The sequence below is a fragment of the Herbaspirillum sp. genome (assembly GCF_017744395.1).
Lineage (GTDB): Bacteria > Pseudomonadota > Gammaproteobacteria > Burkholderiales > Burkholderiaceae_D > Herbaspirillum.
The window spans coordinates 1-56,177 of sequence record NZ_JAGIBI010000002.1; the positions used below are offsets into that span (position 1 = coordinate 1).

Annotated in this window: 55 protein-coding genes and 1 rRNA gene (1 of these 56 running past the window's edge); 21 read left to right on the plus strand and 35 right to left on the minus strand. The window is 63.7% G+C overall.

The genetic code is table 11. The features are described 5' to 3' along the window. Positions 1-113, plus strand: a 5S ribosomal RNA gene (gene rrf / locus J7548_RS05810). Between the two features lie 169 nt (positions 114-282). Here the strand turns inward: rrf and J7548_RS05815 are convergent. The 15 genes from J7548_RS05815 to J7548_RS05885 form a co-directional block, all read right to left on the minus strand. After that, on the minus strand, positions 283-1,434 hold the full coding sequence (locus tag J7548_RS05815; RefSeq protein WP_290971664.1) for a molecular chaperone DnaJ: 1,152 nt from the start codon (positions 1,432-1,434) through the stop codon (positions 283-285). A gap of 109 nt (positions 1,435-1,543) precedes the next feature. Next, complete coding sequence (locus tag J7548_RS05820) at positions 1,544-2,155, minus strand: HupE/UreJ family protein (protein WP_290971666.1); 612 nt, start codon at positions 2,153-2,155, stop codon at positions 1,544-1,546. Positions 2,156-2,212: 57 nt separating this feature from the next. Next, positions 2,213-2,848: an urease accessory protein UreG gene (gene ureG, locus J7548_RS05825; RefSeq protein ID WP_290971667.1), complete on the minus strand. Its 636-nt coding sequence runs from the start codon at positions 2,846-2,848 to the stop codon at positions 2,213-2,215. A gap of 33 nt (positions 2,849-2,881) precedes the next feature. Next, positions 2,882-3,562: an urease accessory UreF family protein gene (locus tag J7548_RS05830; protein WP_290971668.1), complete on the minus strand. Its 681-nt coding sequence runs from the start codon at positions 3,560-3,562 to the stop codon at positions 2,882-2,884. A gap of 5 nt (positions 3,563-3,567) precedes the next feature. Then, positions 3,568-4,098, minus strand: coding sequence for an urease accessory protein UreE (ureE, locus tag J7548_RS05835; RefSeq protein ID WP_290971670.1), 531 nt, complete (start codon positions 4,096-4,098; stop codon positions 3,568-3,570). A gap of 6 nt (positions 4,099-4,104) precedes the next feature. After that, entirely contained in the window at positions 4,105-5,805 is a 1,701-nt protein-coding gene (gene ureC, locus J7548_RS05840) for an urease subunit alpha (RefSeq protein ID WP_290971672.1), read from the minus strand. A gap of 4 nt (positions 5,806-5,809) precedes the next feature. Then, a complete protein-coding gene (locus J7548_RS05845; RefSeq protein ID WP_290971673.1) occupies positions 5,810-6,130 on the minus strand; it encodes an urease subunit beta in 321 nt (106 codons plus the stop codon). 10 nt (positions 6,131-6,140) lie between these two features. After that, positions 6,141-6,443, minus strand: coding sequence for an urease subunit gamma (locus tag J7548_RS05850; RefSeq protein ID WP_290971676.1), 303 nt, complete (start codon positions 6,441-6,443; stop codon positions 6,141-6,143). 25 nt (positions 6,444-6,468) lie between these two features. Continuing rightward, the gene (locus J7548_RS05855) at positions 6,469-7,356 is read right to left on the minus strand and encodes an urease accessory protein UreD (RefSeq protein ID WP_290971678.1); all 888 of its coding nucleotides are present in this window, start codon (positions 7,354-7,356) and stop codon (positions 6,469-6,471) included. 93 nt (positions 7,357-7,449) lie between these two features. Continuing rightward, positions 7,450-8,148: an urea ABC transporter ATP-binding subunit UrtE gene (urtE, locus tag J7548_RS05860; RefSeq protein ID WP_290971681.1), complete on the minus strand. Its 699-nt coding sequence runs from the start codon at positions 8,146-8,148 to the stop codon at positions 7,450-7,452. A gap of 17 nt (positions 8,149-8,165) precedes the next feature. Then, complete coding sequence (gene urtD, locus J7548_RS05865) at positions 8,166-9,041, minus strand: urea ABC transporter ATP-binding protein UrtD (RefSeq protein WP_290971683.1); 876 nt, start codon at positions 9,039-9,041, stop codon at positions 8,166-8,168. Continuing rightward, positions 9,038-10,156 carry an urea ABC transporter permease subunit UrtC gene (gene urtC, locus J7548_RS05870; protein WP_290971686.1) on the minus strand — a complete coding sequence of 373 codons (1,119 nt, stop codon included), beginning with the start codon at positions 10,154-10,156 and terminating at the stop codon, positions 9,038-9,040. The genes urtD and urtC overlap by 4 nt, the downstream gene beginning before the upstream one ends. Then, positions 10,153-11,769, minus strand: coding sequence for an urea ABC transporter permease subunit UrtB (gene urtB, locus J7548_RS05875; protein ID WP_290971689.1), 1,617 nt, complete (start codon positions 11,767-11,769; stop codon positions 10,153-10,155). Before urtB ends, urtC begins: the two co-directional genes overlap by 4 nt. 111 nt (positions 11,770-11,880) lie before the next feature. Next, positions 11,881-13,134, minus strand: coding sequence for an urea ABC transporter substrate-binding protein (urtA, locus tag J7548_RS05880; RefSeq protein ID WP_290971691.1), 1,254 nt, complete (start codon positions 13,132-13,134; stop codon positions 11,881-11,883). A gap of 316 nt (positions 13,135-13,450) precedes the next feature. Continuing rightward, positions 13,451-14,278 (minus strand): ferritin-like domain-containing protein, encoded by an 828-nt coding sequence (locus tag J7548_RS05885; protein WP_290971694.1) that lies wholly within the window; start codon positions 14,276-14,278, stop codon positions 13,451-13,453. Between the two features lie 164 nt (positions 14,279-14,442). Here J7548_RS05885 and J7548_RS05890 point away from each other — a divergent pair, with 164 nt between their 5' ends. From J7548_RS05890 to J7548_RS05920, 7 genes are all read left to right on the plus strand, one after another. Next, positions 14,443-14,907 carry an OsmC family protein gene (locus tag J7548_RS05890; RefSeq protein WP_290971697.1) on the plus strand — a complete coding sequence of 155 codons (465 nt, stop codon included), beginning with the start codon at positions 14,443-14,445 and terminating at the stop codon, positions 14,905-14,907. A gap of 128 nt (positions 14,908-15,035) precedes the next feature. Continuing rightward, entirely contained in the window at positions 15,036-16,259 is a 1,224-nt protein-coding gene (locus J7548_RS05895; RefSeq protein ID WP_290971700.1) for a Bcr/CflA family multidrug efflux MFS transporter, read from the plus strand. Positions 16,260-16,283: 24 nt separating this feature from the next. After that, positions 16,284-17,156, plus strand: a complete 873-nt coding sequence (gene rarD, locus J7548_RS05900; protein WP_290971702.1) for an EamA family transporter RarD — start codon at positions 16,284-16,286, stop codon at positions 17,154-17,156. A 35-nt stretch (positions 17,157-17,191) separates the two neighbouring features. Then, positions 17,192-18,859 (plus strand): energy-dependent translational throttle protein EttA, encoded by a 1,668-nt coding sequence (ettA, locus tag J7548_RS05905; RefSeq protein ID WP_290971704.1) that lies wholly within the window; start codon positions 17,192-17,194, stop codon positions 18,857-18,859. Between the two features lie 715 nt (positions 18,860-19,574). Continuing rightward, positions 19,575-20,489: a bile acid:sodium symporter family protein gene (locus J7548_RS05910; RefSeq protein WP_290971706.1), complete on the plus strand. Its 915-nt coding sequence runs from the start codon at positions 19,575-19,577 to the stop codon at positions 20,487-20,489. Between the two features lie 211 nt (positions 20,490-20,700). Further along, the gene (locus J7548_RS05915; RefSeq protein ID WP_290971707.1) at positions 20,701-21,933 is read left to right on the plus strand and encodes a branched-chain amino acid ABC transporter substrate-binding protein; all 1,233 of its coding nucleotides are present in this window, start codon (positions 20,701-20,703) and stop codon (positions 21,931-21,933) included. 41 nt (positions 21,934-21,974) lie between these two features. Then, on the plus strand, positions 21,975-22,571 hold the full coding sequence (locus J7548_RS05920) for a molybdopterin-dependent oxidoreductase (RefSeq protein WP_290971710.1): 597 nt from the start codon (positions 21,975-21,977) through the stop codon (positions 22,569-22,571). Positions 22,572-22,579: 8 nt separating this feature from the next. Here J7548_RS05920 and J7548_RS05925 read toward each other — a convergent pair whose 3' ends face one another. Beyond that, the gene (locus J7548_RS05925; protein ID WP_290971712.1) at positions 22,580-24,214 is read right to left on the minus strand and encodes an acyl-CoA synthetase; all 1,635 of its coding nucleotides are present in this window, start codon (positions 24,212-24,214) and stop codon (positions 22,580-22,582) included. A 174-nt stretch (positions 24,215-24,388) separates the two neighbouring features. On the opposite strand from J7548_RS05925, the gene J7548_RS05930 reads away from it, so the two are divergent. From J7548_RS05930 to hisC, 3 genes are all read left to right on the plus strand, one after another. After that, a complete protein-coding gene (locus J7548_RS05930) occupies positions 24,389-25,063 on the plus strand; it encodes a Crp/Fnr family transcriptional regulator (protein WP_290971714.1) in 675 nt (224 codons plus the stop codon). 81 nt (positions 25,064-25,144) lie between these two features. Then, positions 25,145-25,813 carry a hypothetical protein gene (locus tag J7548_RS05935; RefSeq protein ID WP_290971715.1) on the plus strand — a complete coding sequence of 223 codons (669 nt, stop codon included), beginning with the start codon at positions 25,145-25,147 and terminating at the stop codon, positions 25,811-25,813. Positions 25,814-25,907: 94 nt separating this feature from the next. Then, entirely contained in the window at positions 25,908-26,984 is a 1,077-nt protein-coding gene (hisC, locus tag J7548_RS05940; protein WP_290971717.1) for a histidinol-phosphate transaminase, read from the plus strand. 64 nt (positions 26,985-27,048) lie between these two features. Here the strand turns inward: hisC and J7548_RS05945 are convergent, their stop codons facing one another. Then, the gene (locus tag J7548_RS05945; RefSeq protein ID WP_290971720.1) at positions 27,049-27,753 is read right to left on the minus strand and encodes a GntR family transcriptional regulator; all 705 of its coding nucleotides are present in this window, start codon (positions 27,751-27,753) and stop codon (positions 27,049-27,051) included. An 18-nt stretch (positions 27,754-27,771) separates the two neighbouring features. Further along, the gene (locus J7548_RS05950; RefSeq protein ID WP_290971723.1) at positions 27,772-28,779 is read right to left on the minus strand and encodes an asparaginase; all 1,008 of its coding nucleotides are present in this window, start codon (positions 28,777-28,779) and stop codon (positions 27,772-27,774) included. 121 nt (positions 28,780-28,900) lie between these two features. Between J7548_RS05950 and J7548_RS05955 the strand changes: the two genes are divergently transcribed. Then, positions 28,901-30,238, plus strand: a complete 1,338-nt coding sequence (locus J7548_RS05955) for an MFS transporter (RefSeq protein ID WP_290971725.1) — start codon at positions 28,901-28,903, stop codon at positions 30,236-30,238. A 56-nt stretch (positions 30,239-30,294) separates the two neighbouring features. On the opposite strand, the gene J7548_RS05960 is transcribed toward J7548_RS05955, so the two are convergent. After that, positions 30,295-31,506: a YbfB/YjiJ family MFS transporter gene (locus J7548_RS05960; RefSeq protein ID WP_290971727.1), complete on the minus strand. Its 1,212-nt coding sequence runs from the start codon at positions 31,504-31,506 to the stop codon at positions 30,295-30,297. A gap of 70 nt (positions 31,507-31,576) precedes the next feature. Next, a complete protein-coding gene (locus J7548_RS05965; RefSeq protein ID WP_290971729.1) occupies positions 31,577-32,194 on the minus strand; it encodes an HD-GYP domain-containing protein in 618 nt (205 codons plus the stop codon). A 114-nt stretch (positions 32,195-32,308) separates the two neighbouring features. On the opposite strand from J7548_RS05965, the gene J7548_RS05970 reads away from it, so the two are divergent. Then, a complete protein-coding gene (locus tag J7548_RS05970; RefSeq protein ID WP_290971732.1) occupies positions 32,309-33,466 on the plus strand; it encodes an MFS transporter in 1,158 nt (385 codons plus the stop codon). A 35-nt stretch (positions 33,467-33,501) separates the two neighbouring features. Then, entirely contained in the window at positions 33,502-34,197 is a 696-nt protein-coding gene (locus tag J7548_RS05975; RefSeq protein WP_290971735.1) for an alpha/beta hydrolase, read from the plus strand. Positions 34,198-34,286: 89 nt separating this feature from the next. Here J7548_RS05975 and J7548_RS05980 read toward each other — a convergent pair whose 3' ends face one another. Then, positions 34,287-34,493: a hypothetical protein gene (locus tag J7548_RS05980; protein ID WP_290971738.1), complete on the minus strand. Its 207-nt coding sequence runs from the start codon at positions 34,491-34,493 to the stop codon at positions 34,287-34,289. Between the two features lie 273 nt (positions 34,494-34,766). Beyond that, on the minus strand, positions 34,767-35,738 hold the full coding sequence (locus tag J7548_RS05985) for a nitronate monooxygenase family protein (protein ID WP_290971741.1): 972 nt from the start codon (positions 35,736-35,738) through the stop codon (positions 34,767-34,769). Between the two features lie 274 nt (positions 35,739-36,012). On the opposite strand from J7548_RS05985, the gene J7548_RS05990 reads away from it, so the two are divergent. Beyond that, on the plus strand, positions 36,013-36,165 hold the full coding sequence (locus tag J7548_RS05990; RefSeq protein ID WP_290971744.1) for a hypothetical protein: 153 nt from the start codon (positions 36,013-36,015) through the stop codon (positions 36,163-36,165). 167 nt (positions 36,166-36,332) lie between these two features. Here J7548_RS05990 and J7548_RS05995 read toward each other — a convergent pair whose 3' ends face one another. The 9 genes from J7548_RS05995 to J7548_RS06035 all read right to left on the minus strand — a co-directional run bounded on the left by J7548_RS05995 (position 36,333) and on the right by J7548_RS06035 (position 45,255). Continuing rightward, positions 36,333-37,241, minus strand: coding sequence for a hydroxymethylglutaryl-CoA lyase (locus J7548_RS05995; RefSeq protein ID WP_290971747.1), 909 nt, complete (start codon positions 37,239-37,241; stop codon positions 36,333-36,335). Between the two features lie 40 nt (positions 37,242-37,281). After that, positions 37,282-37,797, minus strand: a complete 516-nt coding sequence (locus J7548_RS06000) for a YbaK/EbsC family protein (RefSeq protein WP_290971750.1) — start codon at positions 37,795-37,797, stop codon at positions 37,282-37,284. A 72-nt stretch (positions 37,798-37,869) separates the two neighbouring features. Continuing rightward, complete coding sequence (locus J7548_RS06005) at positions 37,870-38,799, minus strand: MBL fold metallo-hydrolase (RefSeq protein ID WP_290971753.1); 930 nt, start codon at positions 38,797-38,799, stop codon at positions 37,870-37,872. A gap of 7 nt (positions 38,800-38,806) precedes the next feature. Next, the gene (locus tag J7548_RS06010; RefSeq protein ID WP_290971756.1) at positions 38,807-40,822 is read right to left on the minus strand and encodes an acetyl/propionyl/methylcrotonyl-CoA carboxylase subunit alpha; all 2,016 of its coding nucleotides are present in this window, start codon (positions 40,820-40,822) and stop codon (positions 38,807-38,809) included. A 22-nt stretch (positions 40,823-40,844) separates the two neighbouring features. After that, a complete protein-coding gene (locus J7548_RS06015; RefSeq protein ID WP_290971759.1) occupies positions 40,845-42,479 on the minus strand; it encodes a carboxyl transferase domain-containing protein in 1,635 nt (544 codons plus the stop codon). A gap of 23 nt (positions 42,480-42,502) precedes the next feature. Continuing rightward, positions 42,503-42,928, minus strand: a complete 426-nt coding sequence (locus J7548_RS06020) for a YchJ family metal-binding protein (RefSeq protein ID WP_290971762.1) — start codon at positions 42,926-42,928, stop codon at positions 42,503-42,505. Next, the gene (locus J7548_RS06025; protein WP_290971765.1) at positions 42,928-43,530 is read right to left on the minus strand and encodes a 2-hydroxychromene-2-carboxylate isomerase; all 603 of its coding nucleotides are present in this window, start codon (positions 43,528-43,530) and stop codon (positions 42,928-42,930) included. The genes J7548_RS06020 and J7548_RS06025 overlap by 1 nt, the downstream gene beginning before the upstream one ends. 24 nt (positions 43,531-43,554) lie before the next feature. Continuing rightward, the gene (locus J7548_RS06030; RefSeq protein ID WP_290971768.1) at positions 43,555-44,739 is read right to left on the minus strand and encodes an isovaleryl-CoA dehydrogenase; all 1,185 of its coding nucleotides are present in this window, start codon (positions 44,737-44,739) and stop codon (positions 43,555-43,557) included. Between the two features lie 93 nt (positions 44,740-44,832). Further along, positions 44,833-45,255 (minus strand): MerR family DNA-binding transcriptional regulator, encoded by a 423-nt coding sequence (locus J7548_RS06035; protein WP_290971770.1) that lies wholly within the window; start codon positions 45,253-45,255, stop codon positions 44,833-44,835. Between the two features lie 205 nt (positions 45,256-45,460). Between J7548_RS06035 and J7548_RS06040 the strand changes: the two genes are divergently transcribed. Further along, the gene (locus J7548_RS06040; protein ID WP_290971773.1) at positions 45,461-46,525 is read left to right on the plus strand and encodes an MBL fold metallo-hydrolase; all 1,065 of its coding nucleotides are present in this window, start codon (positions 45,461-45,463) and stop codon (positions 46,523-46,525) included. 130 nt (positions 46,526-46,655) lie between these two features. Here J7548_RS06040 and J7548_RS06045 read toward each other — a convergent pair whose 3' ends face one another. Continuing rightward, a complete protein-coding gene (locus tag J7548_RS06045; protein WP_290971776.1) occupies positions 46,656-47,444 on the minus strand; it encodes a hypothetical protein in 789 nt (262 codons plus the stop codon). A 111-nt stretch (positions 47,445-47,555) separates the two neighbouring features. Beyond that, positions 47,556-48,956: a PLP-dependent aminotransferase family protein gene (locus tag J7548_RS06050; RefSeq protein WP_290971779.1), complete on the minus strand. Its 1,401-nt coding sequence runs from the start codon at positions 48,954-48,956 to the stop codon at positions 47,556-47,558. A gap of 159 nt (positions 48,957-49,115) precedes the next feature. Here J7548_RS06050 and J7548_RS06055 point away from each other — a divergent pair, with 159 nt between their 5' ends. Continuing rightward, positions 49,116-49,361: a hypothetical protein gene (locus tag J7548_RS06055; protein ID WP_290971782.1), complete on the plus strand. Its 246-nt coding sequence runs from the start codon at positions 49,116-49,118 to the stop codon at positions 49,359-49,361. Between the two features lie 211 nt (positions 49,362-49,572). On the opposite strand, the gene J7548_RS06060 is transcribed toward J7548_RS06055, so the two are convergent. Next, positions 49,573-50,793 (minus strand): MFS transporter, encoded by a 1,221-nt coding sequence (locus tag J7548_RS06060; protein ID WP_290971785.1) that lies wholly within the window; start codon positions 50,791-50,793, stop codon positions 49,573-49,575. A 164-nt stretch (positions 50,794-50,957) separates the two neighbouring features. Further along, positions 50,958-51,482 (minus strand): peptide deformylase, encoded by a 525-nt coding sequence (gene def, locus J7548_RS06065; RefSeq protein WP_290971788.1) that lies wholly within the window; start codon positions 51,480-51,482, stop codon positions 50,958-50,960. A 202-nt stretch (positions 51,483-51,684) separates the two neighbouring features. Here def and J7548_RS06070 point away from each other — a divergent pair, with 202 nt between their 5' ends. From J7548_RS06070 to J7548_RS06085, 4 genes are all read left to right on the plus strand, one after another. Continuing rightward, complete coding sequence (locus tag J7548_RS06070) at positions 51,685-52,464, plus strand: hypothetical protein (RefSeq protein ID WP_290971790.1); 780 nt, start codon at positions 51,685-51,687, stop codon at positions 52,462-52,464. A gap of 17 nt (positions 52,465-52,481) precedes the next feature. Further along, positions 52,482-53,621, plus strand: a complete 1,140-nt coding sequence (dprA, locus tag J7548_RS06075) for a DNA-processing protein DprA (RefSeq protein ID WP_290973293.1) — start codon at positions 52,482-52,484, stop codon at positions 53,619-53,621. A gap of 87 nt (positions 53,622-53,708) precedes the next feature. Further along, positions 53,709-54,185, plus strand: coding sequence for a DUF494 domain-containing protein (locus J7548_RS06080; protein WP_290971793.1), 477 nt, complete (start codon positions 53,709-53,711; stop codon positions 54,183-54,185). A 276-nt stretch (positions 54,186-54,461) separates the two neighbouring features. Beyond that, positions 54,462-56,177: the 5' portion of a DNA topoisomerase III gene (locus tag J7548_RS06085; RefSeq protein ID WP_290971795.1), read on the plus strand. 948 nt of this gene lie beyond the right edge of the window; 1,716 of the gene's 2,664 nt are visible here — the first part of the coding sequence; its start codon is at positions 54,462-54,464; its stop codon lies beyond the right edge, outside the window.

Below are 56,177 nucleotides of genomic sequence, written 5' to 3' on the forward strand. Positions count from 1 at the left end.
CCTGATGACTATAGCAAGTTGGTACCACCCCTTCCCATCCCGAACAGGACCGTGAAACGACTTCGCGCCGATGATAGTGCTGCAACCAGTGTGAAAGTAGGTCATCGTCAGGCTTGTTACTCCGCAGAAGCCTCTCCATCTTTGATGGGGAGGCTTTTTGCTTTACGGTTGCCGCTTTAAGCGTTGCCAGGAATTCTTAAATTACCCATCCACGGGGCCATAAAAGAGCCGTTCAGAGCATCCTGAACGGCTTTTCTTTTATGTGTATACGCTAGCCAGCACTCAATAATTGCGTTCCAGCTGCAGCTCCCACTCGAATTCCAGTTCCTTCAAACGCTTCTTCTCTTCCTTGAGCCAGTTTTTCAGGCTCTTGATATCAGTCACTCTTTTCAGATTCTCTTCGATGGCGGCAACCGAGCGTTGCGCCTCGCGAATCTGGAGCTCCAGGGATTGCAATGCAGTCCCTGGCGTCACCCGCCGGGCAGGCGAAATGCCATAGCTACGTGCGAATTGCGTTTCCTCCTGCGCAATCTCCCGGTCCAGCTCGGCGATTTGTTCCTGCAGCAATCGGTTGTACTGTTCCAGCCGTTCCGTACCGATATCGTTGAGGGCATGCTGGTCGATTTGCTGTAGCTGCATTTGCAATTCCAGCATATGCAGCAGATCCTGTTTCGCATAAGCCTGATTCAACGATTGCATCAACTCGGTCTTGTGCTGCCGGCGCTGGGGATCGGCTTCCCGGTCGGGATGCAGAGCGCTGGCCAGCTTGCGATAGATATCCCGCAAGGATTGAGTGAGTTCAGCGCGCAGTTTCTCCTGATGGCCAAGCGTGGTTGCATCAGGCCGTTTCTTGTTCTTCGCACGCGCCGCCTTACGCTCTTCCCTCGCCTGTTCCTTGGCCGCTTCGCGTGCCTGGTGCACGGCCATCTTTTCCCGGGCGCGCTTCAGCAGCGCTTCGGATGAACGCATGTCGATATCGTCCCCGAAAGACTCCCCGAACATCTGTTCCAGGTCCGCCTTCATATCGGCAACGCCGAGCGCTATTTCTTCATCGTAATCTGTCGACGCATGGCGATTGAATATGCGCTTGAGCGCATCGTCTCCACCGATATCGGGGAAATTCTCCAGCAGCCCGAGAAGCAGTTTCGACATCGTCTGCCGTTCCGAAGCGCTCAGCTTTTCATGGCTGGCATGCTCATCCAGTTTGACGATCAGCTCACGCGAGAGCCGATCCACGCGGGATTGCAACGGAACCAGTTCCTCCGCATAGGCCTTCTGGTATTGAGGAACGAGCAATGACCAGGCGGCAAGCTGTTCGCGCCGCTTGCTGATTTGCTCGATTAGCAGATTGAAGGTTTGCTGCTCTTTGGTTAGCGCCGCCCCGGAGGCGTGCCGTGATGAGAGCGAGATGCTGTTGCCGGTTGTCGCAGACATAGAGGGACATGATGCGGAGGAAGAACCTCCGCATCATGTCGCAATACCTACGTCAGGACAAGGGATCGCATAGGGGTAGGAATATTGAGTAGCGACAACGGGTATTGCTTCAGGCCGCCAGCAGATAAGCACCCACAGCCGCAATACCGACACCGCCGATGCGCACCACACGGTCAGCCATCTTCCGGCCGGCCACCACGCCCACGATCAGACCGGCCGCATGCAGAACAGCGGTTGCCAAGATGAAACCAGCGCCGTACATCGCCGCCGACGAGCCATGCGGCAACTCAGTACCATGCGCATAACCGTGGAACAGCGCGAACAGCGATACCACCAGCGTGCTGCCCCACAACGGCATGCGCACCGCGAAGGCGATCAGCAAGCCCAATACGGCGACCGATGCAGCAATGCCGGTTTCCACCGCGGGTACATTCAGGCCGCCGATCGCCAGCAGCGCGCCGACCACCATCATCAGCGGGAAAGCCAGCGGCAGCACCCACAGTGCGCGCTGCTTGTTCTGAGCGGCCCACAGGCCCACGGCCAGCATCGCCAGCAGGTGGTCGATGCCGGAGAACGGATGTTCGAAGCCGCTCATGAAGCTGGCTGAAGCGTTCATCACCGACTCCGGATGGCCGGGATGGGCCAGCGCCGAACCGGTTGCCAGCGCGGCGACAGTCAGCACGCCCAGGCGTGCGCGGTTTTTGGTCGAAAGTGCAAACATGTTTTTCTCCTTGTAGATATAGATATCCGGAATCGTTGAATGAGGCGGCGCTACGCGTCAGCTCTTCGGCTTCTCGTCCAGCAAGCCCTGCTTGCGGATGTACTCGATCACCTTTTCCACGCCGTCGCCGCTGCGCAGATTGGTGAACACGAACGGCCGCTCGCCGCGCATGCGCTTGGCGTCGGCCGCCATGATGTCGAGATTGGCGCCGACATAAGGCGCCAGGTCGGTCTTGTTGATGATCAGCAGATCCGAACGCGTGATGCCGGGGCCACCCTTGCGCGGGATCTTCTCGCCGCCGGCCACGTCGATCACGTAGATGGTCAGGTCCGACAATTCCGGGCTGAAGGTGGCCGCCAGGTTGTCGCCGCCGGACTCGACCAGGATCAGGTCGAGGTCGGGAAAGTCGGCGCTCATGCGCGCGATCGCTTCCAGGTTGATCGAAGCATCCTCCCGGATCGCCGTATGCGGACAACCGCCTGTCTCCACGCCCATCAGGCGCTCGGCCGGCAGCGCGTCGGCGCGCAGCAGGATCTCCATGTCTTCCTTGGTATAGATGTCATTGGTGATGACGGCCATGTCGTAGCTGTCGCGCATGCGCTTGCACAGCATCTCGCACAGCGCCGTCTTGCCGGAGCCGACCGGGCCGCCGATGCCTACGCGCAGCGGATTGGAAGTGGTGGAATTGCTCATGTCTGTCTCTAGTTGGTGTTGAATGTTTCAGGTTCAGGATCGGTAGATGCGGCTGTACTGCACCTCATGCTGCATCGACAGCAGCGACAGCCCGGGCGACCAGTTGGAAAGTTCGTCATCCTCCAGCGTCTGCGCCGCAGCAGCGGCACGTTCCAGTTCCGGTTGCAGCGACAGCAGCATGCGCTGGCCGGCCACCTGGCCCAGCGGCACCGTTTTCACGCAGGCCAGCACCTGGTTCTCGGCCCAGGCGAACAGCATGCCCAGCACCGCCGCTTCGCGCGGCACCTGCAATGCCACGGTGGCAAAAGCCAGCGCGGTAGGCAGCGGCACTTCGGCCTGCACCTGCAGGATCGCCAGCAGTTCCGGATCGCCCAGTTTCAGGTCCGCCCCCAGCTTGCCCAGCGAATAGCCCATCTGTATCGTCTCGGCGCGAAACTCCGACGTGTCGCGCGCGGCGACGAAGCGTTCCGTCCACAGCGCGACCGCAGCCGCATCGCGCGCGGCAAAGGCATCTACCAGGCGCGCGAAGATGGGCGCTTCAAAGCGCGCCACTACTTCATGCAACGCGTGCGCAATCCATGCGCGGGCACTGGTCTCGTTGTGCACGCGGCCATTCTCGATCGCGGCTTCCAGTCCCTGCGAATAGCTGTACGCGCCGATCGGCAACGACGGGCTGGACAATTGCAGCAGATGGAGCAGGGCGGCGGCTTGCATGGCGTTCAGGATTCCTTCGGATCGCTGGGGCGATGGATTTTCTGGCGCAGCGGAATCGGCGCCAGCGGATTGTGGTGGTGGTCGTCGCCGTGGTGATGGTGGCCGCCGCCATAGGCGCCCGCCTCCGGCTCGAACGCGGCTTGCTCTTCCGACACGCGCGCTCCCAGTCCTTCCAGCATTTCCTTGAGTACGGGATCTTTACGAATACGCAGGAATCCCACGCCGTTCAAATGGCCGATGTGTGCCTGAGTATGCCGGTTGCCCAGATGAAAAGCGCAGCGCAGCAGCAAATGCGCATCGGCAGCATCGACGCGATAGGTCGGCTCCAGCGCCGCGGTGATCTTCACCACTCGGCCATCGTCGCCGCGCAGCAGGTCGCCGTTGCGCAGCACCGTACCGCGCACGGTGAATACCGCTACGTCTTCGCCGGAAACCAGCGTGGCGCGCAGACGGCTTTTCTCGCGCTGGTCATATGGCAGCACCAGCTCGCCGTCGATCTTGTCGGTCTGTTCGACCTTGGTATTGAGTGTCAGCATAAATAATCAGAACAGGAAATAACGTTGCGCCAGCGGCAGCGACCTGGCCGGCTCGCACACCAGCAGTTCACCGTCGGCGCGCACTTCATAGGTTTCGGCATCGACTTCCATCTTCGGCGTGGCGCCGTTATGGATCATGTCGCGCTTGCGCAGATTGCGCATATCCTTCACCGCCACCACAGGCTTGTTCAGCTTCAGTTGTTCGCCGATGCCGGCATCGAAGGCGGCTTGCGAGACAAAGGTCATCGAGGTCTTCAAGCCGCCGCCGTAGGCGCCGAACATCATCCGGTAATGCACCGGCTGCGGCGTCGGGATCGAGGCGTTGGGGTCGCCCATCTGGGCCGCCGCGATCATGCCGCTCTTCAGGATCATCGAAGGCTTCACGCCGAAGAAGGCCGGCTTCCACAGCACGATGTCGGCGATCTTGCCGATCTCCAGCGAACCCACCACATGCGAGACGCCGTGGGTGATGGCCGGGTTGATGGTGTACTTGGCGATGTAGCGCTTGATGCGGAAATTGTCGTTACGCGACGAATCTTCCTTGAGCGAACCGCGCTGCACCTTCATCTTGTGCGCGGTCTGCCAGGTGCGCATGATCACCTCGCCCACGCGGCCCATCGCCTGCGAGTCGGACGACATCATCGAGATCGCGCCGATATCGTGCAGGATATCTTCGGCCGCGATCGTCTCGCGCCGGATGCGCGATTCGGCGAAGGCGATGTCTTCGGCGATGGCCGGATCGAGGTGGTGGCACACCATCAGCATGTCGAGGTGTTCGTCCAGCGTGTTGACGGTGAACGGCCGGGTCGGATTGGTGGAGGAGGGCAGCACATTGCCCTGGCCCACCGCAGCGATGATGTCGGGCGCATGTCCGCCGCCCGCGCCTTCGGTGTGGAAGGTGTGGATGGTGCGGTCCTTGAAGGCGGCCAGCGTGTGTTCCAGGAAACCGCCTTCGTTGAGCGTGTCGGTATGGATTGCCACCTGGATATCCATGCGGTCGGCCACCGTCAGGCAGTTGTCGATGGCGGCCGGGGTCGAGCCCCAGTCCTCGTGCAGCTTCAGGCCGATGGCGCCGGCGCGGATCTGTTCTTCCAGCGGCAGCGGCAGGCTGACGTTGCCCTTGCCGAGAAAGCCCAGGTTCATCGGGAAGGCATCGGCCGCCGCCAGCATCGAGTGGATGTGCCACGGCCCCGGCGTGCAGGTGGTGGCCGCGGTGCCGACCGCAGGTCCCGTGCCGCCGCCGATCATGGTAGTCACGCCGCTCATCAGCGCTTCCTCGATCTGCTGCGGGCAGATGAAGTGGATGTGGCTGTCGATACCGCCGGCGGTGACGATCATGCCTTCGCCGGCGATGATCTCGGTGGCGCCTCCGATGGCCATCGTCACGCCCGGCTGTATGTCCGGGTTGCCGGCCTTGCCGATGCCGGCGATCTTGCCCGACTTGATGCCGATGTCTGCCTTGACGATGCCCCAGTGGTCGACGATCAGCGCATTGGTGATCACGGTATCCATCACGTCGGCATGCGCGCGCTGCGACTGGCCCATGCCGTCGCGGATCACCTTGCCGCCGCCGAACTTCACTTCCTCGCCGTAGATCGTGTAGTCCTTTTCCACTTCCAGGAACAGTTCGGTATCGGCCAGGCGCACGCGGTCGCCGGTGGTGGGGCCGAACATCTCGGCATAGGCCGAACGGGAAATCTTGCTCATCGTCTTACCCTTTCCGTTGCTTGAGGCCGCCCATCACCAGCGCGTTGAATCCGTAGACGCGGCGGTCTCCCGCCAGCGCCACCAGTTCCACCGTGCGCTGCTGGCCCGGCTCGAAACGCACGGCGGTGCCGGCCGCGATATTGAGGCGCATGCCATAACCCGCCTGGCGGTCGAACAGCAGCGCCGGGTTGGTTTCATAGAAGTGGAAGTGCGAACCGACCTGGATCGGCCGGTCGCCGCTGTTGGCCACGGTGACGGTCGCGGTGGCGCGGCCGGTGTTGAGTTCGATGTCGCCGGGTTCGACCAGCATTTCGCCTGGAATCATGGCGCTCTCCTCAGGGAATCGGATGGTGGACGGTGACCAGCTTGCTGCCGTCCGGGAAGGTGGCTTCGACCTGGATGTCGGGGATCATCTCCGGCACGCCTTCCATCACGTCGGCGCGCGTCAGGATGGTGGTGCCCTCGGACATCAGTTCGGCCACGGTCTTGCCGTCGCGCGCGCCTTCCATGATGGCGGCGGTGATCAGCGCCACCGCTTCCGGGTAATTGAGCTTCAGTCCGCGTGCCTTGCGGCGTTCCGCCAGCAGTGCGGCGGTAAAGATCAGCAGCTTGTCTTTCTCTCTTGGCGTCAGTTCCATGTCGTCTCCTGCGAATGCAAAGGTGTCAGGTATTCCAGATGCGCGGGATCGCGGCTTCATGCTTCGCCACGGCCGGCCGCAGCACCTGCCAGGCCGCATGCAGCCATTGCCTTGCCGCCTGGCTGGATTGGCCCAGGTAGCGCGCCACCAGCACCTGCTTCATCAGCGTGGCGCCGCTGCGGCCTTCCGGTTTCAATGCGTCGATGCGCTCGCGCAGCGTGGCCAGCAAGGCGCTGTCCATGCCGTCGCCGACCGCGATCAGCGTGGCGCAGACGGTATTGCCGTCCAGCGCCAGCGGGCCGCGCATGGCCTCGGCCTGCAGCTTGCCTTGTTCGAACCACAGTAGCTTGCCGCCGCGGCGTATGGCGGTGCGCTGGCCGACGGCGCCGCTGTTGAAGCTTTCGCCCGAAGCGGTGCGGCCGAAGCACAGGATTTCCGCGCCGAGGTAGGCGGCGTCGGCGGCCAGCTCGACCGTGTGTTCCATGCGCACATCGGCGGCGTCGAAGAAGATGGTTTCCTGCGGCAGCCATTCCAGCGTGGCGCCGGCCCCGGCCTTGAGGTTAATGGTCTGGCGCGAAACGGAGCCATTGGCGCGATACCACTTGCCCGCGCCCGGCGTGGTCAGCAATGCATGCGCACCGCTCTCGACCTCGGCATCGATGGCCAGTTGGTCGCCGCCGACAATGCCGCCGGGCGGGTGCACGATGATGGCGTGGCAGATGGACGGATGTTCCGGATACAGCGGCTTTTGCACGCGCAGCGGGCCGAAGTGCTGGCGCCGCACCAGGCGCGTGGTGCCGGCATCGTCGGCGAATCCCAGCGACAGGCGGGCGTGATCCGGCGCATGCCGCTGCTCCACGCGTGGAGCGGGGGCGGCACTGGCAGGATCGGGATGGCCGGGGATTCGTTTCATACTTTGTTCTTGTCTGGTGGGCGCCGCGCATGCATCGGCGCTACGGTCGCCAGACTTTAGCAGAGCCGCCGCCAACGCGCATGGCGAATCACGTCACACCGCCAGGTGCTTCTTGACGTTGTCGTCGTCCATTTGATCTTGCGTGCCGGCCGCCACCACTTCGCCGCGCGACATCACGGCGAAGGTATCGGCCAGCTCGCGCGCGAATTCGAAATATTGCTCGCACAGCAAGATGCCGATGTCGCCGCGCTGGCGCAGCAGGCTGATGACGCGGCCGATGTCCTTGATGATCGAGGGCTGAATGCCTTCGGTCGGCTCGTCCAGGATGATCAGCTTGGGTTCGGCCAGCAAGGCGCGCGCGATCGCCAGTTGCTGCTGCTGGCCGCCGGAGAGGTCGCCGCCGCGCCGGTGCAGCATTTCCTTCAATACCGGGAACAGCTCGTAGACCTCGCCCTTGATCATCGACGCCTTGCGGCCGGACTTGGTGGCCATGCCCATCAGCATGTTTTCTTCTACCGTCAGGCGCGCGAAGATCTCACGTCCCTGCGGAACGTAGGCGATGCCCAGCTTGGCGCGCTGGTGCGGTTTCAATTTCGTGATGTCGTGGCTTTCGAACATGACGTTGCCCGCCGCTACCGGCAGCACGCCCATCAGGCACTTCAGCAGCGTGGTCTTGCCCACGCCGTTGCGGCCCAGCAGCGACAGGCACTTGCCCTTTTCGACGTTGAGCGATACCCCGCGCAGCGTATGCGCGGCACCGTAGTACTGGTTGAGTTGGTTGACTTGCAGCATCTCTTATCGCCCCCGCCTTAACGTCCCAAGTAGACTTCGATCACGCGTTCGTTGGATTGCACCTGCTGCATGTTGCCCTCGGCCAGCACCGAACCCTCGTGCAGCACGGTGACCTTGCCGCCTTGCGCGATCTCTTCGACGAAGCCCATGTCGTGTTCCACCACCATGATCGAATGCTTGCCGCGCAACTCATTCAACAGTTCGGCGGTGCGCGCGGTCTCGGCGTCGGACATGCCGGCCACCGGCTCGTCCAGCAGCAGCAATTGCGGTTCCTGCATCAGCAGCATGCCGATTTCCAGCCACTGCTTCTGGCCGTGCGAGAGCAGGCCGGCCAGGCGGTGTTCCTGGCCGTTCAGGCGGATCAGTTTCAGGATTTCCTCGATCTTGCCGATCTGTTCCGAATTCAGGCGCGCGAACAGCGTGGTCTTGACGCGCTTGTCCATCTTCATCGCCAGTTCCAGGTTCTCGAACACGGTGTGCTGCTCGAACACGGTAGGGCGCTGGAACTTGCGGCCGATGCCGGCGTGCGCGATTTCATATTCCGTCATCCGCGTCAGGTCGATGGTCTGGCCGAAGAAGGCGGTGCCGGCGGTGGGGCGGGTCTTGCCGGTGATGACGTCCATCATGGTGGTCTTGCCGGCGCCGTTGGGGCCGATGATGCAGCGCAGTTCGCCCACCGAAATATCCAGGTTCAGGTTGTTGATGGCGCGAAAGCCGTCGAACACCACCGAGATGTTTTCCAGGTAGAGGATGGCGCCGTGGATGGTGTCAAGGCCTTCGGGCTTGATCCGTTCATAGGAGGTGCCGTGGTCGGCATGCGGTGTATCGACGTTGCCGCCCAGGCCGCCGATGCCATGGGTACCATTGATGCCGCCTGCTTCGATTGCGCTCATGCCGCCTCCTTGGATGCCGCTTCGCCCGCGGGCGGCGCATCGCGTTTCTTCAGTTTCTGCGCCAGCCCCAGGATGCCCTGCGGCAGGAACAGCGTGACCAGGATGAAGATCAGGCCCAGCGCGTACAGCCACAGGTCGGGGAAGGCCGCGGTGAACCAGCTCTTCAGGCCATTGACGGTGAAGGCGCCGATGATCGGCCCCAAGAGCGTGCCGCGCCCGCCCACCGCCGCCCAGATCACCATCTCGATCGAGTTGGCCGGCGACATTTCGGACGGGTTGATGATACCCACCTGCGGCACGTACAGCGCGCCGGCGACGCCGCAGATCACGGCCGACAGTGTCCACACGAACAGCTTGAACCACAGCGGGTTGTAGCCGATGAACATCAGGCGCGATTCGGAATCGCGCACGCCCTGCAGCACCCGGCCCAGCTTGGAGGTGACGATCAGGCGGCACAGCAGCAGCGCGCCCAGCAGCAGCGCCAGCGTCGCCAGGTACAGCGCCGCCTTGGTGCCGGGCGCGGTGATGGTGAAGCCGAGGATGCGCTTGAAGTCGGTGAAGCCGTTGTTGCCGCCGAAGCCGGTATCGTTGCGGAAGAACAGCAGCATGAAGGCGAAGGTCATCGCCTGCGTGATGATCGAGAAGTACACGCCCTTGATGCGCGAACGGAAGGCGAAGTAGCCGAACACGAACGCCAGCAAGCCCGGCACCAGCACCACCAGCAGCATGGCGAACCAGAAATGCTCGGTCATCCACCAGTACCACGGGTAGGCCTTCCAGTTCAGGAACACCATGAAGTCCGGCAGGTCGCTCTGGTACACGCCGTCATGGCCGATGGCGCGCATCAGGTACATGCCGTGCGCATAGCCGCCCAGCGCGAAGAACACGCCGTGGCCCAGCGACAGGATGCCGGTATAGCCCCACACCAGGTCCAGCGCCAGCGCCGCCATGGCGTAGCACATGAACTTGCCGACCAACGCGATGGTGTAGGACGACACATGCAACGCGCTGCCCTCGGGGAAGGCCAGGTTGCAGACCGGCAGCAGCGCGAGGACGATGGCGCACACCACGATGCCGGTCCAGGCCGGCTTCGAAAATAAAGAGGACGGCGTCATTCCACGCTCCTTCCCTTGAGTGCGAAGAGGCCTTGCGGACGCTTCTGGATGAAGACGATGATGAACACCAGGATGGCGATCTTGGCCAGCACCGCGCCGGCCATCGGCTCCAGGAATTTGTTGACTTCACCCAGGCCGAAGGCGGCGATCACGGTGCCGGCCAGTTGGCCCACGCCGCCCAGCACCACCACCATGAAGGAGTCGACGATATAGCCCTGGCCCAGGTCGGGGCCGACATTGCCCAGCTGCGACAGCGCCACGCCGCCGAGGCCGGCGATGCCGCAGCCCAGGCCGAAGGTCATCATGTCGATCTTGCCGGTCGATACGCCCACGCAGTCGGCCATGCGGCGGTTCTGCGTCACGGCGCGCACGAACAGGCCGAGGCGGGTCTTGTTCAGGATCAGCCACACCGCGAACACCACGAACAGCGCGAAGAACACGATCACGATGCGGTTGTAGGACAGCACCAGCGAACCCAGCACGGTAACGCCGCCCGACATCCAGGCCGGGTTGGCGACCTCGACGTTCTGGGCGCCGAAGATGGAGCGCACGCCCTGCATCAGCATCAGGCTGATGCCCCAGGTGCACAGCAGGGTTTCCAGCGGACGGCCGTAGAGCCAGCGGATCACCAGGCGCTCCAGCGCGATGCCGACCGCGCCGGCGACGATGAAGGCCGCCGGCAGCGCCACTACCAGGTAGGCGTCGATGGCGCCAGGGAAGTACTTGCGGAACACCAGTTGGCATACGTAAGTGGTGTAGGCGCCGATCATCAGCAGTTCGCCGTGCGCCATGTTGATGATGCCCATCAGGCCGAAGGTGATCGCCAGGCCCAGCGCCGCCAGCAGCAGCACGCTGCCCAGCGAGACGCCATAGAACAGCTTGCCGGCGAAGTCGACGATGGACAGGTGGCGCTCCAGCGCCGTCAGCGTGCGCACCGCTTCCACCCGCACGCCTTCGTCGGGTTCGGCGTAGCTGCCGTCGGCATTCTTCGCCAGCATCTGTTCCAGCACGGGTTTGAGCGCGGCATTGGTGGTGCCGGCCAGGGTCTTGACCGCGGCGCGGCGCGCGGCCGGGTCGGCGGCGTGCAGGTTGGCGGTGGCCTGCACCTGCTGCAGGATGTCCTTGACCTGCGGATCGGTTTCTTTGGCCAGCGCCTTGCCGACCAGCGGCAATTGCGACGGGTCGGCATTCTTCAGCAAATCGGCGGCGGCGGCCAGGCGGGTATCGCGTTCCGAAGACAGCAGCTTCAAGCCGGACATCGCACCCGCAATCGCGCCGCGCAGGCGGTTGTTGACGGTGATACCCTCGGCATCGTCGGGTGCCGGGCCGCTCTGGCCGGTGGCCGGGTTGAAGGCCTGGCCTTCATCGTCGACGATCAGCACATCGCCGGCCGGCGTGACATACAGCGCATCGCTGTTCAAGGCATTGAGGACCTTGACCGCATCGTCGCTGGCGAGCGCGGCGATCCGATTGACGGCTTCGATGCGCGCGTCGGGATCGTCTCCGCCAAGCGGTTTGAGCAGCGCCGGGTCGATGGCTGCATGGGCGGCCAGGGCCTGCGCGCAGAGCCAGAGCGCAAGCAGGGCGCGTAAGAACGGGAAGGCTGGTTTCATGTGGTGTGCGCCCTGGTGCGGCTGGCGACTTTGCGTGATGGCGTTGGCGCGCCTTCACTACGCTGCGTAGCGAAGGCGCTCCGGCAGGCGCTCTGAAGAGCGCTCGGGCAATTACATCTTCTGCTTGTCTTCGTTACCCGGGATGTACGGGCTCCACGGCTGCGCGCGGATGGTGGTCTTGGTCTTGTTGACCACGTTGAACTGGCCGTCGGCCTTGATCTCGCCGATCATCACCGGCTTGTGCAGGTGGTGGTTGGTCTTGTCCATTTCCAGTTCATAGCCGGACGGCGCCTTGAACTTCTGGCCGCCCATGGCCGCGATCACCTTGTCGGTGTCGGTCGACTTGGCCTTTTCCACCGCCTGCTTCCACATGTAGATGCCGACGTAGGTCGCTTCCATCGGGTCGTTGGTCACGACGGTATCGGCATTGGGCAGGTTCTTGGCCTTGGCATAGGCTTTCCACTTCTTGATGAAGGCGGCGTTGACCGGGTTCTTCACCGATTCGAAGTAGTTCCAGGCCGCCAGGTGGCCGACCAGCGGCTTGGTGTCCACGCCGCGCAGTTCCTCTTCGCCCACCGAGAACGCCACCACCGGCACGTCGGTCGCCTTCAGGCCGGCGTTGCCCAGTTCCTTGTAGAAAGGCACGTTGGAGTCGCCGTTGATGGTGGAGATCACCGCGGTCTTGCCGCCGGCCGCGAACTTCTTGATGTTGGCGACGATGGTCTGGTAATCGGAGTGGCCGAACGGGGTGTAGACCTCGTCGATGTCGGAATCCTTCACGCCCTTGCTGTGCAGGAAGGCGCGCAGGATCTTGTTGGTGGTGCGCGGGTAGACGTAGTCGGTGCCCAGCAGCACGAAGCGTTTGGCGCCGCCGCCTTCTTTCGACATCAGGTATTCGGTGGCGGGGATGGCTTGCTGGTTCGGCGCGGCGCCGGTGTAGAACACGTTCTTCTCCAGCTCTTCGCCTTCATATTGCACCGGGTAGAACAGCAGGCTGTTCAATTCCTTGAACACCGGCAGCACCGACTTGCGCGACACCGACGTCCAGCAGCCGAACACCACCGAAACCTTGTCCTGCGAGATCAGCTGGCGCGCCTTTTCGGCGAACAGCGGCCAGTTGGAGGCGGGGTCGACCACCACCGGTTCCAGTTTCTTGCCGTTGACGCCGCCGGCGGCGTTGATCTCGTCGATGGTCATCAGCGCCACATCTTTCAGCGATGTTTCCGAGATCGCCATGGTGCCGGAGAGGGAGTGCAGGATGCCGACCTTGATGGTGTCCGCGGCGAAGGCGGACGGAAGCCAGGACGATGCGGCCAGTGCGAATGCGCCAAGCGCGGTTGCTTTCAGTACGGTACGACGTGACATGGTTGCTCCCTCAGAGAATAGGGTTGGATGAGTTTTTCTGACTGCTCTGCCGCTTTAGCAGAATGCGTGCCAATGATGGGAAGCGCGCGGACGGATGCATCAAAGCGGGGAGCGGAAGCGGCGGGGGAGGGAGAAATGCGCTGTCAGTGCGCATGAATTTCCGCACCAAACATGGGATTTCTTGCCGGCGGGACAAGCATTTCAGCGCCGTTTTCACCAAGCTGGCACTATGGCGTGCGCAAAATTGGGGCGCGTCGTGGATCGGTATGGCGCGCGGCAATCGTCGCGCCATACCGGCATCGCGGGAAGGACAGGATCAGCGCAGCAAGACGCGCTGCATGAACTGGCGGATCGGGAATTCGATCATGCCCTGGACCATGGCCGGCAACTCCAGCGGCCGCATGATCATCTTGATCGTGGCGTCCGGCTTGAGGTTGCGGCGGACCGTGCGGTTCATGCGTGAGGTCAATTCCCGCAGGCGTACCGGGTCGGACGCAAGGTCGGGGCGATGCGCCCGCACCACGTGGCGGATGGCGCAGTCGGCGTCTTCATTCTTCAGTTCCAGCGTACGCCGGCCGAGCGTGCCGAGTACCTGCGGGCGGCCGATGTTTTCCGCGCTGCGGTAGCGCCGGAAATAGCGGTAGAAGTGCTTGTAATGGTTTACCTCATCAGCGGCGATGAGGCCCGCCAGTTGTTTCAATACCGGCTCATCGGCGGCGCGCGCCAGCGCGCGGTAATAAGTGGCGGTGCCGGTCTCGACCACGCAACGGGCGGCCAGCTCCTGGGCGCGCGTGGGCTCCAGCAGCTCCACCTTGCAGTATTGCGCGTACTCATCAAGGAAGCTCTTGTAGGCGCGTTCCCATTCGAACTCCGGCCATACGTATTCGACATAGGCGCGCAGGGCGGCGCCGTGCTGCAGCTCTTCCCGTTCCCATTGTTCGCGCAGCCAGTTCTCGACCTCGTCGTCGCCGCGGTAATACTCGACCAGGTTCCGGGTATAGAGATCGGAGCCGCTTTCGATGAAGGACGCGCAGGCCACGAGGTAGAACAGATCCTCATCCGCGCGCGCACGCGCCGTGTCGATGCGCGCGAAATCGATGTCTTCGATGCCCCAGTGCTTTTTCCCTTCGCGGCGTACTGTCATGTGCTTTTCCTTGGCATGGTTGGCATGAAGGTATGATGCAGCACGTTATTTTTGGTTCAGGGGAGGGCCGTTGCCTTGCATTTCTTTGCATGGCGCCAATGAGCCCGGGCTCGCAGCAGATCCGATGCCGGCATTGCCCGCCGGAAACCTATGGAGTGAAAAACATGTCAGCACATACCGCGATGGTTACCTGGGCGCGCCGCGGCCAGGCCTTCACCGACAACCGATACAGCCGCGCCCACGAATGGCGCTTCGATGGCGGCGCGGTCGTGCCGGCCTCCTCGTCGCCGCATGTGGTGCCGCTGCCGATGTCGGAGGCGGCCAACGTCGATCCCGAGGAAGCCCTGGCCGCGGCCGCATCGAGTTGCCACATGCTGTTCTTCCTGTCGCTGGCGGCGCGCCGCGGCTGGGTGGTGGAGAGTTACGCCGACCAGGCCGAGGCGCACATGGGCAAGGATGGCGAAGGGCGCGAGGCCATCACGCGCATCGTGCTGCGCCCGGATATCCGCTTCGCCGGCGCCGTGCCGCCGCAGCAAGAGATCGATGCCGTGCACCACCAGGCGCATGCGCTGTGCTTCATCGCCAATTCGCTCAAATCCGAGATCGTGGTGGAGCCGCCGTCCGCCTGAACCGTGCCATACGCATAAGCCTGCCGGAGCAGGCGGCCGGGGCTCTTGCCTGAAGGAAAATGGCCGAGGATTTATAATGGAGGGCCTCGCTTCACGGGCCGCTTGGGCGGCCGCCTACCGAATTCCTCATGCATAACCAAGATACCTCGCTCTCGACGGGCAAATTCCCCCCATGGCTGGTCGTGCTGGCCGGGCTGACCGCCATGGGCGCGCTGGCCATCGACATGTACTTGCCCAGCTTCACCGCCATCGCGAAGGACCTCGGCGTCGGCACCAACCTGGTCCAGCTCACGCTGTCGACCTTCCTGGTCGGGCTGGCGGTCGGCCAGATGTTTTACGGCCCGCTGTCCGACCGTTTCGGCCGCAAGCCGCCGCTGTTCTTCGGCATCACGCTGTATTTCCTCTGTTCGCTGCTGTGCGTCTTCGCGCAGAACATCGAGACGCTGATCGTGGTGCGCTTCTTCCAAGGCCTGGGCGGCAGCGCCGGCATGGTGATCCCGCGCGCGATGGTGCGCGACCGCATGGGCGCCGAAGGCTCGGCCAAGGCGTTCTCGATGCTGATGCTGGTGTTCGGCCTGGCGCCGATCCTGGCGCCCTTCATCGGCGGCCTGATGCTGGTGTTCGCCAGCTGGCGCGGCATCTTCGTGGTGCTGACCGTGTTCGGCCTGCTGTGCCTGATCGGCACCCGCAAATACCTGACCGAGACCGTCAACGTGCAACAGGCCGAGCCGCTGCACCTGGGCCGCACGCTGCGCCAGTACTGGGGTTTGCTGCGCCACAAGCAGTTCATGGCCTATGTGCTGTGCGGCGGCCTGGTGCAGGCCGGGATGTTCGCCTACATCGCCGGCGGCCCGTTCGTCATCATCGAGCTGCACGGCATCAAGCCGCAGTATTTCGGCTTCGTCTTCGCCTCCAACGCCATCGGCCTGATCGCCGCTTCGCAGGTCAATGCGCGCCTGGTGATGAAGCGCTCGGCCGAGCGCGTGCTGGGCCGTGTGCTGTGGATGCCGGCCGGCTTGTCGCTTTTCGTGGCGCTGATGGTGGCGGCCGGCCAGGAAAGCCTGCCGCTGTTGCTGATCGGTTTCTTCGGTTTCCTCACCTCCTACGGTTTCACCGGCCCCAACGCCACGGCCATCGCCTTGAAGCACCAAGGCCGCCAGGCCGGCACGGCGGCGGCATTGATGGGCACGCTGCAGTTCGGCATGGGGGTGCTGTCGGGCGTGGTGATGAGCTTCTGGCATGACGGCACGGCCTTGCCGCTGACCGTGGTGATGGCCGTTTGCGGCGTGTCGGCGTTCCTGCTGTATCACCTGGTCGCCAAGCATGAAGCCGCGGTTGCGGCGCCGGCCTGACCTCCCCACTTTCCTGTTTCCGCGATGCTTTACGCCATTTCCAGTTTCCTCCTGTGGGGGCTGTTCCCGCTGTACTTCAAGATGCTCAAGGAGATTCCCTCCTTGGATATCGTCGTCCATCGCCTGTTCTGGTCGTTCATCTTCCTGACGGTGGTGCTGGTATGGCGTCGCCAGTGGGCGTGGCTGAAGCAAGCCGCGCAGCAGCCGCGCGTGCTGCTCGGTTTCCTGTTCTCGGCGCTGCTGCTGTCGGGCAACTGGGTCCTGTATGTCTGGGCGGTCAACGCCGGCCGCATCGTCGACACCAGCCTGGGCTATTTCATGAGCCCGCTGGTGAGCGTGGTGCTGGGCTACCTGATCCTGAAAGAGCGCATGCGGCCGCTGCAATGGCTGGCCGTGATCCTGGCGCTGGGCGCGGTGCTGTGGCTGACCATCGCCAACGGCAGCCTGCCCTGGATCGGCCTGATCATCGCCGTCACTTTCGGGCTCTATGGCCTGCTGCGCAAGACCGCGCAACTGGGCGCGCTGGAAGGCCTGTCGCTGGAGACCCTGATGCTGCTGCCGCTGGTGCTGGCGGTGCTTGGCATCGATACCTGGCGCGGCAGCAACAGCTTCGTCGGCGCTTCGGCGGGGGCGCAGCTATTGCTGGTGCTGTCGGGGCCGGTGACGGTGGTGCCGCTGTTGCTGTTCGCCCAGGCGGCGCGCCGCATCCCGCTGTCGCTGCTGGGTTTGCTGCAATACATTTCGCCCACCATCCAGTTGCTGACCGGCGTACTGCTGTACGGCGAGTCCTTCGCGGGCGACCGCGCCATCGGTTTTAGCGTGATCTGGCTGGCGCTCGCGGTATACTCTGCGGAAGGCTTGTGGCGTCTCTGGCGCACACGCGGGCAACCTGCCTGACAGCTCCATCATTTCTTTCATTTGGCATCCTAAACATGGCTCAATACGTATTCACAATGAACCGCGTCGGCAAGATCGTGCCGCCGAAGCGGCAGATCCTGAAGGACATCTCGTTGTCCTTCTTCCCCGGCGCCAAGATCGGCGTGCTGGGCTTGAACGGTTCGGGCAAGTCGACCCTGCTGAAGATCATGGCCGGCATCGACAAGGAGATCGAAGGCGAAGCGATCCCGATGCCCAACCTCAACATCGGCTACCTGCCGCAGGAACCGCAGCTGGATGCCGACAAGACCGTGCGCCAGGAAGTGGAAAGCGCGCTGGGCGAAGTGTTCGAGGCACAGGCCAAGCTGGACGCCGTCTACGCCGCCTACGCCGAAGAGGATGCCGACTTCGACGCGCTGGCCACCGAGCAGGCGCGCCTGGAGGCGATCATCGCCGCCGCCGACGGCAACAGCCTGAACCAGCAGCTGGAAATGGCCGCCGACGCGCTGCGCCTGCCGCCGTGGGACGCCAGGATCGGCGTGCTGTCGGGCGGCGAGAAGCGCCGCGTGGCGCTGTGCAAATTGCTGCTGTCCAAGCCCGACATGCTGCTGCTGGACGAACCGACCAACCACCTGGACGCCGAATCGGTGGACTGGCTGGAGCAGTTCCTGCAACGCTTCCCCGGCACCGTGGTGGCGATCACCCACGACCGCTACTTCCTCGACAACGCCGCCGAGTGGATCCTGGAACTGGACCGCGGCCACGGCATTCCCTGGAAGGGCAACTATTCGTCCTGGCTGGAGCAGAAGGAAGCCCGCCTGAAGCAGGAAGAGGCCAGCGAATCGGCGCGCCAGAAGACCATCGCCAAGGAACTGGAATGGGTACGGCAGAACCCGAAGGGCCGCCAGGCCAAGAGCAAGGCGCGCCTGGCCCGCTTCAACGAGCTGTCCGAACACGAATACCAGAAGCGCAACGAGACCCAGGAAATCTTCATTCCCGTGGCCGAGCGCCTGGGCAATGAAGTGATCGAGTTCAAGAACGTCAGCAAGGGCTACGGCGACCGCCTGCTGATCGACAACCTGAACTTCAAGATTCCGGCCGGCGCCATCGTCGGCATCATCGGCCCCAACGGCGCCGGCAAGTCGACCCTGTTCCGCATGCTGGCAGGCCGCGAGCAGCCCGACAGCGGCGAACTGGTGCTGGGCCCGACCGTGAAGATTTCGCTGGTGGACCAGTCGCGCGAAGACCTGGAGAACAAGAAGACGGTGTTCGAGGATGTGGCCGGCGGCGCCGATATCCTGACCGTGGGGCGGTTCGAGATGCCGTCGCGGGCTTACCTGGGACGCTTCAACTTCAAGGGCGGCGACCAGCAGAAGATCGTCGGCAACCTGTCCGGCGGCGAGCGCGGCCGCCTGCACCTGGCCAAGACGCTGCTGCAGGGCGGCAACGTGTTGCTGCTGGACGAACCGTCCAACGACCTTGACGTGGAAACCTTGCGTGCCCTGGAAGATGCTCTGCTGGAGTTTGCGGGCACCGTGCTGGTGATTTCCCACGATCGCTGGTTCCTGGATCGTATCGCTACCCACATCATCGCGTTTGAGGGCGATTCGCAGGTCAGCTTCTTTGATGGCAACTATCAGGAGTATGAAGCTGACAAGAAGAAGCGGTTGGGCGAGGAGGCTGCCAAGCCCAAGCGGATTCGCTATAAGCCTGTTACCCGCTGATCTTGTTTTGTTTTAATGAAGACGCCGCTGATGTTTAGCGGCGTTTTTGTTTTTGGGTAGTCTGGTTTTGCTGCGTGCAGATGTACTGGCTTTATGCTTTTCTTTCTTCGGTCGACGGGGAGCGCCGGGGGCGGCCCGGCAGCCGCTCACTTTCTTTGCTTCGCCAAAGAAAGTAAGCAAAGAAAGGCGACCGCTACTGCCCAGCCCCTTCGGGGTTCCCGCTGGAATGAGGAGAAAAATGGGAAAGACCGCAAGTCGCTGCGCTCCGGCGTCCTTTCTGATCCATTTTTCACCTCATTCCAGCGGCTGGTCAGAAGCGGACTTCGTGTCCGGCTCGCCTTCGGCCTTGCGGTGCTTGCTGCTCGCCTGCGGCATCGATGTGGTGGCTCGCTATCTTGCTTTCTCCGTCGTCCTGACGAAAGTCAGGACCCAGTGTCGTTCATCGCACGCTCCCTAATCTGAATAGCCATAGCGACGCATGATGTCAGCGCTGCATCCGATGGTATGGCCGGCGCCGGCAAGATTTCCTCTACAAAGGTAGAATTTCGCCCTCGCGCCCACAAGGCGCATGACGAGAAGGGGCCGCCGCCACATCAGGCGTGTATGAGCCCCCTGCCCGTTGTCCGCGCAACCCGCGATCATTCTTAAAACTAAACCCAAACGCGCCTCCCGTGTCCGCAGGGCCGGGGCAGTATTCACTCATCCGGATTCAACCATGCTTGCAACCATTACCCGCCTGTTCCCAGTGTGGGCGCTGCTGCTTTCCGCGGCAGCTTATTTCACTCCGCCGACCTTCACCCCGATCGGCAAATACGTCACCCAGTTGCTGACGCTGATCATGCTGACCATGGGCGTGACGCTGACGGTCGACGACTTCAAGCGTATCGTCAGGCGCCCGGCTCCGGTGGCCGCGGGCATCGTCCTGCATTACCTGGTCATGCCGCTGGCGGCCTGGGTCATCGCCAAGGCGCTGCGCATGCCGCCCGACCTTACCGCCGGCATGGTGCTGGTAGGCAGCGTCGCGTCCGGTACCGCGTCCAACGTGATGATCTATCTCTCGCGCGGCGATGTCGCGCTGTCGGTGACCATTTCCACGCTGTCGGCGCTGGTGTCGGTGTTCGCCACGCCGATGCTGACCGAGCTGTATGTGGATGCGTCGATCCACTTCGATGCGCATGCGATGCTGATGTCCATCGTGCAGATCGTGGTGGTGCCCATCGTGGTCGGCCTGGTGGCCAACATCTTCGCCGGCGGCTTCATCCGCCGCATCGAACCCTATCTCTCGCTGGTGTCGATGGTGGCGATCCTGCTGATCATCGCCGCCGTGGTGGCGGGCAGCCAGGCCAGCATCGCTTCGGTCGGGCTGGTGGTGCTGGTGGGCGTGATCCTGCATAACGGCCTGGGTTTGCTGGGCGGTTACTGGGGCGGCCGCCTGCTGGGCTTCGACGAAGCCATCTGCCGCACGCTGGCCATCGAGGTCGGCATGCAGAACTCGGGCCTGGCGGCGGCGCTGGGCAAGCTGTACTTCACGCCGGTGGCGGCGTTGCCGGGGGCCTTGTTCTCGGTCTGGCACAACCTGTCGGGGTCGCTGCTGGCAGGCTACTGGCGCGGACGCCCTCCGCGCGATTGAGGCATTTGCCATCCCTTGCAAAAACGGAGCTTCGGCTCCGTTTTTGTTTCCTTGGGAGAAATCTTTTTTCGATCCAGTTCGAAATTTCCAACATCTTCCCGCAGGGCGTATTCTTGCTGTTACTCAGCAGCTACCTTTCTTGCTTTTTCTGATCGGCCGCCTGCCATTGCCAATGCCTGGCGATGCAGCCGGCGGGGTTTGGGAGATGTGCATGTCCTGTGTTTTTCTTTTCATCAAGCGTGCCGCATTGGTTGCATTGGCCTGCCTGCTGTCGTTGCCGGGCCTGGCCGCGGCGCAGGACGACGGGCGGGGCAGGACGGTGCTGATCGGCTTTTCCGGGGCCTTGAGCGGCGCCTCGGAGACCTTCGGCAAGAGCATGGCCAACGCCGCTGAAATGGCGCTGGGGGAAATCAACCGCCAGCAGCCCAGGATCGGCGGCCAGCGCGTCTTTTTCCGCTTGCTGCGCCAGGACGACCGCAACGATCCCGAGACCGCGGCGGCGGTCGCCAGGCAATTGCTGCGGGCCGGCGTGGTGGCGGTGATCGGCACGACCAGTTCCACTACCGCGCAAGCCGTCGCCAGGATTTATTCCGATGCCGGCGTGCCGATGCTGACGCCGGCGGCGAGCGCGGCGTCCTTGAGCGAGCAGGGCAACGGCGGTTTTTTTCGCCTGGTCGGACGGGATGACGAGGCGGCCGCCAACCTGATCGAATACATGGCGCATAACATGAACATCCGCCGCATCGGGGTGGCGGATAACGGCTCCGTGTTCGGCATCGGCCTGGCGGGCGGCGTTGTCGAGCAGGCGCGCCGGATGGGCGTGAAGGTGGTGGCGCGCGAGAGCATCGGCTATACCAGCGACCTGCGGCAGATGGTGCGCAGCATGAAACAGCAGGGGGCCGAGGCGCTGTTCTTCGGCGGTTACAGCGCCCAGGCGGTGCTGTTGGCCCAGACCATCCAGCAGGAAGGCGGCGGCTTGCGATTGCTGCTGGCATCCAACGGCGCGGCCGGCGCCACTTACCTGATCGCCGCGCGCCTGGCATCCAACGGCGTGGTGGCGATCGAATCCGGCCTGCCGCCCCAGGAGCGGCCGGGCTGGCGGCGTTTCGAGGAAGAGTACCAGCAGCGCTTCGGCCTCGACATCTACGGCACGACGCCATTCGCCTACGACGCGGCGCAGGTGCTGGTGGCGGCCATGCGCCAGGCCAACAGCACCAATCCGCGCACGCTGATCGGGACGCTGCGCAAGATCGTCTTCAAGGGGCTCATGGGCGTGGTGGCGTTCGAGCCGGATGGCGAGTTGCGTTTCCCGGTCTTCACGGTCTACGAGGGGCAGGAACAGCGCTGGACGGCGTTGAAGACATACGAAGGCTACCATCCGGCGGTCGCCAATAGCGGCCCCGGAAAGTCCTACAATGCTAGCGCCGGGCAAGCCGGCCCCTGAACCTTGGACAGGTTCCGGACCACGCCATGGAGAGGAAGAGCATGAAGAAAAGGGATTTCCTGCGCACCGCCGCCGCGTCGGCACTGGCTGCATCGGCCGCCGCGCCGTCGATGGCCGCAAGCGGCAAGCCGGCGCCGTCCGGCCCGGTGTTGCTGACGGTCACCGGCGAGATCGCCGCGCCCAACCGCGGCCCCATCGATCCGGCGTTGGACCAGATGATGCACAAGCAGAAGCTGGAGTTCGACAAGGCCCGCACCTTCGACTTCGCCGAGCTGGCGGCGCTGCCCGCGGTCGCCATCCGGCCCACGCTGGAATACGACGGCCAGCGCCATGCGCTGCGCGGTCCGCTGCTGGCCGATGTGATGCGCGCGGCCGGCGCCGATCCGGATGCGCAGGGCTATGTCCTGCGCGCCATCGACGGCTATGCGGTGATGGTGTCGCGCGAGGATGCGCTGAAGTACCGCTTCATCGTCGCCACCCATCTGGACGGCAAGCCGATGCCGCTGGGCGGGTTGGGGCCGCTGTGGGCGGTGTACGAGGCCGATCGCTTCCCCGAGATGGCCGCGCGCCCGGTGACGGAGCGCTTCGGCCTGTGCCCCTGGGGCATCTATCACATCGCCGTGCGCAAGAAAGCCTAGGTGCCTGTTCAGACGTCGATGGCGCTGCCCGACTTCATGCGCTTGCGCAATTCGAACTTCTGGATCTTGCCGGTGGAGGTCTTGGGCAGCGGGCCGAAGTAGATCGCCTTGGGCGCCTTGAAGCCGGCCAGGTGGCCCTTGCAGAAATCGATCAGGGTTTGCGCATCTACCTGCGCGCCCTCTTTCAGCTCGACGAAGGCGCACGGCGTCTCGCCCCACTTCTCGTCCGGCTGCGCCACCACCGCCGCGGCCAGCACCGCCGGATGGCGGTACAGCACATCCTCCACCTCGACGCTGGAAATGTTCTCGCCGCCGGAGATGATGATGTCCTTGCTGCGGTCCTTGATCTTGATGTAGCCGTCGGCGTTGAGCACACCGAGGTCGCCGGTATGGAACCAGCCGCCGGCGAAGGCTTCCTGCGTGGCGCGGTCGTTCTTCAGGTAGCCCTTCATGCAGATGTTGCCGCGGAACATGATCTCGCCGATTTCCTCGCCGTCGGCCCGCACCGGCTGCATGGTGTCGGGCGAGAGCACGGTCACGCCCGACTGCAGGTGGTAGCGCACGCCCTGGCGCGACTTCAGCACCGCGCGTTCATCCACCGTCTTTTCGCTCCACTCGTCCTGTTCCGCGCATACCGCCGCCGGACCGTAGACTTCGGTCAGGCCGTACACGTGCGCCAGGTCGAACCGCATCGCTTCCATCTTTGCCAGCACCGCGGCCGGCGGCGGCGCGCCCGCCACCATGCCGCGCACCGGGCCGCGGATGCCGTCGCGCCATTGCTCGGGGGCGTTGGCCAGCGCGGCATGCACGATGGGCGCGGCGCAGTAGTGGCTGATGCCGTGCTCGCGGATCAGGTCGAACACCAGCTTCGGCTCGAACTTGCGCAGGCACACGTTCACGCCCGCGCGCGCGGCCACCGTCCACGGGAAGCACCAGCCGTTGCAGTGGAACATGGGCAGCGTCCACAGGTAGACCGGGTGCTTGGGCATGTCCCATTCGAGGATGTTGGAAACCGCATTGATGGCCGCGCCGCGATGGTGGTAGACCACGCCCTTGGGATCGCCGGTGGTGCCCGAAGTGTAGTTCAGCGCGATCGCATCCCATTCGTCGGCCGGCAATTGCCAGGCGAAGTTTTCATCGCCTTTGGCCAGCAGGGCCTCGTATTCGTAGTCGCCGAAAGGCTCTTCGGCAGCCGGCCCCAGTTCGTCATGGACTTCCACGATCTTCAGCGCCGGCAACTGCGCCTTGAGCTGGCGCGCCAGCGCGGCGAATTCGCTGTCGATCAGCAAAAGCTTCGCTTCGCCATGGCGCAGCATGAAGGCGATCGATTCGGCATCGAGCCGGATGTTGAGCGCGTTCAATACCGCGCCCGCCATCGGCACGCCGAAGTGCGCTTCCACCATGGCCGGGGTGTTGGGCAGCATCGCTGCCACCGTGTCGTTCTTGCCCACGCCGAGCTGCCGCAGGGCGCTGGCCATGCGGCGCGTGCGGCGGTAGGTCTGGTCCCAGTCCTGGCGCAGCTTGCCATGCACGATCGCCAGGCGCTTGCCGTACACCTCGGCGGCGCGCGCGATGAAATCGATGGGGGTGAGTGCCGCGTAGTTGGCGGCGTTGCGGCCGAGGCCGGTGTCGAAATCTGCCATGGTGCTGTCTCCTGATGATGCGTTTGCATTGTTCGTCTGCCTGCGGCCATCTCTTGTCATGGATGTGCGGCTGCTGGCGGGAAGGGTAGCACTGATGGAGTTTGCGCTTTGTCATCAGGGCGACAGGGCGCCCGTGCGACAATCGGGGCATATCGACAGGCAACGGCATCAGGCATGGAGCAACAATTATCGCAGCACGACTGGTTCTGCGCGCTGTCCGCTGAACATCGCCAGCTGGCGGCGGCGAGCGCCCAGCTGGCGCGCTTTCCCGCGGACTCGTTTATCGCCCGGCGCGGCGAGGCTTCCGGGCATTGGATCGGCGTGCAGGAGGGCTTGATCAAGCTCGCCGTCTACAGCGTCGACGGGCGCAGCAGCACGCTGTCGGGTGTGCCCGAAGGCGGCTGGTGCGGCGAGGGCAGCGTGATCAAGCGCGAGCCGCGTCGCTATGACGTGATCGCGCTGCGCACCTCGCACATCATGCTGGTGCCGGCCGATACCTTCCACCGCCTGATGGCCGAAAGCCTCCCGTTCAACTCCTTCGTGATCCGCCAACTGAACGAACGCATGGGGCAGTTCATCGCCACCGTGCAGAACGAGCGCCTGCTCGGCGTCGACGCGCGCGTGGCCCAGGCCATCGCCCAGTTGTTCCATCCGATGCTGTATCCGCGCACCTCGCCGGTGCTGGAACTGTCTCAGGAAGAGATCGGCCTGCTGACCGGCTTGTCGCGCCAGCGTGTCAACCAGGCCATGCGAAAACTGGCCGGGCTGGGGCTGGTGGAGATTTCCTACCAGAGCATCCGCGTGGTCGACCTCGACGGCTTGCGCGCGTTCGGCATGGCTTCGCTGTGAGTCGTATCATGGTCGCCGCGATGACAGTCTGCGGCCTGCCGCTGGCTTAACATCCATTACCGATACCGAGTTCACTACCCTATGGCCATCGTCACCCACCATGCCTTGCTGCTGCGCGAACTGCGTTTCGCCGCGCCTGCGCGCGTGAAAGTGTGGAAGGGCGCGGCCACGCTCAAAAGCGGCGGCGTGGCGATCGGGCTGCGCGAAGGGGAGAGTTTCACGGTGCCGCCTTTCGTGCGTTTTTCCTGCTTCGCGCATCCGCGCCTGGCGCCGGGGCAGGCGCGCCCCGCGGTATGGTCGCTGGCGCTGGAGGCGCACGCCGGCCCCGAGATGGAACGCGCCGCTGATGCCAGCAAGCCGTGGACCCGCAAGCTGGCCGCCGCCATCTTCGGCGAACCGGCCGCCGATTGGCGCGCCGCACGGGTAGCCGACATGTGGCAAGTCACGCCGGCCCGCCTGCGCGCCTTGCTGTTCGCCGAAGGCGAATCATTGCGCGCGCTGGTGCGCGAGCAGCGCGTGGCCAGGGCGCTGGCGCAACTGGCGCGTATCGACGGTTCCGGTGGCGGTTTCGCCGACGCGGGGTTCGCTTCGGCCGCCGCCATGGCGCAGGCTTGCCAGGATGTCATCGGCTTGCCGCCGGAGATCGCGCAGCGCGCCATCGCGCTGCTGAGTCCGGCGCCGTTGCGGCAACCGGCCGCCGAACGCCACGGCGCCGCCTTGCGCCATCCGCGCTACCGCCCCTATTTCTGATCCGGCCGCGGCGGTCGCCGCCGGCGCGCCAAGTTTGCTACCATCTGCGTTTCCTCTTCCATTCCCTTATTGCCCTGCACGGGCCGATTTCCTCATGAGCAAATTCTGGAGTCCCATCGTCAGTCGCCTGACGCCCTACACGCCGGGCGAGCAGCCCAAGATCGCCAACCTGGTCAAGCTCAACACCAATGAGAACCCGTACGGGCCGTCGCCGCGCGCGATCGAGGCGATTGCGCGCGAAGTGGCCGACAGCCTGCGCCTGTATCCCAACCCGGACGCCGAGCCGTTGAAGCAAGCCATCGCCCGCCGCCACGCCGCCGACGGCATCACGGTGCGCGAAGTGTTCGCCGGCAACGGTTCCGACGAAGTGCTGGCGCATGCCTTCCACGCGCTGCTGCAGCATGGCAAGCCGATCCTGTTCCCGGACATCACCTACAGTTTCTACCCGACCTATTCCGGCCTGTACCAGGTCGACTATCGGGCGGTGCCGCTGGCTGACGACTTCAGCATCCGCGCCGACGATTACCTCGGCCATGGCGATGCCATCGGCGGCATCATCTTCCCCAACCCGAACGCGCCGACCGGCTGCCTGCTGCCGCTGGCGGAGGTCGAGCGCATCGTGCAGGGCAACCCGCAGCGGGTGGTGGTGGTGGATGAGGCTTATATCGATTTCGGCGGCGCCAGCGCGATTCCGCTGGTGCAGCGCTATCCCAACCTGCTGGTGGTGCAGACGCTGTCCAAGTCGCGCTCGCTGGCCGGCATGCGGGTCGGTTTCGCCGTCGGCCACGCCGACCTGATCGATGCGCTGGAGCGGGTGAAGAACAGTTTCAATTCCTATCCGCTGGATCGCCCGGCGATTGCCGGCGCCACCGCTGCCATCGAAGACGAGGAATATTTCAGGAAGACTTGCGACATGGTCATCGCCAGTCGCGAAAAGCTGGTTGTATCGTTGAAGCAGCTCGGTTTCGACGTGCTGCCCTCGGCCGCCAACTTCGTGTTCGCGCGCCATCCGCAGCACGACGCGGCCAGGCTGGCGGCGGCCCTGCGCGGCGACGGCATCATCGTGCGCCACTTCGGCAGCGCGCGCATCAGCCAGTTCCTGCGCATCACCATCGGCACCGACGAAGCTTGCGGCACTCTGGTGCAGGCGTTGCGGCGCCACCTCTCTTGAGCCGTCCGGCCATCCTGGTGAAAACCGGGATGGCGCTTATTCCTTCAGAGGCAGCTATTGCCGCTCAATCGGGCTTTTCTGTTTCGACTTGTTCGATTGCCTTCACGATGATGCTGAGCGTTGCGTCCAGGTGATCCACTGTGTGACGCTTCACCGCAGCCATATCGCGTGCCTTATATTCATCCAGCATCTTTTGATGCTCGGCATTGCTGCGCTCAATATGCTCGGGTTTCATATAAATCGAAAGCGCAATATATGGCCCTGAGGCGTCGCGCAAGGACTTGATGAGATGGGCAAGACGCGTATCGCTTTGAGAGGCCCAGAGCGCCGCGTGGAATTCTATGTTTAGTTCGGTCCAGCGGGAGACATCGGTGGTTTCCGCCATTTCGGCATGCAGCGCTTCTGCCAGGGCAATGTCTTCGTTACGCATCGAATCCATCACTCTCTCGACCATGAGCGTCTCAAGGGATTTTCTCAACCCATAGAGTTCACGGGCGTCTTCAATCGTGAGGCCGCGCACTACCGCTCCGCGGTGGACGTCGAAAAACACCAGTCCTTCCGAGACCAAAGAACGCAGCGCTTCACGAATCGGCGTGGTAGACACATCCAGCCGGCGCGCCAACTCGTCCTGGCGAAGCCGGTCTCCCGCTTTTAATTTCCCTTGGAGAATTTCAGCGCGAAGGCTTTCAATGGCATACAGGTATGCCGTACGCGGCCGCCGCGCCGGCTGCCGCGTCACTTTTTTGGGGATGGGGGAAGCCTGTTCCACGGGGAGAGAGTGTGCGAATTAGTGGCTTCGGAGTTTACACCAATTCGATACCGACTCCCCAACGCGGCCGGGCTCTACGCCCGCCGCGATCAAGGCGACCACCAACAGGCGCGCTTTGATTGCGGACAGCCATCCGCCCATATGCGCTCCCCGTCGAATCAGATCCATTTCGGCGCCGACATATCCATAGGTCTTCGAGGCTGTCGAACCGCTCGCCGCTCTCGTCGTGATAAACACGGGAATGTGTGCCGCCAGATTCGCAATGCGCTCTGCGAAGTCGTAGGACACATGTCCGGCCCCGGTCGCCGCGACGATGATCGAAGCGTATCCATTGTCGGCCGCCAAACTCGCCAGTTCGCCACCATCCCCCAACGATGCGGGAATGATCGCGACTTTGGGCCAGACACCTTGGGGAAATGGAATGGGAGCGGGCCGCGAACCCGGCGGATGGAAATATGCCGGAGTCCCCTCCACCAAGCGTGCGGCGACGCCGCCGTCTCCCGAGGAGAACGCTCCCGTTGACAATGAATCCGCCTTGGTCACCCACCGGGCTTCGTGCACGGTGTCGTTCATCACCACCAGTACGCCTCGTCCAACGCTCTGCGCATCCACGGCCGTTTGCACCGCCGCAAGCAGATTGGCGGGGCCATCGGCGCCCGCTGCGCTGGCGCCTCTCATCGCTCCCGTCAGAACCAGCGGCTGGGGGTATCGCCAATACAAGTCCAGGAAAAAGGCCGACTCTTCCAAGGTATCCGTTCCCTGGGTCAAGACGATCCCGTGCGCGCCATCTTCTACCTGCTTTTCGGCCCACGCCAAAACCGCCATCAAGTCATCGAAGGACAGCGATGCACTCGGCAGCTGCCTTAAGGACTCCGCTCTCAGATTGGCGATGCCTGAGATGCCGGGGGCGGACTGAGCCAGCTGCGCGGCATCCAGAGTCGGAACAATTCCTCCTTCGCTGGATGGGGTCATGCTGATGGTCCCGCCCAGTGAAGCGACGGCGACGATCGGGAGAGAGTTGGGCATATTCATTGTCCTTTTGTTAATCAACTAAACCGGTTGCGTCAGATTATATATTATATATAATCTGGCCTGAGTACGAAGATTACGGGTAATTACGTGACGAAAATGTTGATAAGGAGGAAGTATGCAGCGAGAAAACAAGCACCTGGTTCAAATCGAGCCGAGCAGGTATCGGTACGCCATTTTTGCGTTGATCGTGCTGATCGCAATCGTGAACTACATCGACCGCGGGGCGATTTCATATGCCGCGGGACAAATCACCACGCAGTACGGTTTTGATCGCCCAAGCTGGGGCGCGGTCCTGGGCTACTTCGGCTACGGCTACATGTGCGGCGCCCTCTGCGGCGGCGCATTGGCGGATAAACTGGGCGCCAGGAAGGTCTGGATCATCGCTGGCATCGCGTGGTCCATCTTCGCCATCGCGATGATCTGGGCCGGAGATATCGGCATCGCGGTATTTGGCGGTTCGGCCCTCACGGGATTCGCGACAGTACGTGTCTTGTTCGGGTTCGCCGAAGGCCCCGCCTATTCGATCATCAACAAGACAATGTCTGCCTGGGCCTCGCCGTCGGAGAGGGGTTTTGCGGTATCGATCGGGCTGTTGAGTACGCCGCTGGGCGCGCTGCTGACGGCCCCGGTCGCCGTAGGACTGCTGCTTTGGACCGACAGCTGGCGCACGATGTACGTGGTTCTTGGCTGCGCCGGCTTTATCCTGATCGCCATCTTTGCGCGCGTCTACACGAACCGGCCGGAGGAAAACAGCCGTGTGAATGCCGCCGAAGTGGAATTGATCCAGGCAGGCCGCCCCATTCAAACCAAGACAAACGACGCCGGCGTCCCCTGGTGGAGCTTCTTCAAGAGCAAAACACTGGTCTGCAACACCATCGGCTACTTCGCCTTCGTCTACGTGAACTTCATGTTGCTGACGTGGACGCCCAAATACCTTGCCGACGAATTCCATTTCACCCTGTCGTCGCTTTGGTACGTCGGCATGATTCCATGGACCGGCGCATGCATTACAGTCCTGCTTGGCGGGCGACTCTCCGACTGGCTGTTCAAGAAAACAGGCAAGCTTGTGATTGCGCGCAGCTGGTTCGCGGCAGCAGCGTTGACCTGCACGACCTTATGCTTCCTTGCGGTTTCCCAGGCGCACAGCGTCTGGGCGGTCATTGCCTTGATGACGCTGGGCAATGCGCTGAACGCGCTTCCGAATTCTGTCTACTGGACGGTAGTGATTGATACCGCGCCGAGTCGGGTTGGCACCTTCAGCGGGTTTATGCACTTCATCGCCAACATTGCGGCAGTACTGGCCCCCACCCTGACCGGGATTCTCTCCGCGAAATACGGCTACTCCTCCATGTTCATCGCAACCGCCGTGGCCACGGCGATCGGTGTCGTCGCAATGCTGCAAGTACGTCCGGGAGTAGGCGCTGCAAATGCCTCGCTTGCGTTGAAGACTTGATCCCCGGCCCTTTCGCCGGACGACAAAAGGATCAAAGCGCCATCCCGGGATGGCGCTTATTTCTCCAACGGCCGCTGCCGCCACGCGACCAGCGCGCCCGCCAGCAGCGTCAGCGCCGAAAACACCAGCCCGCGTTGCAATCCCCCCGCGCCGTCGGCGATCCAGCCGACGATGGTGGGGCCGACGATCTGTCCCGCCGCGAAGATGATGGTGAAGGCGCTGATGCCGGCCGGCCAGTCGGCCTGCGGCAAGTTATGCCGCACCATCGCCGTGGTGGAGGCCACCGCCGACAGGAAGCAGGCGCCGAACAGGATGCCCGATGCGAACACCGCCGTCGTCTCGCTGGTGAATGCCGGAATCAGCGTGGCCACGCACAGCAGCGTGTTGAGGATGGCCAGCGACTGACCACCACGGAAGCGGTCCAGCATGCGCGCCCAGATGCGCGACGAGGCGAAGGTGGCCACGCCCAGCAGCGCGAAGAACAGCGTGATGCGCTGCGGCGCCATGCCTTGTTCCTTGAGCAGCGCGATGACGAAGGTCATGTAGCCGATATAGCCGAGTCCGAAAAACAGATACCCAACCAAACCGAAGAGCAAGCTGCGCGGCTTGAAGCTGCCGCGCGCCGATGCCTGCGCGGCGGGCGCCGGGATATGGCGCACCGGCAGCGACATGAATACGCTGGCCACCAGCGCCAGCGCGCCCAGCAGCAGCCAGGCCCATTGCCAGGGATGCGCCGCGCCATGTTCAACCGCGGCCTGCATGACCGCCGGCACCGACAGCGCAGCTACGGCGATGCCGATGCCGGTACCGCCGTAATACAGCCCCAGCAGCAGTCCGGCGCGCGGCGCGTGCGACGCGGCCAGGCGGCTTACCAGCAAGCCGCCGGAGACGAAGATGAAGGCGCTGGTGATGCCGGTGGCCACACGCAGCAGCAGTTGCACCGCGGTGTCGGTGGTGAAGCCGGGGACGAAGCTCAGCAAGGCGGTGCCGAAGGCGCCGCCGACCAGCACGCGGTGCGCCTGGCAGCGGCGCATCAGCAGCGGCGTGACGAGCGCGCCCAGCAGGTAGCCCAGCGCGTTGCCGGTGTTCATGCCGCCGGCGATCATGTACGGCCAGCCGAGGTCGGCGCGCATCGGCGCCAGCAGCAGCGCATAGGAAAAGCGCGCCACGCCGAGGGCGACGAAGGTGCCCAGCGACAGGGCCAGCGCGGTCAGGATAGGATGGCGCAGGATGAAATCGTGCGGGGCGGGATCGGTGGTGGCGGACATGGGTAGGCCTCTCCGTAGCCTGGTCTCATTATCGTGTGCGCCAAGTGTAGCCCAGCGGGGCCGGCGCCGCTTATGCGGCCACGCTTTGGTCCCCGGCAGTGTCTTTCGCCACTACCTGCAGGCAGGCTTCCACCACGCGCGGATCAAGGCGCGTGCCGCTCAGGCGGCGGATCTCGTCGAGCGCCGCTTCCATGCCCAGCGATTTGCGGTAAGGGCGTTCGGCCGAGATCGATTCGACGATGTCGCACACCGTCAGGATGCGCGACTCCAGTGGAATCGACTTGGCCCTGACGCCGCGCGGATAGCCGCTGCCGTCCAGGTACTCGTGGTGGCACCAGACGATTTCGGCCAGGTTGAAGGGAAAACCGATCTTGCTGAGGATGTCGTAGCCGGTTTGCACATGCGTCTTGATCAGCGCGTATTCCTCGTCGGTGATGCGGCCGGGCTTGTTGAGCAGCGCCAGCGGTATGCTGGCCTTGCCGATGTCATGTACCAGCGCGGCCATGTGCAAGACGTCGATGCGTTCGCGCGGCAGGCCGAGATGTTCGGCGATCTTCACGCACAGCGTGGCGGTGCGGTCTTCGTGGCTCGGGGTATAGCCGTCGGTGAGCCGGTGCATGGCGACCAGCGCATCGACGATTTCCTGGTAGATCGGGTTCGGGGGTGGGTTTGAATCTGAGTCTGGCATGCGGTCCTTGCGGGTTCCTGCGACATTGCAGCGCGCGTTGCGCGGAAGCGGTTGCCCCGGATGTCGGATAATAGCGGCTGCAATTTCGAAGCAGTTTACCTTCACGATGTTTCAATGACAACCAAGCTTTCCATTTCGCGCGCGGGCCTGCCGGCGGCCCGCAAGCACCAGATCGCCATTTTGCTGTTCTTCCTGCTGCTGGGCATGGTGTACGCCAGTTGGGCCGCGCGCATCCCCGCCATCCGCGACATCCTGCAGCTCGACGCCGCCACGCTGTCGCTGGTGCTGCTGTGCGGCGGCATCGGCGCGGTCGGTTCGTTCCCGCTGGCGGCCTGGCTGACGGGCCATTACGGCGCGCGCCACAGCACGTTGTATGCGGGGCTGGCGCTGCTGCTCTCATTGCCGTTGCTGGCGCTGGCGCCCGGCCTGTGGGCGCTGATGCTGGCCAGCGTGTTCTACGGCGCCGCCTCCAGTTGCTTCGACGTGGCCATCAACGCGCTGGGAGCGCAGGCCGAGCAGGAGGCGGGGCGTCCCATCATGTCGATGCTGCATGGCTGGTTCTGCGTGGGCACCTTCACCGGCGCGCTCGTGGCCAGCGGCGTGGCGGGGCTGGGCATCGCGCCGCTCTGGCATTTCCTGCTGGTGTCGGCGCTGTTCCTGGCGCCCTTGTGCATGGCCTACAACGCGCTGCCGGACGACCGCCCCGAGCACGATCCGCACCGCAAGATCTTCGCCATTCCGCACGGCCACCTGGTGGTGCTGGGCGTGATCGGTTTTTGCGGCGCCATCGTCGAGGGTTCGATCGCCGACTGGAGCGGGATCTACATGAAGGACCACATCCGCGCCAGCGACGGCGGCGCGCCGCTGGCCTACGCGGCCTTTGCCGGCATGATGCTGGTCATGCGCATGGTGGGCGACCGCCTGAAGCAACGCTACAATGCGCGCCGCGTGGTGGCCGCCGGCACACTGGCCGCCGCGTTCGGCATGGGCATCGCGGTGCTGGCCGAGAGCATGGCGCCGGCCATCCTCGGATTCGCCATCGCCGGCGCCGGTGTGGCGGCGGTGTTCCCGTTCGTCTTCAGCGCCGCCGGCCGGCATGGCTCGACCGCGCTGGCGGCGGTGGCTACGCTGGGCTACAGCGGCAGCCTGATCGGCCCGCCGGCGGTCGGTTTCCTGGCGCATGGCTGGGGCCTGCCTGCCGCGCTGGCGTTCATCGGCGTGCTGTGCCTGTCGATTGCCGTCTGCAGTAGCCGCGCACAGTGGTTGGAGTAGAGCCTGTTATGGAAAAGAAAGATAAGGAAAACATCATGCGCAATCTGGTCCTGTTGCCGGGCTTCATGCTCAACCAGCACCTGTGGGACGACATGCACGGCGATCTTGCCACGCTGGGGGCGCTCACTTTCGGCGACCTCGGCCAGGACACCGGCATCAAGGCCATGGCCGACGCCGTGCTGCGCCAGGCGCCGGAAAAGTTCGTGCTGTTCGGTTTTTCGATGGGCGGCTTCGTGGCCCAGGCGATCGCGTTGAAAGCGCCGGAGCGCGTGCAGGGCCTGGCGCTGCTCAACACCTCGTCGCGTCCGCAGACCGCGCAGGAGTCGGCGGCCACCAAGGCGCAACTGGAGATCGCCGAGCGCACGCCGTTCAAGGGACTGACGTCGCGGGCGCTGGCTTCGTCGCTGCATCCGGCGCGCAGCACCGACCGCGCGCTGCTCGACCGCCTGCAGGCGATGGCGTTGTCCAACGGCAAGGATGTGTTCCTGCGCCAGTTGCAGACGCTGCGCGACAGCAATGCCGAACAGCTCCGGCTGCTTGATTGCCCGGTGCTGATCGTCGCCAGCGACCAGGACAAGCTGCGCACGGTGGAAGAGTCGGAAGAGATGGCGCGGCAGATCGCCCAGGCGCGCTTTGAGGTCGTCGCCGATTGCGGCCACATGACGCCGATGGAAAAGCCGCGGGAATTGTTCGCCCTGATCGGCGACTGGATCGCGCAATCGGGGTTGTAAGAGCAAGGCCGGGGCAACGCGGGAAAACGAAAGGCAGCCGGATCATGTCCGGCTGCCTTTCGTTTTTTCAGGGAAGGGGACTAAGCTGATCAGCTTTCGCCAGGTTCCTTGCCCGATGCGCCGGCTATCGCATGGCCGGTTGCCTTGCCCATTTCTTCCGGGTCGGTGAGGCTGTCATTGCTGGCGCGGCGGATTTCTTGGTCCTGGCGTATGGCGTTCGGGGCCTGTTCCTGAGGCTGGCGCGGCTTGTCGTGTTTGGGATGACGATCTTTTCTGGTTCTGAGAAAGCTGGTCATGTTGTCCTCGCATCAAATCAAATGTTGGGCTTTCTTCCATCGCTGCGGATTGCCGTGCGCAAAATGAGGAAGCGAGGAAATACGACCGGCAGTGGGGGAAGAAGTGCCGGGCGTTACAAATTGGATAAAAAATAAAGAGATTGTCCGACGGAGAATTCGGACAGGATGGGCAGGCGTACGCAGGAGGGAGCGGCGGCGGGGCCTAACCTTTGAGCCGGCGCCAGCCGGGGCGTTCCATCGCGAGGGATGCCCCGGTTGGCGGAGGGAGCCGTTTTACAGCGCCAGGCGCGCGCGGGCGGCCCGGTATTCGGCCTCGAGGCGGTCGACCATCTCGGCCACCGAGGGAATGTCGTGCATCAGGCCCACGCCCTGGCCGGCGCCCCAGATGTCGCGCCAGGCCTTGGCCTTGCTGTTGCCGCCGGAGCCGAAGTTCATCTTGGTCTTGTCGGCTTCGGGCAGGTTGTCCGGATCGAGCCCGGCATTGAGGATGGACTTCTTCAGGTAGTTGCCGTGCACGCCGGTAAACAGGTTGGTGTAGACCACGTCGGCCGCGGTCGATTCGACGATGGCGTCGCGGTAAGCCTGGTCGATGTTGGATTCCTTGGTCGCCAGCCAGCGCGAGCCGATGTAGGCGAAGTCGGCGCCCATGGCCTGCGCGCCCAGCACGGCGTCGCCGGTGGCGATGGCGCCTGACAGCACCAGCGGCCCCTTGAACATCTTGCGTACTTCGCCCACCAGTGCGAACGGCGACAGCGGGCCGGCATGGCCGCCGGCGCCGGCCGCCACCAGGATCAGGCCGTCCACGCCGGCCTCCAGCGCCTTCTCGGCGTGACGGATCGAAATCACGTCGTGCAGCACGATGCCGCCGTAGCTGTGCACCGCATCCAGCATTTCCTTGGGCGGCGCGCGCAGGCTGGAGATGATGATCGGCACCTGGTGCTTCACGCACACCGCCACGTCTTGCGCCAGGCGATCGTTGGATTGGTGCACGATCTGGTTCACCGCGATCGGGCCGACCTTGCGTTCCGGATGCTGCTGTTGCCATTCGGCCAGTTCGGCCTGCAACTGGGTCAGCCACACATCCAGCTGCTCGGCCGGGCGCGCGTTCAGGGCGGGGAAGGCGCCGACCAGCCCAGCCTTGCACTGGGCCGCCACCAGGGCCGGGCCGCTGGCGATGAACATGGGCGAGCAGATGATGGGCAGGCGCAGATCTTGCAAGGCTTTCGGGTAGGCGGGCTGGGGCATGGCTGTCTCTCGGGTTGTCGTTATGGAAAGGTGCTGATCCTGATCTGATCCGGCGATTATAGGTGAAAAATATTACGATCGTGCTTTTTGTTGCAGGAACGGGATTTTCACCTGGAAATTGCTAAATAATTTTCAAGACCGGTCGGCTTGGTGTTATGTTTTTTTCGTACCTGCCGTAATGCGAACCATAGGGGCAGCTATGCTTCAAGCCGCGCCGGGGGCGGTTGCTGTTCGAAGCCGTAGTGGCAATTGCAAGACCTGTTGTGGGGAAATCATGGAAACCTTCAAGTTCATCAATATCGCCATCGTTGCCGGATTGGGCGCCGGATTGGTTCTGTGCGCGGTGCTGCACCACCGTTTCCTGAAGAAAGCGGTCGCCACCGCCGACAAGCGTTATGTGCGCGGCTTGCGCCGATACCGCCAGTGATCGTTTTCGGTTTTGGCCGATGCAGCGCGGCTTGCCCTTGCGGCTGGCCGTGGCGGCGCGCGCCCTGAAACGGCAGCGGTAAGCATGCCGTGCCGGAGCACTGCGCCAATAAAAAACGCCGGGATATCCCGGCGTTTTTGTTTGATGCATCCATTGCGTATCAGACGCTAGGCGCTGCGCTTGGCCGCGATCGCGTTGCCGGCGCGGCTGACCGATTTGCGGCCCAGGTGCTGCGAAATGAACTGGCCGGCATCGACCACCGCATCGAGATCGACGCCGGTTTCGATGCCCAGTCCCCGCATCATGTACAGCACGTCTTCCGAGGCCACGTTGCCGGTCGCGCCCTTGGCGTAAGGGCAGCCGCCCAGGCCCGCCACCGAGGAATGGTAGATCGTGATGCCGGCCTGCAGGCTGGCGTAGATATTGGCCAGCGCTTGGCCGTAGGTGTCGTGGAAATGGCCGGACAGGCCTTCGATATGGAATTCGCGGATCGCCGTTTCCATCACCGGACGCACCTTGTCGGGCGTGGCCACGCCGATGGTGTCGGCGATGTCGATCTCGTCGCAGCCCAGTTCGCGGAAGCGGCGTACCACGTCGGCCACCGCATCCAGCGGCACCTCGCCCTGGTAGGGGCAGCCGAAGGCGCAACTGACGGCCGCGCGCAGGCGCTTGCGGTGCTGCTTGGCGGCGGCGGCGACTTCGCGGAAGCGTTCGATCGATTCGGCGATCGAGCAGTTGATGTTCTTCTGCGAGAACGCCTCGGACGCCGCGCCGAAGATCACCACCTCATCCACGCCGGCTTCCAGCGCCGCCTCGAAGCCCTTCATGTTGGGCACCAGCGCCGAATACACCACGCCGAGCTTGCGCGTGATGCCGCGCATCACTTCGCCCGAGGTGGCCATCTGCGGCACCCACTTGGGCGAGACGAAGGAGGCCGCCTCGACGTTGGGGAAGCCGGCCGCGGTAAGCCGGTTCACCAGCTCGATCTTCACCTCGGCGGAGATGGTTTCCTTCTCGTTCTGCAGGCCGTCGCGCGGGCCGACTTCGACGATTTTGACTTTCTTGGGCAGGCTCATGTTGCGTGTCTCCTCTTGTATGGCCGGCGATGCGGTGGCATCAGGCGGCGTCGTGTACGGGGTCCAGCTTGACGTCGGCGACCATGCCGCCGGTCATCTTTTCCAACTGGGCGGCGGTCAGATTGAACACCGCGTGCGGATGGCCGGCCGCGGCCCAGACGCTGGGGTATAGGAACAGGTCGCGGTCGATCAGCATCACCGGCTTGACCACATGGCCGACCGGGCATACGCCGCCGATCGCATAGCCGGTGCTGTCGCGCACGAACTTGGCATCGGCCTTGCCGAGGGCGCCCACCAGCGCGGTCACCTTGGTTTCGTCGACGCGGTTGCTGCCGCTGGCGATCACCAGCACCGGCGCATCGTCGGTCACGCGGCGGAAGATGATCGACTTGGCGATTTCCGACACGCTGCAGCCCAGGCCGGCGGCGGCCTCGGCCGAGGTGCGGCCGGTTGCCGGCAGCATCACTACCGGCTTGTCATGGCCGAGCTGGGCCAGCAGGTCGGAGACGCGTTGGGCGGAAGAGGGCAGGGCGGTGTTATCGGCGGTCTGGGTCATGGCGTGGCAGGGAATGAAAACTGATCCGACATGATAGCAGCGGCGCGCATGTCCGTTTTGGCGGCCACCGGTTCAGGCATCCAGCAAAAACATCCCGTCGCTGCGCGCCGCGCCCGCGCGTTCCAGTTGCGCGGCAACCCAGTGCGCCAGCGCATCGTCGCTCATCTGCATGAAGCGTTCGTTGGCGATGCGCAGCAAGGGGACCTCGCGCATCATCGCCGGCAGGTCGGCCAGCGCGATGCGCTGCCGGTCCAGCAACAGGAACTTCACCAGCACCTTGATGCCGTTCTGGGCATTGCGCAGGGGATCGGCTTCCAGGTAATCGAGGCGGGAGAATGCCTTCTCCAACGCGTCATCGACTTCCGAAAAAGGCGCGCCGTGCCCGGGAATCACCAGCTTCACATCCAGTGTACGGATCAGTTCCAGCGTGGCGCGCGCTTCGGCAAAACCGGATTCGCCGTCCAGCTCGGGGAAGATGATGCCGAAGCCGTTGCGCCACAAGGCATCGGCCGAGATCAGGATGCCTTCCTGCGCGCAGTAGAAAACCAGCGAATGCGGATCGTGGCCGGGCGCGGCCAGCGCCTGCCAGTCGAGGTCGCCCAGGCGCAGCACATCGCCGTCGCGCAGCACGCCGCTGAAACCGAAGCGCGCGCAACGCTGGCCGGTGGCGCGGTAGCTCAGCGCGGCCTCATCCCAGGCCTCGACCTTCTGCGCTTCCGCCGCCGGTATCGCGGTGCGGCAGTCATAGGCGGCTTGCAACGCAGCGTTGCCGCCGCAATGGTCGGAATGCAGGTGGGTGTTGAGTAGCAGGTCGAGCTTGCCGCGGCCGCGCTGCTGCAGCACGTGGCGCACCAGTGTCAGCGTCTGTTCGGCGTGCGCGATATAGCCGCTGTCGATCAGCGCCACCTCATCGCGTCCGAACAGCAGCACATTGTTGGACGACAGCCAGCCGCGTTCAAGCACATGAATCGACGGCGGCACGCGCAAGGCCGGTGCATTCATCGCCGGATCACGCCGCTTTGAACTCGAGCAGTTGCGCGCCTTCGGCCACCTGGTCGCCGACCGCGTACAGCATGTCTTCGACGGTGCCGTCGGCCGGAGCGGCAATGGTGTGTTCCATCTTCATCGCCTCCATGATCAGCAGCGGCGCGCCCTTGTCGACGCGACCGCCTTTTTCCGCCAGTATCGCCACGATCTTGCCCGGCATCGGCGCGGTCAGGCGGCCGCCTTCGGCTTCGCTGTGTCCCGCATGCGCCATCGGATCGGCGTACAGCAGGCTGCACTGTGCGCGGCCGTCGAACACATGCAGCAGTTCACCTTCGCGCACCACGTCGGCCTGCAGCATGCGGCCGTCCAGCGACAGGCGCAGGGTGCTGCCGTCGATGGAAGCGACGCGTACGTCATGGGCCTTGCCATTGACGAACAGGCGCCATCCGCTGCCGTCGCCGGCATATTCAAGCTGCACCTGAACCGGGCCGGACTGGCCGGTGAATTCCAGCGTGCGCAGGAGCTTGTCGTTGAGCCGCCAGCCGTTCGCGGATGCCCAAGGATCGGTCGCGCGGGCCGCTTGCGCTTCTTCCTGCAACAGCGCCGCCGAGGCCAGCGCCAGCGTGTCGGTCGTTGCCGGCACAGGCGCCGGGAACAGCGTGTCGTGGTGGCGTTCGATCAGGCCGGTATCGAGGTCGGCCTGCGCGAAGGCGGCGCCGGAAACCAGGCGCTGCAGGAAGCCGATATTGGTCGCCAGCCCGACCACCTGGTATTGCGCCAGCGCGCGCGACATGTTGCGCAACGCGACCTCGCGGTCGGCGCCCCAGACGATCAGCTTGGCGATCATCGGATCGTAGAAGGGCGAGATGGCGTCGCCTTCGCGCACGCCGGAGTCGATGCGCACGGCGGCGGGCTGGGTCGCTCCCGTTTCATGCAGGCGGAACTCGACGGCGCTTGCCGTGCGCATGCGCGCCAGAGTGCCGATTGAAGGCAGGAATCCTTTCTCGGGATTTTCAGCATAGATGCGCGCCTCGATTGCATGACCGTCGATGCGCAACTGTTCCTGCTTCAACGGCAGCGCTTCGCCGGACGCCACGCGCAATTGCCACTCGACCAGATCCTGGCCTGTGATCATTTCAGTGACCGGATGTTCGACCTGCAGCCGCGTATTCATTTCCATGAAGTAGAAGCTGCCGTCCTGGTTGGCGATGAATTCCACCGTGCCGGCGCCGACGTAGCCGACCGCGCGCGCGGCGGCGACCGCGGCTTCACCCATCGCGGCGCGGCGCTCCGGCGTCATGCCGGGCGCCGGCGCTTCTTCCAGCACCTTCTGGTGGCGCCGCTGCACTGAGCAGTCGCGCTCGAACAGATAGACGCAGTTGCCGTGCGTGTCGGCGAACACCTGGATCTCGATATGGCGCGGCCGCGTCAGGTATTTCTCGACCAGCACGCGGTCGTCGCCGAAGCTGGAGATCGCCTCGCGCTTGCAGGACGCCAGCGCGGCTTCGAAGTCTTCCGAACGCTCGACCACGCGCATGCCCTTGCCGCCGCCGCCGGCGCTGGCCTTCAACAGCACCGGATAGCCGATGCGGTCGGCTTCGGCGCGCAGGAAATCGCTCTCCTGGCGTTCGCCATGATAGCCCGGCACCAGCGGCACCGCGGCTTTTTCCATCAGCGCCTTGGCGGCCGACTTGGAACCCATCGCATCGATGGCCGAGGCCGGCGGGCCGATGAAGACCAGGCCGGCATCGGCGCAGGCCTGCGCGAAGCCGGCGTTTTCCGACAGGAAGCCGTAGCCGGGATGGATCGCCTGCGCGCCGGTGGCCAGCGCGGCGGCGATGATCTTGTCGCCGCACAGGTAGCTTTCCTTGGCCGGCGCCGGGCCCAGGCGCACGCTTTCGTCGCAGGCCTGCACGTGTTTGGCCTGGGCGTCGGCGTCCGAATACACCGCCACCGTGGCGATGCCCAGGCGGCGTGCGGTAGCCGCCACGCGGCAGGCGATTTCGCCGCGGTTGGCGATCAGGATCTTGTTCAGCATGGGGTCTCCTCCGTGGCGTGGTTCAGATGCGGAACACGCCGAATTTGGTATCTTCGATGGGGGCGTTCAAGGCCGCCGACAGGCCCAGCGCCAGCACCGTGCGGGTATCGGCCGGATCGATCACGCCGTCGTCCCACAGCCGCGCCGAGGCGTAGTAGGGGTGGCCCTGCGTCTCGTATTGGGCGCGGATCGGTTCCTTGAACGCGGCTTCCTCTTCCGCGCTCCAGCTGCCGCCGCGCGCTTCGATGCCGTCGCGCTTGACGGTGGCCAGTACGCTGGCGGCCTGTTCGCCGCCCATCACCGAGATGCGCGCATTGGGCCACATCCACAAAAAGCGCGGCGAGAAGGCGCGGCCGCACATGCCGTAATTGCCGGCGCCGAAGCTGCCGCCGATGATCACCGTCAGCTTGGGTACGGCGGCGGTCGAGACCGCCGTCACCATCTTGGCGCCATGGCGCGCGATGCCTTCGTTCTCGTATTTCTTGCCGACCATGAAGCCGGTGATGTTCTGCAGAAAGATCAGCGGGATCTTGCGCTGGCAGCACAGTTCGATGAAGTGCGTGCCCTTCTCGGCCGACTCCGAAAACAGGATGCCGTTGTTGGCGATGATGCCGACCGGCATGCCGTGCAAATGGGCGAAGCCGCACACCAGCGTGGTGCCGTAGCGCGCCTTGAATTCGTCGAACTCGCTGCCGTCGACGATGCGCGCGATCACTTCGCGCACGTCGAAGGGCTTGCGGGTGTCGGTGGGGATCACGCCGTACAGTTCATGCGCAGGATACTTCGGCTCGACGCTGTCGCGCAGCGCCAGTTGCTGCGGCTTCTTGCGGTTGAGGTTGCCGACGATGTTGCGCGCGATTGACAGCGCGTGCAGGTCGTCCTGCGCCAGGTGGTCGACCACGCCGGACAGGCGCGTGTGCACGTCGCCGCCGCCCAGCTCTTCGGCCGTGACCACTTCGCCGGTAGCCGCTTTCACCAGCGGCGGCCCGGCCAGGAAGATGGTGGCCTGTTCCTTGACGATGATGGATTCGTCGCTCATGGCCGGCACATAGGCGCCGCCCGCCGTGCAGGAACCCATCACCACCGCGATCTGCGGGATGCCCTTGGCCGACAGGTTGGCCTGGTTGAAGAAGATGCGGCCGAAGTGGTCGCGGTCCGGGAAGACCTCGTCCTGGTTGGGCAGGTTGGCGCCGCCGCTGTCGACCAGGTAGATGCAGGGCAGGTGGTTGAACTCGGCGATCTCCTGCGCGCGCAGGTGCTTCTTGGCAGTCATCGGGTAGTAGGTGCCGCCCTTGACCGTGGCGTCGTTGCACACGATCAGGCATTCCTGGCCGGCCACGCGGCCGATGCCTGTGATGATGCCGGCCGAGGGCGCGGCGTCTTTCAGGTTGCCGTCGCGGTCTTTCTCGCGGTACATGCCGTAGGCCGCCAGTTGCGAGAATTCGAGGAAGGGCGTGCCGGGATCGAGCAACATCTGCACCCGGTCGCGCGGCAGCAGCTTGCCGCGCGCCAGGTGTTTGTCGCGCGCGGCCTGGCCGCCGCCTTCGGCGATCGCCGCGACCTTCTGCTTCAGGTCGTCGACGATGCGTTGCATGGCGTCGCGGTTATGCTGGAAATCCTCGCTGCGCGGGTTGAGCTTGCTTTCGATCTGCGGCATGTCGTCTCTCTCTTCGGTTTCTTTTATGCGTCGCCCGGGAAGGTGCCGTCCACGTAGTACCAGCGCGGCGTGCCCTGCGCATCCGGCCGGCGCACGAAGTTGCTGATCTCGTGCATGCGGTGCGCTTTCCCGCCGACCTTGAAGCGCGCCACGAATTCCACCGTGGCTTCGTCGGCGCCGGCGACATGGGTTTGTTTCTTGATGTCCAGGCCGATCCACTTGACGTCGGTTTCGCCGGTCAGTTCTTCTTCCGGCAAGGTGTCTGGGAACCAGGTCGCGCGCAGGTAGGCTTCATCGCGCAGCGCATAAGCGCTGTAGCGCGAACGCATCAGCAGCTCGGCGGTGGAGGGTATCTCTGCGCCCGAGATGAAGCGACCGCAGCAGGCGGCGAAGGCGCCCTTGCCGCAGGGGCAGGGGCCGCCTGCGGCTTTGTCGTTCTTGCCGGCCATCAGATTTTTCCGTTCTTCAAGAAGGCTTCCAGTTGCGTGAAGCGGTCGAAGCCCCAGAACGCTTCGCCGTCGACGATCACGAACGGCGAGCCGAACACGCCTTTCTGCATGGCCTCTTCGGTGGCCAGACGCAGCTTGTCCTTGATCTCCTGCCCGCCCAGCGCTTCTTCCAGCGCGGCATGGTCGATGCCGAGGTCGCCGGCGATGCGCAGCACATTGGCCGGCACGCTGATGTCGATATCTTCGGTGAAGTAGGCGCTGTAGATGGTCTGGATGAAATCGACCGCCTTCTCGGGCTGGCGCTCCTGCACCCACAGCGCGGCGCGCGCGGCGACCTGGGTGCCGATGGGGAAGTTGCCGGGTTCCTTGAAGAAGATGTTGTGGAAGCGCGCGGTGCGCCCCATGTCATGGCGCGAGTATTCACCCTTGAGCGGGATGGTGACCAATGAGTTGGTGCCGATGTTCTTGAAGATCGGCCCCAGCAGGATAGGATGCCAGTTCACCTGGCGGCCGTATTTCGCGGCCAGCTTGCCGATCTCGACGGCGCCGAAATAGCCGTAGGGCGAACTGAAGTCGAAGTAGAAGTCGATGGGATTGCTCATGGTTTCACTATCGAAAAGTAAAGGTTACAGGGTATCGGCGAACAATTCGCGCCCGATCAGCATGCGGCGGATCTCGCTGGTGCCGGCGCCGATTTCATACAGCTTGGCGTCGCGCCACAGGCGGCCCACCGGGTATTCGTTGATGTAGCCGTTGCCGCCCAGCGCCTGGATCGCTTCGCCGGCCATCCAGGTGGCTTTCTCGGCCGAGTACAGGATGGCGCCGGCGGCGTCCTTGCGCAGCGCGCGCACCTGCTCCGGCGATGTAGCTCGGTCGCAAGCCTGGCCCACCGCGTAGACGTAGGCCTTGCAGGCCATCATGGTGGAATACATGTCGGCCAGCTTGCCCTGCATCAGCTGGAATTCGCCGATGGCCTGGCCGAACTGCTTGCGGTCGTGCACATAGGGCACCACCGCGTCCATGCAGGCCTGCATGATGCCCAGCGGGCCGCCGGAGAGCACGGTACGCTCGAAATCCAGGCCCGACATCAGCACGTTGACGCCGCGGCCGATGCCACCCAGCACGTTCTCTTCCGGCACCTCGCAATCCTGGAACACCAGCTCGCCGGTGTGCGAGCCGCGCATGCCCAGCTTGTCCAGCTTCTGCGCCACCGAGAATCCCTTGAAGCCCTTTTCCACCAGGAAGGCGGTCATGCCGCGCGCGCCGGCTTCCAGGTCGGTCTTGGCGTACACCACCAGCACGTCGGCGTCCGGCCCATTGGTGATCCACATCTTGCTGCCGTTGAGCACGTAGCGGTCGCCCTTCTTGTCGGCGCGCAGCTTCATACTGACCACGTCGGAACCAGCGTTGGGTTCGGACATCGCCAGCGCGCCGATGTAGTCGCCGGAGATCAGCTTGGGCAGGTATTTCTGTTTCTGCGCCTCGTTGCCGTTGCGCTTGATCTGGTTCACGCACAGGTTGGAGTGGGCGCCGTAGGACAGGCCGACCGAGGCCGAGGCGCGCGAGATTTCTTCCATCGCCACGATGTGCGCCAGGTAGCCCATGTCGGCGCCGCCGTATTCCTCGCTGGCGGTGATGCCCAGCACGCCCAGGTCGCCCAGCTTCTTCCACAGGTCCATCGGGAACTGGTCGCTGCGGTCGATCTCGGCGGCGCGCGGGGCGATCTCGGCGGCGGCGAAGTTGGCCACGGCCGCGCGCAACGCGTCGATGTCTTCGCCGTGGTGGAAGCTCAGTCCTGGCAGGTCGATCATGCTTGTCTCCTCGTTATCGGTAATTGTTTTGTCGATGCCGGCGTTGCCGGCTTGATTTACGTTAACGTCAATGCTGCTGTGTTTTCAGTACGCTCATGCCGTCTTGCGACGGGATTTCGGCGCGCCGTTTTTTTTGCCTTCGCCATTCAGCAACGCGCGGCATTCCTCTTCATGTGCGTCGATCTCGGCCAGCGTCAGTTCCAGGTCTTCGCGCTGGCGTTCCAGCTTGTCGCGGTGCTGCTGCAGCACGCCCAGGAAGCGCTGCAATTGCGGCTCGGTGTCCTTGGGCGATTCGTACATGTCGATCAGGTCCTTGATCTCCGAGAGCGTGAAGCCCAGGCGCTTGCCCCGCAGGGTCAGCTTCAGCCGCGTGCGCTCGCGCGCCGGATAGACGCGGTTGCGGCCGCCCGCGCCTTCGCGCTTGGGATTGAGCAAGCCGTGGTCTTCATAGAAACGGATCGCCCTCGGGGTGATCCCGAATTCTTCCGCCAGTTCGCTGATGGTGTAGGTGGGCATGATGGGCGTCTGCGTCGAACGGGAATATTGGTTAAGCTGGCCGGGAAAAATCCTGGAATTGGCCCGGAACTGGCACTTTACGTTAACGTAAAGTATATTGTGCCTGGTCGTCCAGCGGAAAATGCAAAGGCGCCGTTTTGTTGTTAGTGCGGCAATGCTTTCGCCGCTTCGCATTCCCTTTGGTTTCACCTTGCCCAGATATCGCATGAATGCTCTTGAATCCCAGCTCGACTACGCCTTCGGCGACGCCATGCCGGAAACCGGCCGCACCATGGAGGTCGCGCCGGGCGTGCGCTGGCTGCGCATGGGCCTGCCCTTCGCGCTGAACCACATTAATCTGTGGCTGTTGGAAGATGAAGTGGAAACGCCGCAGGGCTTGCGGCGCGGCTGGACGGTGGTCGACTGCGGCATCGCCACCGATGCCACCCGGCAAGCATGGGAAACCATCTTCACCGAGGAATTGAACGGCTTGCCGATCCTGCGCGTGCTGGTCACGCATTGCCACCCGGACCATGTCGGCCTGGCCGACTGGCTGTGCCGGCGCTGGCAGGCGCCGTTGCTGATGAGCGCGGGTGATTACGCGTTCGCGCGCGTCATGTCGGCCGGCTTGCCGGGGGCAGAGGGGACGGCGGCGACGCCGCATTTCCAGCGCCACGGCCTGGCCGATCCGGAGACGGTCGCCACGCTGCAGGGGCGCAACAGCTATTACCAGGAACTGGTGCCGGCGGTGCCGCACGCCTATGCGCGTCTGCAGGATGGACATGCCGTGCGCATCGGCGGGCGCGACTGGGAAATCATCACCGGCTTCGGCCATTCGCCGGAGCATGTGTCGCTGTACTGCGGCGAATTGAACGTGCTGATCTCAGGCGACATGGTGCTGCCGCGCATCTCGACCAATGTCTCGGTGTTTGCGATCGAACCGGAAGCCAATCCGGTGCAACAGTTCCTGGACTCGCTGAAGAAGTACGCGCACCTGCCGGCCGACGCGCTGGTGCTGCCGTCGCACGGCAAGCCGTTCCGCGGCCTGCATACCCGCATCGCCCAGCTCGACGAACATCATCGCCTGCGCCTGGCCGAGGTATTGGAAGCGTGCGCCACGCCGCAGACCGGGGTGGATATCCTGCCGGTGCTATTCAAGCGCGCGCTGGATACGCACCAGCTTTCGTTTGCCCTGGGCGAGGCGGTGGCGCATTTGCATAAGCTTTGGTATGACGGTGCGTTGCGGCGGCAATTGGGGGATGATGGGGTTTATCGTTTTGTTGCCGTCTAGTTGGGAGGGCTATTGCGGATCTTTGGCGGCTTCTGTCCAATTGCAGGCGTCATTCGCTGAAGCGATTTTGTTCAGCATTAGCGGAAACGCCCCGCTATCCTTTTCACTCTTGCCGCCAATGATTCGAAACCTAAGGTAAAGCATGCCAGTTTGAGATTTTTGGAGCGAATAAAAATAGCGGGCTAGCCGTAGAACCTTGCATGAATAACAGAACGTCTAGCAGACGTCCTGGCTCATCGACCAACCAAGGATAATCGCTCTCAGCGGCTGCATCTGTTAGCAAGGACTGGTTTGTAGCGAAACACTCTCCGAGATAGAAGGGCAATCGCGTTAGCTTCCGCGCCTGAAAACTGTCCATGTCCGCAGGCATAATAAACCGAGTTACATTTGTTCCAACGAAGCCTGCGCTCGACAACCCTTTGCGTACCTGGCTATCCAATGCTGGCATGAACCCGGTCAGCAAAAGTAGCACTTTCATTGGATACGTAACGTTTGTATTTTCAATAAGAAGTGAGGTTGATATGTTGGATAGTACGGAAAGTAGGCGTTTATCAAATTCTAGAAGGTGTGCCTCATCAGCCAAGTTTCCGATCATACGGAACGAACCGTCGATTACTGTCAGATTTGTAAGTGTCCCGTTTGTGAATCCAATAAGCGACGCATGAAACGCAGGGTTCAACAAGGTCGCTTCTAATGTTTGCAATGTCTGGACCTTTGGTGCGTTTCTTTTGCCAGCTCCCCAACGAATGAGGACGCTTCTCAGCACATTTGCCAGTGGTGTCGCGTTTGCTTCAGTCGGCGTTGCCAGGTACAGCGTCGCCAATTTGCTTACCGATTGATAGTCATTATGGTATTCACTATTGAACATGTTAATGGCGTTGATGATGGCTGCATGTGATGCCACAACAGTTAGCCGCATGATTTGGCGTCCTTCAAAAGTAGAAGTCAGATCCTTAGCAGACCAAGGGTTTGTTCGCGGTAGCCTTCATTCGAGAGAAATCTCGGATGAAGAACAGTGCTTCTTGGGCCGTTAACCCACAGCAGCTCCGAACCACTCGGGCCGTCTCGCAAGCAGTCGAGACAGCTGTTGAAGCCCCACCCGCAAGCGCCCACGATCCTTGATGCTACCCAAAGAGATCCGGATCGCATTCACGGATGCGCCGCCAGTTGCGAATGCCTCCGCCGGCGTGATTGCGATGCCCTCGCCGTCGGCTGCGCGCGCAAGCTGTGAGGAGTTCCAGTACGCCGGCAACTCGAGCCATACATGCAGGCCGTCTCCGGCGCCGCTGTACCTCCCCGCCAGAATATCCCGGGCCATCCGGTGGCGCAGGCGCGCCTCGTTGCGTATGCCTTCCATCAATCCACCGGCCGAACCGTCGAGTATCCACTGCGTGGCCAGTGCGGCCGTCAGAGGAGGGGCCATCAACGCAAATGATCTTAGCGCGGCCAGGAAGCGTTCGCGCTCGTGCGGGTCGCGTACGAGCACGAAGGCGACGCGCAAGCCGGGCGTCAGGCATTTCGACAGGGTTGAGATGTAGTACGCCCGTTCCGGGGAAAACGTGACAACAGGTGGCGGCGGGGCATCGGCAAGGAGCCAGTAGGGATCGTCCTCGATGATGCGCACATTGCAGCGCTTCGCGATGCCGGCGAGCTCCTTGCGCCGGCGTTCCGGCATGGTGACGGCGGTCGGGTTCTGTAATGTCGGGTTGAGGTAGAGCAGCCCGGGCTTGTGCTGGCGGCAGGCTTGCTCAAGCATCTCCGGCAGCATCCCATGCTTGTCCGCTTCCACCGCGATGACGGGCCGGCCGAATTGGGACGCTGCGGCACGCAAGCCTGGATAACTCATTGGTTCTGTCAGGATGACATCGCCAGGTTCCGTCAGCGCGAGGATCAAGGCGGCGATCGCCGCTTGCGCGCCAGGACAGACGACAAGCTGCCGGGGATCCAGATGCCCAAACATCGGTTCGAGCCATTTGGCGCCGGCCTTGCGGTCGGAGTCGCTTCCCCCGGCCAGGTGGTAAGTCATCAGCAATTCATTATCTGCCCTCATCAGTACTTGGGACAAACCTTGCTTCAGCATGTCGTCGAAGTCCACGCCATCCGGCGGTGGCGGGGTATTCATACTCAGGTCGAGGATCGGCGTCAATTCGACTTTCGGCGCCGCGACATAAGTGCCTCGAGCGCCGCGGCCTTCCAGCAGGTTGCGGCGTCTGGCTTCGTCGTATGCGCGCGTGATCGTCGTCAGGTCGACGTCCAGCAGTGCCGCCAACTGGCGCTGTGGAGGCAGGCGGTCACCCGGTTTCAGCGATCCGTCTGCCATTGCGGCCTGCAACGCATCTGCAATCTGCAAAAAGCGTGGCCCACCGTGCACGGCTAATCTTGGCAACCAGATTGGCACATCTTCATCTTGTACGGTTTGGGGCTGGGACATTTTGTCTCAATGTATGGAAATTGCTTTTAGGTAGTATGTCCCGGAACGTGCGGCAACACCATCCTTGCATGGCAGTCGTTGACGTTTTCGCCTCTCTTATTTGGGAGGTAGTGTTCCTCCCGATAGTTGGTGTCAAGTAATAGCCTGGAAATACTCAAAATGATGGATTGGACCCCTGTAGTCTTCGTTATATTCAAGGTTCTCGTGCTCGGCACGGGCATGTTTTTCGCCATCAAGTGGCATTACGATCAAGGGAAAAAGAAGAAGGCGAGAGAGGAAGAGCAGCGCGCGGTGCTGCGCGCGAGCGGCAAGGTCGCCGTAGTCTTCGTGCTATCGCTCCTGGGATTGGGACTCGTCACTTTCGTCTTTAGCAGGATGCTCGGGTTGGACTTGACCTTCCCATGATGGCAACGAAGAGTTGGCGATATCCAGTGAGGTGGTAGCAGTTCATCGATACGGCTATTTTTTGTGGTCGCTGACAGCAGGTATTGCAGGCTATCTTTGGTTCCAGGCATTCGGGAAGCCACTTGGTTCAGATGACGATGCCGACACCATGGATCTCGAACGGCGACCTTGACGTGGGGCAGATGTCCGCTCCTGGTCGTTACCTCTTCTCTTATTCAGCCACCCGCGCAGCGCGCTTTTTCATCGACGCCGCAAGCGCCAAAACAGTCAGCACAAGCGGCACGAACGACACCCAGAGCACCGCGTTCCAGCCATAGGCCGACAGCAGGCCGCCGGAGGAGAACGAGCCGATCGCCATCAGGCTGAAGACGATGAAATCGTTCAGCGATTGCACCCGCGTCTTTTCTTCCGGCCGGTGGCATTCCAGCACCAGCGCGGAAGCGCCGAGGAAGCCGAAGTTCCATCCCAGGCCGAGCAGGACCAGCGTCCACCAGAAATGCGTGACATCGATGCCGCCCAGGCCGACCGCGGCGGCCAGGCCGGTCAGCAGCAGGCCGACGATGGCGATGCGGCCGGCGCCGAAACGGGCGATCAGGTTGCCGGTGAAAAAGCTCGGCCCGTACATCGCGATGACATGCCATTGCAAGCCGAGATTGGACGCTTCCTGCGAATGCCCGCAGAGATGCATCGCCAGCGGGGCCGCCGTCATCAGGAAATTCATCAGCATGTAGGTCACGGCGCCGGTGACCGCCGCGGCGATGAAGCGCGGTTGCCGCGCGATGACCACCAGCGGCCGTCCGCCGGCGATGTCGGCCGCGCCCGGCATCGGCAGGCGCACGCCGGACAGGATCAACGCCGACAGCGCCGCCACGCCGGCCTGTACCAGGAAGGTGAGGGCGAACGTGTGCGGCGGCCATAGGTCCATTGTGAAGGTCACCAGTTGCGGCCCCACCACGCCGGCGGCGACGCCTCCGGCCATCACCAGCGACAGCGCGCGCGGGCGCCGCTTGGGCTCCACGCCGTCGGCGGCGGCGAAGCGGAACGACAGCACCACGGCCGCATAGCTGCCGCCGAAGAAGGTCGCCACGCAGAACAGCCAGAACCAGCCCATGATGACGGCCAGCATGGCCAGCAGGCCGGTCAGCACGCCGGCGCTGGTGCCGGCCAGGAAGGCGGTGCGCCGGCCGCGCCGACGGGCGAGCGCTCCCGCCGGCAGGGTACAGGCGGCCATGCCCACCACGAACAGGGAAATCGGCAGGGTCGCCAGCATCGGCGACGGGGCGAGCAGGTTGCCGACGATGGCGCCGGTGGCGTACACCACCACCGAATTGGCGCCGGCCAGCGCTTGCGCGATGGCAAGCCTCCAGATGTTGGCGCTCTGGACGCGTTCCGGCAGGGTGGAGAAGGTAGCGGCTGGGCTGTTATTTTTCATATCGTTTGCGCCAGGGGGCGCATGGTAATCGGATCGGGTGGCGATATGCCGCAGTCTAGCGGTTTCGCATTGCCCTTAGGGAATGCCCGCAACCGCATGTCGGGAAATAAAAAACGCCGGACGATCGGTCCGGCGTTTTTGTTTTGCTGCGCGTGCGGGCTGGTTCAACCGTTGGCCGCACTCTTCTTCATCTCGCGTTCTTCTTTCTGCAGCTTGGTCTTGATGCGGTTGCGCTTGAGCGGCGACAGGTATTCGACGAAGACCTTGCCCTTCAGGTGGTCCATCTCGTGCTGGATGCATACGGCCAGCAGCTCGTCGGCTTCCACCTCGAACGGATTGCCGTCGGCGTCGAAGGCGCGCACTTTCACGCGCGCCGGACGTTCGACGCCGTCATAGATGCCGGGCACCGACAGGCAGCCTTCATCGTAGACGCGCTTTTCCTCGCTGGCCCACAGCACTTCGGGATTGATGAAGACGCGCAGCTCGTTGCCGCTGTCGGAAACGTCGATGGTGATCACTTGTTCGTGCACGTCGACCTGCGTCGCGGCCAGGCCGACGCCGGGCGCGGCGTACATGGTCTCGGCCATGTCGGCGACCAGCTTCTTGATGCGCTCGTCGAACACGGTGACGGGCTTGGCCACCTTGTGCAGGCGCGGGTCGGGATAGCGGAGGATGTTGAGCAGGGCCATGCGTGTAAATCTCGGTAATCGTCTGGTAGCGCGTTGCTCGCCATTTTGCGAGCAAGCGGGAAATTTTTTATCGGGAATGTCTTTTAAATAAGGCCGGATTGCGCCGCTTCAAGCGCGGCAGCGGCAGAATCCCTGCCTTGGTCGGCCACCGGCAAATCGCGGCGGCATGCCGGTTCCGAGCCTTATCGATCATTCCGAAACTATGAAAAAGTTTAGCACAGGCCTGCTTTTCGCAGGCTGTTCGGCGCTGCCGGCCGCTTTGGCGGAGCCTTCCGAACACCGCTTGTCGCCGCAGCCGCGCGTACTGGCGCCGTCGCAACCGGTTCAGCAGGCCGCCGGCGATGGCGGGCGCTTGCCGGCGGTGGTGCTGGATGCGGATGCCGGCCCGTTTGCCGAAGTGCTCGGGCCTGCCGCTGCGCGCGCAGGGGCGCGCTTGTCCGGGGCCGGCCAGGCCGTGCGCATCGCGCCTGCCGTGGCGGCGGATGGAGCCCTGGTTGCGATTTATCGTCCCGGCCCGATGCTGCGTTCCGCCGATGGCCGTGCGGACCTGGGGCGCATGGCTTTCCTCGTCGGCAGCGCCCGCATCGTCGGCCGGGATGCGCATGGCAAAGGGGGCGAAGCGGTGATCGCCAACAGCAACCGGGAGGTTGCCGCGGGCGACATCGTGATGGCGGCGCCGGCAACGGTGGGCGCCGGGGAAAGCCGGGGTGCCGTGCATGCGATTGCTGCCCGTATCGCCGTGCAGTCGGGGGCGAAGCGCATGCGCCTGGCGGGGGCGCATCAGGCGGCGGCGCTGGATCGCGGCAGGGCTGACGGCGTGCGCGCCGGCATGTGCCTGCGTGCGGCGCGATGCGGCGGCCATGGCGCCGTCATCGGCCGCATCCTGCATGCGGGGCAGCGCGCATCGGTGGCGCAGGTCGCGCGTGCCGCTGCTCCACTGGAGTGGGGCGATGAGGTTTGCGTTACCGCTTGCCTGGATTGATTGCCGACATGAATGCCATGGACGATTGCCCGTTTTCCTCCGCAGTTGAACATCCCGCGAGCCTGGAGGCCTGGCTGCGCCTGACGCTGACGGACGGTATCGGCAGCGAGACCGGCCGGCGTCTGCTGGGCGCTTTCGGTCTGCCCGGCCAGGTCCTGTGCGCCGGCGCGGCATTGGATGCGCTGGTCGCGCCGCGCATCGCCAACGCCTTGCGCAAGCCGCCTGCCGCCGCCATGCGTGCACAGATCGATGCCGCGTTGTCCTGGGCCGCGACGCCGGGCAATGCGATCGTGACGCTGGCCGATGCGCACTATCCGCGCGCCTTGCTCCATATTCCCGATCCGCCGCTGCTGCTGTACGTGAAGGGCAACATGGCCTTGCTGGCGGCCAATGCGCTGGCGGTGGTCGGCAGCCGCAATGCCACGGCGCAAGGGCTGGCCCACGCCGAACGTTTCTCGGAGCAGTTGAGCGGCGCGGGTGTGGCGATCGTTTCCGGGCTGGCATTGGGCATCGACGCCGCGGCCCATGCTGGCGGTTTGCGCGGGCCGGGCTCGACGGTGGCGGTGATCGGCACCGGCATCGATATCGACTATCCGCAACGCAACCGCGCATTGGCGCAACGTATCGCGCAAGAGGGTTGCATCGTCAGCGAGTATCCGCTCGGCATGCCGCCGCTGGCGGCCAACTTCCCGCGCCGCAACCGCCTGATATCGGGGCTGGCGCAGGCGGTGCTGGTGGTGGAGGCGGCGGCGCGGTCGGGTTCGCTGATCACCGCTCGCATGGCGGCCGAGCAGGGGCGCGATGTGTTCGCGATCCCGGGATCGATCCATTCGCCGCTGGCCAAGGGCTGTCATCAACTGATCCGGCAGGGCGCCAAGCTGGTCGAGACCACGCAGGACATCCTGGATGAGATGCCGGCCGCCTGGGCGGCAAGGAGCGTTCAGAAGGCGATATCCGATGACCGCCCCGGCGGCGAGGATGGCGATGCGGCAACAGCCATTGTCATGCAGGCAATGGGCCACGATCCGGTCGATGCCGATACCCTGGCGGCGCGCTGCGAACTGGATGCGGCGCGGCTTGCGGGCCTGCTGCTGGAGCTGGAACTGGCGGGCCGCATCGAGGTATTGCCGGGTGCGCGCTACCGCCGTCTGGGCTGAGCAAATATATGCGGCACGGTCGGGAAAATCCTGCCATACTGGGGGCGCTGACTTGTGTATTCACACCCTTCGCGATAGAGTAGACCTATGTTTGATGTCCTCGTTTACTTGTACGAAACCTACTATCGCCCCGATGCCTGCCCTGAACCGGAGGCGCTGGTGAAGAAGTTGTCCGCGATAGGTTTTGAAGAAGATGAAATTTCCCAGGCGCTCGGCTGGCTGACCGACCTTGAAGTCGCCAACCACGAGTTCGCCGACTTTTCTCCCCGGCAAACCTCCTTTTCCTTCGGCACGCGCATCTACGCGCGCCAGGAAACCGACGTGCTCGGCACCGAAGCCGTGGGCTTCATCCAGTTCCTGGAATCGGCCAAGATGCTCGACGGCATGCAGCGCGAGATCGTCATCGAACGCGCGCTGGCGGCCGGCGAAGTGCCGATCACGCTGGAAAAGCTCAAGGTCATCGTGCTGATGGTGCTCTGGAGCCAGGGCAAGGAACCGGACGGCCTGATGTTCGAAGAGCTGTTCCTCGACGAGGAAGACAGCGAACCGCGCCTGCTGCACTGACCTGGCGCAGCACATTGGCGGCCGGGCAACATCGCCCGACGCCTGCAAGACCCCACTCCCGGCAAGCCTTCAGGCTTGCCGTTTTATTTGCATCACGTATCATTGCCCCGCACCGGGCCAATATTGGCTACTATATAAATAGATCCGTTGTCCAAAAGCAATCAAGGGAACGGCGCGCATGCTGCGCCGTTCACGCGAGCGGGATTTTCATGTGCATTGGGCAACATGGCGTTTCAGACAACACCAGCAACCGACTCTCTTTAGAGACCCATACTTATGAGCAAGACCCTCATCATTGCCGAGAAGCCCTCTGTCGCGAACGACATCGCGAAGACGCTCGGCGGCTTTACCAAGCACGATGAGTATTTCGAATCCGACGAATACGTCCTGTCGTCGGCCGTCGGCCACCTGCTGGAAATCGCGGTGCCCGAAGAGTACGACGTCAAGCGCGGCAAATGGAGCTTCACCCACCTGCCGATGATCCCGCCGCACTTCGCGCTCAACCCGATCGCCAAGACCGAGTCGCGCCTGAAGGTGCTGTCCAAGCTGATCAAGCGCAAGGATGTGACCACCCTGATCAACGCATGCGACGCGGGCCGCGAAGGGGAGCTGATCTTCCGCCTGATCGCGCAATACACCAAGGCCAAGCAGCCGGTGAAGCGCCTGTGGCTGCAGTCGATGACGCCGGCCGCGATCCGCGACGGCTTCGCCCACCTGCGCGACGATGAGGAAATGCTGCCGCTGGCCAACGCCGCCCGTTGCCGCAGCGAGGCCGACTGGCTGATCGGCATCAACGGCACGCGCGCCATGACCGCCTTCAATTCCAAGGAAGGCGGTTTCTATCTGACCACCGTGGGCCGCGTGCAGACGCCGACGCTGTCGATCGTGGTCGAGCGCGAAGAGAAGATCAAGAAGTTCGTCCCGCGCGACTACTGGGAAGTGCACGCCGAGTTCGTCTGCGCCGCCGGCATCTACAAGGGCCGCTGGCTCGACCGCGCGCACAAGAAGGACGAAGCCGATCCCGAGAAGCGCCCGGAACGGCTGTGGGCCAAGGCCGCTGCCGACTCCATCGTGGCCGCCTGCCGCGACAAGGTCGGCACCGTTACCGAAGAGTCCAAGCCGACCACGCAGATGGCCCCGGGCCTGTTCGACCTGACCAGCCTGCAGCGCGAAGCCAACTCGCGCTTCGGTTTCTCGGCCAAGAACACGCTGGGCCTGGCGCAGGCGCTGTATGAAAAGCACAAGGTGCTGACCTACCCGCGTACCGACTCGCGCCACCTGCCCGAGGATTACATCAACACCGTCAAGGATACGCTGGAAGCCCTGTCGGAGAACAACAACTACCACCAGTTCTCCAAGCAGATCCTCAAGCAAGGCTGGGTCAAGCCCAACAAGCGCATCTTCGACAACACCAAGATCAGCGACCACTTCGCCATCATCCCGACCACCCAGGTTCCCAAGAACCTCTCGGAGCCGGAACAGAAGCTGTACGACCTGGTGACGCGCCGCTTCATGGCGGTGTTCTTCCCGGCCGCCGAGTTCCAGGTGACTACCCGCTACACCGAAGTGTCGGGCCACCAGTTTAAGAGCGAAGGCAAGGTGATGATCAACCCTGGCTGGCTGGCCATCTACGGCAAGCAGGTCGAGGAAGACGACAAGGAAAAGGAAGGCGGCGGCAACCTGGTCGCCGTGGCGCCGGGCGAGAAGGTCAAGACCGACAAGGTGATCGCCAACGGCCTAGTCACCAAGCCGCCCGCGCGCTACACCGAAGCCACGCTGCTGTCGGCCATGGAAGGCGCCGGCAAGCTGGTCGACTCCGACGAGCTGCGCGAGGCGATGGCCGGCAAGGGCCTGGGCACGCCGGCTACCCGTGCAGCCATCATCGAAGGCCTGCTCAACGAGAAATACCTGCTGCGCGAAGGGCGTGAAATGATGCCCACCGCCAAGGCCTTCCAGTTGATGACGCTGCTGCACGGCCTGGGTGTGGACGAA

Bases quoted from the DNA above. Each gene is read 5' to 3' on its own strand.
- J7548_RS05815 (WP_290971664.1), bottom strand. From the start codon at position 1,434: ATGTCTGCGACAACCGGCAACAGCATCTCGCTCTCATCACGGCACGCC.
- J7548_RS05820 (WP_290971666.1), bottom strand. From the start codon at position 2,155: ATGTTTGCACTTTCGACCAAAAACCGCGCACGCCTGGGCGTGCTGACT.
- ureG (WP_290971667.1), bottom strand. From the start codon at position 2,848: ATGAGCAATTCCACCACTTCCAATCCGCTGCGCGTAGGCATCGGCGGC.
- J7548_RS05830 (WP_290971668.1), bottom strand. From the start codon at position 3,562: ATGCAAGCCGCCGCCCTGCTCCATCTGCTGCAATTGTCCAGCCCGTCG.
- ureE (WP_290971670.1), bottom strand. From the start codon at position 4,098: ATGCTGACACTCAATACCAAGGTCGAACAGACCGACAAGATCGACGGC.
- ureC (WP_290971672.1), bottom strand. From the start codon at position 5,805: ATGAGCAAGATTTCCCGTTCGGCCTATGCCGAGATGTTCGGCCCCACC.
- J7548_RS05845 (WP_290971673.1), bottom strand. From the start codon at position 6,130: ATGATTCCAGGCGAAATGCTGGTCGAACCCGGCGACATCGAACTCAAC.
- J7548_RS05850 (WP_290971676.1), bottom strand. From the start codon at position 6,443: ATGGAACTGACGCCAAGAGAGAAAGACAAGCTGCTGATCTTTACCGCC.
- J7548_RS05855 (WP_290971678.1), bottom strand. From the start codon at position 7,356: ATGAAACGAATCCCCGGCCATCCCGATCCTGCCAGTGCCGCCCCCGCT.
- urtE (WP_290971681.1), bottom strand. From the start codon at position 8,148: ATGCTGCAAGTCAACCAACTCAACCAGTACTACGGTGCCGCGCATACG.
- urtD (WP_290971683.1), bottom strand. From the start codon at position 9,041: ATGAGCGCAATCGAAGCAGGCGGCATCAATGGTACCCATGGCATCGGC.
- urtC (WP_290971686.1), bottom strand. From the start codon at position 10,156: ATGACGCCGTCCTCTTTATTTTCGAAGCCGGCCTGGACCGGCATCGTG.
- urtB (WP_290971689.1), bottom strand. From the start codon at position 11,769: ATGAAACCAGCCTTCCCGTTCTTACGCGCCCTGCTTGCGCTCTGGCTC.
- urtA (WP_290971691.1), bottom strand. From the start codon at position 13,134: ATGTCACGTCGTACCGTACTGAAAGCAACCGCGCTTGGCGCATTCGCA.
- J7548_RS05885 (WP_290971694.1), bottom strand. From the start codon at position 14,278: ATGACAGTACGCCGCGAAGGGAAAAAGCACTGGGGCATCGAAGACATC.
- J7548_RS05890 (WP_290971697.1), top strand. From the start codon at position 14,443: ATGTCAGCACATACCGCGATGGTTACCTGGGCGCGCCGCGGCCAGGCC.
- J7548_RS05895 (WP_290971700.1), top strand. From the start codon at position 15,036: ATGCATAACCAAGATACCTCGCTCTCGACGGGCAAATTCCCCCCATGG.
- rarD (WP_290971702.1), top strand. From the start codon at position 16,284: ATGCTTTACGCCATTTCCAGTTTCCTCCTGTGGGGGCTGTTCCCGCTG.
- ettA (WP_290971704.1), top strand. From the start codon at position 17,192: ATGGCTCAATACGTATTCACAATGAACCGCGTCGGCAAGATCGTGCCG.
- J7548_RS05910 (WP_290971706.1), top strand. From the start codon at position 19,575: ATGCTTGCAACCATTACCCGCCTGTTCCCAGTGTGGGCGCTGCTGCTT.
- J7548_RS05915 (WP_290971707.1), top strand. From the start codon at position 20,701: ATGTCCTGTGTTTTTCTTTTCATCAAGCGTGCCGCATTGGTTGCATTG.
- J7548_RS05920 (WP_290971710.1), top strand. From the start codon at position 21,975: ATGAAGAAAAGGGATTTCCTGCGCACCGCCGCCGCGTCGGCACTGGCT.
- J7548_RS05925 (WP_290971712.1), bottom strand. From the start codon at position 24,214: ATGGCAGATTTCGACACCGGCCTCGGCCGCAACGCCGCCAACTACGCG.
- J7548_RS05930 (WP_290971714.1), top strand. From the start codon at position 24,389: ATGGAGCAACAATTATCGCAGCACGACTGGTTCTGCGCGCTGTCCGCT.
- J7548_RS05935 (WP_290971715.1), top strand. From the start codon at position 25,145: ATGGCCATCGTCACCCACCATGCCTTGCTGCTGCGCGAACTGCGTTTC.
- hisC (WP_290971717.1), top strand. From the start codon at position 25,908: ATGAGCAAATTCTGGAGTCCCATCGTCAGTCGCCTGACGCCCTACACG.
- J7548_RS05950 (WP_290971723.1), bottom strand. From the start codon at position 28,779: ATGCCCAACTCTCTCCCGATCGTCGCCGTCGCTTCACTGGGCGGGACC.
- J7548_RS05955 (WP_290971725.1), top strand. From the start codon at position 28,901: ATGCAGCGAGAAAACAAGCACCTGGTTCAAATCGAGCCGAGCAGGTAT.
- J7548_RS05960 (WP_290971727.1), bottom strand. From the start codon at position 31,506: ATGTCCGCCACCACCGATCCCGCCCCGCACGATTTCATCCTGCGCCAT.
- J7548_RS05965 (WP_290971729.1), bottom strand. From the start codon at position 32,194: ATGCCAGACTCAGATTCAAACCCACCCCCGAACCCGATCTACCAGGAA.
- J7548_RS05970 (WP_290971732.1), top strand. From the start codon at position 32,309: ATGACAACCAAGCTTTCCATTTCGCGCGCGGGCCTGCCGGCGGCCCGC.
- J7548_RS05975 (WP_290971735.1), top strand. From the start codon at position 33,502: ATGCGCAATCTGGTCCTGTTGCCGGGCTTCATGCTCAACCAGCACCTG.
- J7548_RS05980 (WP_290971738.1), bottom strand. From the start codon at position 34,493: ATGACCAGCTTTCTCAGAACCAGAAAAGATCGTCATCCCAAACACGAC.
- J7548_RS05985 (WP_290971741.1), bottom strand. From the start codon at position 35,738: ATGCCCCAGCCCGCCTACCCGAAAGCCTTGCAAGATCTGCGCCTGCCC.
- J7548_RS05990 (WP_290971744.1), top strand. From the start codon at position 36,013: ATGGAAACCTTCAAGTTCATCAATATCGCCATCGTTGCCGGATTGGGC.
- J7548_RS05995 (WP_290971747.1), bottom strand. From the start codon at position 37,241: ATGAGCCTGCCCAAGAAAGTCAAAATCGTCGAAGTCGGCCCGCGCGAC.
- J7548_RS06000 (WP_290971750.1), bottom strand. From the start codon at position 37,797: ATGACCCAGACCGCCGATAACACCGCCCTGCCCTCTTCCGCCCAACGC.
- J7548_RS06005 (WP_290971753.1), bottom strand. From the start codon at position 38,799: ATGAATGCACCGGCCTTGCGCGTGCCGCCGTCGATTCATGTGCTTGAA.
- J7548_RS06010 (WP_290971756.1), bottom strand. From the start codon at position 40,822: ATGCTGAACAAGATCCTGATCGCCAACCGCGGCGAAATCGCCTGCCGC.
- J7548_RS06015 (WP_290971759.1), bottom strand. From the start codon at position 42,479: ATGCCGCAGATCGAAAGCAAGCTCAACCCGCGCAGCGAGGATTTCCAG.
- J7548_RS06020 (WP_290971762.1), bottom strand. From the start codon at position 42,928: ATGGCCGGCAAGAACGACAAAGCCGCAGGCGGCCCCTGCCCCTGCGGC.
- J7548_RS06025 (WP_290971765.1), bottom strand. From the start codon at position 43,530: ATGAGCAATCCCATCGACTTCTACTTCGACTTCAGTTCGCCCTACGGC.
- J7548_RS06030 (WP_290971768.1), bottom strand. From the start codon at position 44,739: ATGATCGACCTGCCAGGACTGAGCTTCCACCACGGCGAAGACATCGAC.
- J7548_RS06035 (WP_290971770.1), bottom strand. From the start codon at position 45,255: ATGCCCACCTACACCATCAGCGAACTGGCGGAAGAATTCGGGATCACC.
- J7548_RS06040 (WP_290971773.1), top strand. From the start codon at position 45,461: ATGAATGCTCTTGAATCCCAGCTCGACTACGCCTTCGGCGACGCCATG.
- J7548_RS06045 (WP_290971776.1), bottom strand. From the start codon at position 47,444: ATGCGGCTAACTGTTGTGGCATCACATGCAGCCATCATCAACGCCATT.
- J7548_RS06050 (WP_290971779.1), bottom strand. From the start codon at position 48,956: ATGTCCCAGCCCCAAACCGTACAAGATGAAGATGTGCCAATCTGGTTG.
- J7548_RS06055 (WP_290971782.1), top strand. From the start codon at position 49,116: ATGATGGATTGGACCCCTGTAGTCTTCGTTATATTCAAGGTTCTCGTG.
- J7548_RS06060 (WP_290971785.1), bottom strand. From the start codon at position 50,793: ATGAAAAATAACAGCCCAGCCGCTACCTTCTCCACCCTGCCGGAACGC.
- def (WP_290971788.1), bottom strand. From the start codon at position 51,482: ATGGCCCTGCTCAACATCCTCCGCTATCCCGACCCGCGCCTGCACAAG.
- J7548_RS06070 (WP_290971790.1), top strand. From the start codon at position 51,685: ATGAAAAAGTTTAGCACAGGCCTGCTTTTCGCAGGCTGTTCGGCGCTG.
- dprA (WP_290973293.1), top strand. From the start codon at position 52,482: ATGGACGATTGCCCGTTTTCCTCCGCAGTTGAACATCCCGCGAGCCTG.
- J7548_RS06080 (WP_290971793.1), top strand. From the start codon at position 53,709: ATGTTTGATGTCCTCGTTTACTTGTACGAAACCTACTATCGCCCCGAT.